A 57,671-nucleotide genomic window follows, 5' to 3' on the forward strand; every position below is an offset into this window, starting at 1 on the left:
GAAGCTGCTCCTAGTACGAGAGGACCGGAGTGGACGGACCGCCGGTGTACCAGTTGTTTCGCCAGAAGCATAGCTGGGTAGCTGCGTCCGGAAGGGATAAACGCTGAAAGCATCTAAGCGTGAAGCCTGTCCCGAGATGAAGTATCTCATGGAGTAATCCAGTAAGATTCCTTGAAGAAGACAAGGTAGATAGGTTGGGAGTGGAAGTGCCGTAAGGCATGCAGCGGACCAATACTAATAAATCGAGGGCTTATCTTTCAAGAACTAAGATGTTCGACATTGAAATTTCTTCTGTATAGTTTTGAATGTGCATAACATTCAACTGAATATCTGGTGACGATAGCTGAGTGGATCCACCTGTTCCCATACCGAACACAGTAGTTAAGCACTCATACGCCGAAAGTACTTGTCTGGAGACGGACTGGGAGGATAGGGCGTTGCCAGTTAAATGATGAGCACCCTGCGGGGTGCTTTTTTTCGTATATTTATTTATCCAACCTAAAGTCGGTAGTTGGCAGGAATTTTTCTCTCGAAGTGGAATTATCTATGATGAAGCAAGAAAATGGATTGGGATAATGAGATTAGGGAGGAATATTTATGGGATTAAAACAGAAGTTTATGGCCTTATCTGGTCTGATGGGATTGCTCTTGGCAATCGTATCCATCGTGGGCTATTTTATGGCCAGCTCGGCGCTGCGGGAAAGCGTGGACAGCGAACTGCGCACGACGATTTCCAATGAAGCGAATGAGTTGAATGGCTGGTTGCAGGAGAAAAAGGCTTTTGGTGTAGCAACCACCAACCATATGACCAGTCTGAATGGCAATATGGAAATCATGCAGACAAAGGAAACTCTGGGCACGACGATTTCCGATAAGGAAATCCTGGAGATGACCGCCGGAACTGAGGATGGCTGGTTCTTCGGTTTCAATTCCGGTGATAACACGGGCAAGAAAGACCCGCGGGAGCGCCCTTGGTACAAAGACGCCAAGGCAAAGGATAAGCCGGTCTTTACGGATGCCTATATTGATACGAACACCAATAAACTGGTCGTATCCGTCGCTGCGCCGATTAAAGCCAATGGGCAGTTTGTCGGGGCGACCTGCTTGGATATCGCACTGGATGTGCTTACCGAACAGACCAATCACATGAAGTATCATGGTGAAGGCGCAGGCATTATCGCCGAGGCAAACGGCAATATTCTGGCAACCTCTGGTGCCGGTGAACCGATGAAGAATTTTAAGGAAATTGATGGTCTGGGCAGTCATTTCGATGAAATGCTCAAGAATAAAGAAGGTTATTTTGAAGTAACGATTGATGGGCAGGACAAGCTATTTGCCTATACGACGGTGCCGGAAACCGGCTGGCTTATGGGCATCTCGGTTCCGAGTGATTTCGTATTTGCTTCCCTTACGCATTTGAAAATCGTGTTTGCGGTTCTGACGGTAGTCGGACTTTTGCTGGCAGCATTTATATGCATGACTTTTGCCAATCGGATTACTACACCGATTGAAAGCCTTGAGTCGCATGCCACGCATTTGGCTAACGGGATTTTGGCAATTGAGAATCTGCCTGTAACGTCCAGTGATGAAATTGGCTCGCTTACGAACGCGTTTAACACCATGAGTGGGAATTTGCGCAATTTGATTTCTAAGATGGCGGCAACCAGTGAGCAGGTGGCGGCTTCTTCTGAGGAACTTACAGCCAATGCCCAGCAGTCTGCCGAGGCTTCTGTCCATGTGGCTGAAACCGTGGGTGAAGTTTCCATGAATATGGAAGAGCAGCTGCATAATATCGATAATGCCAAATCCAACGTGGACAGTGTATATGAAGATGTGACTTCCATGGCAGAAAAGGCACGTACGGTTACTGAAACTTCGGGACGTACAGCAGAAGCTGCGCATAAAGGTGCATCTTTGATGGAAACCGCAGTCAAACGCATGGGCAACATTGAGAAAAGTGTGCTGGCTTCGGCTGATGTGGTGCAGAAGCTGGGCGAAAACAGCAGTCAGATCGGGCAGATTGTCGAGGCGATTTCCTCCATTGCTGAGCAGACGAATCTCTTGTCACTCAATGCGGCGATTGAAGCTGCCAGAGCTGGTGAGCATGGTCGGGGCTTTGCGGTAGTAGCAGAGGAAGTCCGCAAGCTGGCCGCCGAATCCCAGGATTCAGCCGAGCAGATCAAGGAACGGATCATGTCCATCCAGAATGACACCTATGAGGCTGTCAAGGCCATGCAGGCCGGGACGGATGAGGTGAAGAGCGGTACCGCTGCCATTCGGGAGGTGGGTGAGCAGTTTGAAGGTATCCTCACTATGGTAAACGGCATCAAGATGCAGATGGATGAGATCAATGGTTCGGTAGAGGTAGTAGCCGCAGGTGCTGGCAATATCGTCAACGCGGTGGATTCCATTGATAGCATCAGCCGCAAGACTTCGGAAAATACCCAGACCATTTCGGCGGCGACGCAGGAACAGTCAGCGTCTAATGAAGAAATCGCTGCAGCCTCTCAGGCCTTGGCGAATATGGCTACCGATATGCAGGCAGCCATTGGCAAATTCAAATTGTAAATAAAAAGCTCCGTGCGATACGTTGATGCGCACGGAGCTTTTTATGTTTTTAGAAATCAGTCTTCGATAGCGGTTTCCAGAGCAATCTTGATCATGTCGTTGAAGGTGGTCTGGCGTTCTTCGGCCGTGCAGGCTTCGCCGGTCAGGAGATGGTCGCTGACGGTGAAGAGGGCCAGGGCCTGAACATGGGCTTCGGCAGCCAGCGTGTAGAGGGCTGCTGCTTCCATTTCGACAGCGAGGATGCCGTATTTACGAAGTTTTTCGTTGTCGATTTCTTCATCGTAGAAACGGTCCACGGAGATGATATTGCCGACCGTGGCATTGAGGTTGAGTTTCTTGCTGTTGGCTACAGCCTTGGACAGCAGGTTGTAGTCGGCAATGGGGCAGTAGTTGATATTGCCGCCGAAGATGTTGCGGATCATGGAAGAATCCGTGCTGGCAGCCTGAGCAATCAGCACATCGCGCAGTTTCACATCGGGGTGCATGCCGCCGCAAGTGCCGACGCGGAAGAGCTTCTTGCAGCCAAAGTGATGGATGAGCTCATGCACATAGATGGAGATGGAGGGCATGCCCATGCCAGTACCCTGTACGGAAACGGGGACGCCTTTGTACTTGCCCGTGAAACCCAGGATGTTGCGTACGGAGGTGTACTGTTTTACATCCTCGAGGAAATTTTCCGCAATGAATTTTGCCCGCAGGGGATCGCCAGGGAGCAGAATGCGTTCTGCTACTTCGCCTTTTTCAGCAGCAATATGAGGAGTTGCCATGTTTAATTCCTTCTTTCTGACCAATATTTATAAAACTATAATTATTATAAGGAATAAATAAAAAATAAGCAAAGGTCATTTGTCCGAAATTTTACGAGAAAATTCGTGTATACATGGAAAAAATAAGAAAGCTTGACAGTGACAATAAAATAAGTTAACCTAAGGGAAGTTCTTTTTTGGGAGGTATTACAAATGAAGAAAACAGTTCTGGCCCTGGCGGCAGTTATGTTAGCAGGTGCTTCGATGGCTTCGGCAGCACCAATTCATCAGATGGCTAAGCATGAGACAGCTATTGGCGTAGGTACGAAGGATTCCTATATCGAACATAAGGTTACCGGCAAGGCAACGGTAGGTTTTGCCTATGCTGACCGCGATGAATATGGTGATCAGAAGGATGCTTATCTGCAGTATGATGTTGTCAGTTCTGAGGTCAAGCTGATCGGCGGTTATCGCTGGGATATGGGCGGCGAGAAGAACAATGCTTTTGGTGGTGTGGCACTGAGCACGCCGAAAGTCATGGGGTTTGATGCCTATGCTTCCTATATTGCGGGCAAAGATTTCAATGAGACGCAGGTGGGTATCAACAAGGATATCCTGTTCAATGTGGGTCTCAATGTGAATTATCATAACTTCAAGCCTCGTCATGGCGGCCATCATGAAAATGCTGTAGGCGTAGGACTGAATGTCAAATTTTAAAGGTTAAATTTTCCTTGACAGTTTATCGGCGAACCTGTTAAACTGATGATATGAAAAGTGAATAGGCTATGCAGGACTGACGGATTAGTGGAATTGACCACATGTACTGCATGGTTTTGATAAGCCGACCGTCTGGGCAGAGATTTTGTCCAGGCGGTCGTTTGCGTTTGGGATGAAATCTCTTTTCGGTTGCTGCCTTGGGCAGCAGAAAGGATGGTTTTCATGCGGAATCGTTGGCTGATTGCTTTGGCTGCTGTGGGGATTCATATTTCCATTGGCAGCGTCTATGCCTGGAGTGTACTGACCCGGCCAATCATGGCGGAGATGGGCTTTACGCTCGCGGAGACGACCTGGACTTTTTCCCTGGCAATCTTGTTCCTTGGCATGTCGGCGGGCTTTTTGGGGCGGTTTGTGGAAAAGCATGGCCCGAAGAAAAGCGGCCTGCTCTCCATGCTGTTCTTTGGTTCGGGGATGTTTGGCACGGCGCTGGCACTCCATCTGCACAGTCTGCTGCTGCTTTATCTCTTCTATGGCGTAATTGGCGGTATCGGCCTGGGCGTCGGCTATATCACACCGGTATCTACTTTGGTCAAGTATTTCCCGAACCATCGTGGTTTTGCTACGGGGCTGGCCATTATGGGCTTTGGTTTTGCAGCCTTGATTGCTGGGCCGGTCATGCAGTATCTGACGGCGCAGTTTGGTCTGGTGGAAAATTTCTTGATTCTCGGTACGGTCTATATGGTGCTGATTGGCGTCTCGGCCCTGTATTTGAAGCCGCCGGTCATGCCGGAGGGAAGCACGGCGGTGAAAAAGCTCCAGCATGGGGCTACGGCGGCTGAGGCCATCAAGACCTGGCAGTTCGGGGCGCTCTGGTGGGTATTCTTCGTCAATATCACCTGTGGCATCGGCCTTCTGGCGGTAGCTTCGCCCATGGCCCAGCAGGTCACGGGCATGGATGCGGCGCAGGCGGCCTCGATGGTGGGCATCATCGGCCTGTTGAACGGCGGCGGACGCATCCTCTGGTCCACGCTTTCGGATTATCTTGGGCGCGGCCTTACCTATATGACCTTCTTTGCTTTGGAAATTGTGGCCTTCTGGCTGCTGGCTGGCACCCGTGATGCGATGCTCTTCCAGATGCTGGTGTTCCTGATCATCAGCTGCTATGGCGGTGGTTTTTCCTGTATGCCGGCTTATCTTTCCGATATTTTTGGCACCAGAGAACTCAGCGCCATCCATGGCCGGGTGCTTACGGCCTGGGGCGTGGCTGGTGTCGTGGGGCCGACCATCGTTTCGTGGTTCTGGGAACACACCCATAGCTATGCGGATACGCTCTATTTCTTTGCGGCTTGTTTCGTGTTGAATCTGCTGATTGCTGTGGCGCTGAAGGTCTATGGTATTTCGACGGCAGTATCCGTAAAGATTGCGCAGCCCCATTCCTAAAAAAATATCCCCCATGGGGGCTTACGGCTTTCTTGGCAATGGATTAAAATGAAGAAAGATTCATTATTCTTATTCATTTTATCTAGCCAAAGGAGTTGAGAAAAATGCATATTCCTGAGAATTACTTAAGTCCCTCGACCTGCGCGGTGATGGGAGCGGCCATGCTGCCGGTCTGGTTCATGGCGGTGCAGAAGGTGAAACAGGAGATCCCAAAAGAGAAGATGCCGCTTCTGGGAATTGGCGCGGCCTTTTCTTTCCTGGGCATGATGTTCAATATCCCGCTGCCGGGCGGCACTACGGGGCATGCAGTGGGAGCGACCTTGCTGGCTATCATGTTCGGCCCCTGGTCAGCTTGTCTGGCCGTCAGTGTGGCATTATTTGTACAGGCTTTATTCTTTGGTGATGGTGGCATCCTGGCTTTTGGCGCGAATTGTTTCAATATGGCCTTTGTGATGCCTTTTGCGGGCTGGGGCATTTACCGAGTCTTGAAGCGTATGTGGCCGCAGCATGAACTGGTGGCAGCCGGGATCGGCTCCTATGTGGGCATCAATATGGCAGCGTTTTGTGCGGCTATCGAGTTTGGCATCCAGCCATTGCTCTTTACCGATGCAGCCGGGCAAGCGCTCTATTGTCCGTATCCGCTCTCGATTTCCATCCCGGCGATGATGGTGGGCCATCTGACCTTGTTTGGCCTGGCTGAAGCAATCTTTACGACAGCGATTCTCGGTTATCTGCAGAAAACGGCACCGGTTGTCCTGGAACAGACAGGCGAAGCTGCCGGCAAGGCGGTTTATGGCCTGCTGGCCCTGCTGATCGTGGGCACACCTTTGGGGCTGTTGGCTGCGGGCACAGCCTGGGGTGAATGGGCCCCGGAAGAACTGGCGGAGCAGGACTTCTTGGGGACGGCTTTGGGGTATACGCCGGCTGGCATGGAAGATGGTTTTTCCTTTGAGGCACTGTTTCCTGATTATGCGATTGCCGGTATGCCGGAAAGCTTTGGCTATATCCTGTCTGCAATCATCGGCACGGCTTTGCTGGTGGTGGCGTTCAAGGCAGTGGGCTCGCTTATCGGGGGACGTACCGATTATGATGCCACGATGCAGGGGCATTGATTTAGATAAGGCTTTGTGAGGCGATAACGATTGAATCTTCCGGAATGGTTACAAGCGGAAGAAGTATATCAGCCAGACCGGGACCGGGACTATTTTATCTCCCGGTCCCTTTTGCGTGTTCTGGCGGTACTTCTAAGCATACGCCAGCAGGCGTATGTCAAAATGCGGCATCATTTTTCTGCGGCGGGAACTTTGGGATTCCTGCTCGGCTGGCTGCTGCTCTGCGTGGCCGCGCATACAACGGCCTTCTTGTTCTGCCAGCTGGCGTTGGTGCTGGTAATGCTATGTTTTTTGCGCGGGCGGGCGATACGTCAAATCTTGCAGGGGGCTATGGCTGCCGTGCTTTTTTCCCTGTTGCTAATTTTGCCTGCGCTTTGGTTGGGCAGCGGGACCATGGTCTTGCTGATTCCATTTAAGACTTTTTTGACCGTTGCTTCGCTGGCATTGCTGCGCCAGTATCTGCCATGGAATAAGCTCACGCAGGCCCTGCGGTTTTTTCGGGTGCCGCAGGAGGTCATCTTTATTCTCGATACGACCTTGCGCTATGTCGCATTGCTCGGGGAAATGGCCGGGGACATGCTGATTGCGCTCAAACTGCGCTCCGTGGGGAGGAACCAGCGGAAACAACAGGCTTTGGGCAGCATTCTCGGACGGCTGCTGTTGCGCTCGCGGGAAATGTCGCAGGCCATGTATGAGGCCATGGTCTGCCGCGGCTTTACCGGCGAATATTCGAGAGCTGAAGCAGGAAAATTGCAGCGGGCTGACGTATTGTTATGGTTGGTATATCTTATATATTTTTATTTATTTTGGCAGTTGGAGGTAAGCTTTTGATTCGCTTGGAAGATGTTTGTTATGCCTATGACGGCGTGCCGGTGCTCAGGCATGTGGATTGTACGATTGCCAAAGGAGAAGCCGTGGCCCTTAGCGGCCCGAATGGTGCAGGCAAGTCCACCCTGCTGCGCATGCTCAATGGCCTGATCTATCCGGAGCTGGGACGGTATTTGTTCAAGGGAACGGAGATCACGGCGGCCAGGATGCGGGAGCATCGCTATGCCAAATCTTTTCATCAGCAGGTGGGCTTTGTCTGGCAAAATCCCGATATCCAGCTGTTCTGCGGCAGTGTGGCGGAGGAACTGGCCTTTGGCCCGGAGCAGATGGGACTTCCGGCTGAGGAAATCGAGCGCCGGGTGGAAGATGCTTTGGAACTTGCGGGTATCACACATTTGCGGGAACGGGCGCCCTATACACTGTCTGGCGGTGAGAAGAAGAAAACGGCCATCGCTTCCATCCTGACCATGAATCCTGCGGTTTGGACTCTCGATGAACCGCTGAGTGCGTTGGATGAAGCGAGCCAGCAATGGCTCATCGAGTTCCTGCTTGCGCTCAAACAAGCGGGCAAAACCTTGATCTTTTCCACGCACGATGCAGGATTGACACGGCAGCTGGCAGATAAGGAAATCCGGCTGGATGCTGCACATTTGTGCACCATACGGTCCTGAAAGCCTGTGTAAAAAATATAATTTTACTTGCGTTAGTTTGCGATAGCCTGTAAAATTTTATGAGTAACAATATTAGCGATAATTGTCGGATTATTCATTTAGGGAGGCGGAAATGGATCGGATCAATCAACATACCGCGCCAGTTTATGAGGCGATGTTAGAGCTGCGCAAGCGGCGTGTGGTTCCTTTTGATGTGCCCGGGCATAAGCGGGGGCGCGGCAATCCGGAACTCGTGGATTTTCTGGGCGAAAAGTGCGTAGGCGTGGATGTCAATTCCATGAAGATGCTGGATAACCTGAGTCATCCTATCTCGGTCATCAAGGAAGCAGAGGAATTGACAGCCGATGCCTTTGGTGCGCAGCATGCGTTCTTTATGGTACATGGCACGACTTCAGCGGTGCAGGCTATGGTGCTCTCGACTGTGCGGGGGGGGGAGGAAATCCTCCTGCCCCGCAATGTGCATAAGAGCGTCATCAATGCACTGGTGCTCTGCGGCGGTATTCCCGTCTATGTGCCGGTGCGGGTCAATCACCAGATTGGCATTGCCACGGGCATGGCCCTGTCGGATGTGGAACGGGCCATTCGTGAACATCCGCAGGCCAAGGCCATCTTTGTCAATAATCCGACTTACTATGGCATTGCTTCTGACCTCAAAGGCATTGTGGAAGCAGCCCATAAGGCTGGCATGAAGGTGCTGGTGGATGAAGCCCATGGCACCCATCTCTATTTTGGGGATAATCTGCCCATTTCGGGTATGGCAGCCGGAGCGGATCTGGCGGCAGTTTCCATGCACAAATCCGGCGGCAGTCTGACGCAGAGTTCCATTATGCTCTGTGGCAAAGGAGTAGACGCGGAATATGTGCAGCAGATCATCAATCTGACGCAGACCACCAGTGCCTCGTATCTTCTGATTTCCAGCCTGGACCTGTCCCGCCGGAATCTGGCCCTGCATGGCCGGGAGTCCTTTGAGAAGGTCAGCTCCATGGCCGAGTATGCCCGGTCGGAAATCAACGAGATTCCCGGCTTCTATGCCTATGGCCGGGAACTGATTGACGGGGACAGCGTCTTTGACTTTGACGTGACCAAGCTCTCCGTATTTACGCAGGGCATTGGCATGACGGGCATTGAAGTCTACGATATGCTGCGGGATGAGTACGATATCCAGATTGAGTTCGGGGATATCGGCAATATTTTGGCCTATATCTCCATCGGCGACCGCATCCGCGACATCGAGCGTCTGGTAGGGGCACTCGAAGATATTGCGGACCGTTCGGCAGCACTGGACAAGAAGGAACTCTACTGCGGTGAATTCATAGCGCCGGAGCTGATCATGAGCCCGCGGGAGGCCTTCTATGCGCAGGGCGAGAAATTGCCGTTGGAAAAAACAGTAGGCCGGGTAGCCGGGGAAATGCTGATGTGCTATCCGCCGGGGATTCCCATCCTGACACCGGGCGAGCGCATCACCCAGGAGATTCTGGACTACATCGAATACGCCCGGGAAAAGGGCTGCTCCTTGCAGGGCACTCAGGATCCGGAATGCAGGGAAATGCGTATTTTGACGGAAATTTGACCAGTCAAATTGACTGGTCAGCTTGACTGGTCAAAAGGAGGCAGATACATGGAAATATGGTTTTCCCAGATGGATACGGAAAATGTCAAGACCTCTGTGCGGGTGGACAAGCAGCTTTTTTCCCGGCAGAGTGAATATCAGCGGATTGATGTTTTCGAATCCCGGGAGTTTGGCAGGATGATCGTACTCGATGGCGAAATCATCTTCTCAGAGGCCGATGAATTCATCTACAATGAAATGGTGGTGCATGTGCCTATGGCCGTTCACCCCTGCGTGAAAAATGTGCTGATCATCGGCGGTGGCGACGGTGGCGTGGCGAAAGTCCTCACGCAGTATCCGGAAATCGAGTCCATCGACGTGGTGGAGCCGGATGAAATGTTTATCGAAGTTTCGCGGGAATTCTTCCCCGAGACCGCCAAGGGCTTTGACGATGACCGAGTGAAGATCACCAATATGGATGGCCTGCGCTTTTTGCGGCGCTGCCGGGATAAGTATGATCTCATCATCAATGATTCCACCGATCCCTTCGGCCATACGGAAGGACTGTTTACGCGGGAGTTCTATGGCAACTGCTATCGGGCCCTGCATGATGACGGCATCATGGTCTATCAGCATGGCAGCCCGTTCTATGATGAGGATGAGGCGGCCTTCCGGGCCATGCATCGCAAGGCCTATCAGAGTTTCCCGGTGAGCCGCGTCTATCAGGCCAGCATTCCCACGTGCCCCGCGGGCATCTGGATGTTTGGCTTTGCGTCCAAGAAATACCATCCATTGAAGGACTTCAATGCGCAGCGCTGGAATGAACGCCAGCTGGAAACCTGGTATTATACGACACATTTACATAAGGGCGCTTTCATGCTGCCCAAATATGTTGAGGATATTTTATCGGAGGAGGAACAGAAAAAATGAGCAGATTAATGATTATCGGCTGCGGTGGTGTAGCCAGTGTAGCTATCCATAAGGTATGTCAGAATGATGAGGTATTCGACGAACTGATGATTGCCAGCCGCACGGTTTCCAAGTGCGATGCCCTGAAAGAAAAACTGCAGGGCAAGACCAAGACCAAAATCACCACGGCCCAGATTGACGCCGATGATGTGGAAGCACTGACCAAGCTGATCAAAGAATATAAGCCGGACGCTGTCCTCAACGTGGCGCTGCCCTATCAGGACTTGACCATCATGGATGCCTGCCTGGCTGCTGGTGTGGACTATATCGACACCGCCAACTACGAGCCGGAGGATACGGAAGATCCGGAATGGCGCAAGATTTACGAGAAGCGCTGCAAGGAACTGGGCTTCTCCGCTTACTTTGACTATTCCTGGCAGTGGGCCTATGAGGATAAGTTCAAGAATGCCGGCCTGACGGCTCTTCTGGGCACGGGCTTTGACCCGGGTGTGACCTCCGTATTTGCGGCCTATGCCAAGAAGCATTATTTTGATACCATTGACACCATCGATATCCTCGACTGCAACGGCGGCGACCATGGCTATCCCTTTGCTACCAACTTCAACCCGGAAATCAACCTGCGGGAAGTTTCTGCGCCGGGCTCCTATATGGAAAATGGCAAATGGATTGAGATTCCGGCCATGAGCATCAAGCGGGAGTACGATTTCGAAGGAGTGGGCAAGAAGGATATGTATCTGCTGCACCATGAGGAGATCGAGGCTTTGGGCCGCAATATGCCGGAAGTCAAGCGCATCCGCTTCTTCATGACCTTTGGCCAGAGCTATCTGGACCATATGCGCTGCCTCGAAAACGTGGGCATGCTGTCCACCACGCCAATCAACTACAACGGTCAGGAAATCGTGCCTATTCAGTTTCTCAAAGCCCTGCTGCCGGACCCTGCATCCCTCGGCCCGCGCACCAAGGGCAAGACCAATATCGGCTGCATCTTCACTGGCAAGAAGGACGGCAAGGAACGTTCCATCTACATCTACAATGTCTGCGATCATCAGGAATGTTTCAAAGAGGTTGGCTCCCAGGCCATTTCCTATACCACCGGCGTTCCGGCCATGATTGGTGCCATGCTGGTGGCCACGGGCCAGTGGAAGAAGCCCGGCGTGTTTACCACGGACGAATTCGATCCGGACCCGTACATGGAAGCCCTGAATAAATGGGGGCTGCCTTGGAAGGTGGAAGAAAACCCGGTGCTGGTGGACTAAGGCATGAGCATGAAAATCGACAAAGTGCCTACGCCCGCCTATGTGGTGGATGAAGCGGCCTTGGAGAACAACCTGCGCATCTTGCAGGAAGTCAAAGAGGCGGCAGGCTGCAAAATCCTGCTGGCCCAGAAATGCTTCTCTATGTTTGCCGAGTACCCGTTGATTGGCAAATATCTCGACGGTGCCACCGCCAGCGGCCTCTTTGAAGCCAAGCTGGGGCATGAGGAAATGGCAGGGGAGAACCATGTGTTTTCCCCTGCCTACCGGCCCGAGGAAATCGAGGAGCTTGCCTCCATCTGCGACCATGTCATCTTCAATTCCTTTTCCCAGCTGCGCCGTTTTGGGACCAAGGTCAAGGAGATTCAGCAGGCGAGGGGTGTAAAGCATGGCATCGGCCTGCGCATCAATCCTGAATGTTCCACGCAGGACCATGCCATCTATGATCCCTGTGCACCGGGTTCCCGGCTGGGCGTTACGGCCGAGGATTTTGCCAAGGCGGTTGAAGCAGAGCCGGAACTTCTGGCACTGCTGGATGGTCTGCACTTCCATACCCTCTGCGAGCAGAACAGCGATGCCTTGGCGGAAACCTTGCAGGCCGTGGAGCAGAAGTTTGGCCATTGGCTGAAGCAGGATTCCATCCATTGGCTCAATATGGGCGGCGGCCATCATATCACGCGGGCGGATTATGACCGTCAGCTGCTGATTGACCTTGTCCAATCCGTTCGGGAAAAATACGGCGTAGAAGTCTATCTGGAACCCGGTGAGGCCGTGGCGCTCAATGCGGGCTATCTGGTCACCGAGGTATTGGACACGGTAACGAACCATGGCACCCATATTCTGCTATTGGATGCGTCTGCCGCCTGCCATATGCCCGACGTATTGGAGATGCCCTATCGGCCGCCTTTGAAAGATTCCGGGGAAGCGGGGGAGAAGGCCTATACCTATAAACTTTCTTCCTGCACCTGCCTGGCTGGCGATATTATCGGCGATTATTCCTTTGACCGGGAAATCCTGCCGGGGGATCGGCTCTGTTTTGAAGATATGGCCATCTATTCCATGGTCAAGAACAATACCTTCAACGGCATGGCTTTGCCTGCCATCTGGAAGATGGATGCGGCAGGAGAATGCACGCTGGTCAAAAAATTCGGCTATAACGTTTTTAAGGAACGATTGTCATGATGATAAAGGATAGTACACCGAAGGCCGATGGCTTTTATATGCCCGCTGAGTTTGCCCCCCATGCGGGAACTTTCCTGATCTGGCCCACCCGGCCCGGCTCTTGGACCAACAATGGCGCTGATGTGCAGCCGGTATTTGTGGAGCTGATTCGGGAGATTTCTGCCGTGGAGGAACTTTATCTGCTGGTGGATGAAGCGCACCGCGGACAGGCCGAAGCTATGCTGAGCGGTTTGCCGCAGGAACATATCCATTATCTGGTGATTCCCACGGACGATGCCTGGGCACGGGATATGGGGCCGACCTATGTGGTGGACGGCCAAGGCCGGCGCCGGGGTATCAATTGGAGCTTCAATGCCTGGGGCGGCGATTTTGACGGCCTCTACCCAGATTTCGCCCAGGACGATGCGGCGGCGGAGAAGATGTGTGCGGCTTTAGATGATGATATCTATGATGCCGGAGATTTCGTGCTCGAAGGCGGCTCCATACATGTGGATGGGGAAGGTACGGTTGTCGTGACTGAAGCCTGCCTGCTGTCTCAGGGCCGCAATCCTGACAAGTCAAAAGAGCAGATTGAAGAACTGCTATTAGAGTACCTTGGCGCGGAAAAAGTCATCTGGCTGCCCAGGGGCATCTATAACGATGAAACCAATGAGCATGTGGATAATGTCTTTGCCTTTGTAAAGCCCGGGGAAGTCCTGCTGGCCTGGACGGATGATAAGTCTGACCCCCAGTATGCGCTGAGTCAGGCGGATTTGGAGGTGCTGGAAACGGCTGTGGATGCCAAGGGGCGCAGGTTTAAGATTCATAAACTGCCTATCCCGAAGCAGCCCGTCTGCATTACCGAGGAGGAAGCTAATAGCTTTACCTTCGAGGAAGGCGAGGATAGGCGGGAGCCCGGTGAGCGGCTGGCGGCCAGCTATGTGAATTTCTACCTCTGCAATAGCAAGGTCATTTTGCCGCAGTTTGGGGATGAAATGGATAGCGAAGCACAGCGCATCTTAGGAGAATGTTTCCCGGAGCGTCAGATTGTGCCCTTGCCAGCCAGAGCTGTAATCGTGGGCGGTGGCAATTTCCACTGCCTGACGCAGCAGATACCTTTAGCAAAGTCAAAAGAGGTGAAGTGAGTGCGTAATGTAACCGTTGCCGCCATTCAGATGCAGATGGTGGCAGATGTTCATGAGAATATAAGCAAGGCCGAACAGCTGGTCCGCAAAGCTGCTGGGCAGGGGGCGCAGGTCATCCTGCTGCCGGAGCTCTTTGAGCGGCCCTATTTCTGCCAGCAGCGGCAGTATGATTTCTATGATTATGCCACGACAGTGGAGGAAAATCCGGCAGTGCAGCACTTCCAGCCTATTGCCAAAGAGCTGGCCGTGGCTATGCCTATCAGCTTCTATGAAAAGGACGGCACGCGGCTCTTTAACAGCATTGCCATGCTGGATGCAGATGGGCAGGTTTTGGGCGTCTATCGCAAGACGCATATTCCCGACGACCATTATTATCAGGAGAAGTTCTACTTCACGCCGGGCAACACCGGCTTCAAAGTCTGGGATACCCGCTATGGCAAGATAGGCGTGGGCATCTGCTGGGACCAGTGGTTCCCCGAAGCGGCCCGTGCCATGGCACTGCAGGGGGCAGAAATCCTGCTCTATCCCACGGCCATCGGTTCCGAACCCATCCTTGAAACCGACAGCATGCCTCATTGGCGCCGCTGCATGCAGGGCCATGCCGGCAGCAACCTGATGCCCGTTATGGCGGCTAACCGTATCGGCGTGGAGAGCGTGGAGCCCTGTGAGGAAAACGGCGGCCAGTCCTCGTCCTTGAACTTCTATGGTTCTTCCTTTATCACGGATAATACCGGCGCCATCATCGCCGAAGCCAGCCGTACGGAGGAAATGGTTCTGACTGCTAGCTTCGATCTTGAGCAATATGGAAAAGACAGGCTGAGCTGGGGGCTTTTCCGTGACCGGCGGCCGGAAATGTATCAGGAATTGTCAAGATAAGAGAAAATTTTTCTGCTTAGGTGGCGGCATTCAACGTAATTTTTCGTTGAATTTGCTGTAAACCTGTGATACACTAATACCTGTTAATGTGTAAATGCGTAGATGAAGAGAGTAACCTCGGGAAGAAATCTTTAGCGAGCCGGGTAGGGTGAAAGCCGGTAGAGAGTATCAAGGGGCGAAAATCACTTCGGAGCAGCGGGCTGAAATCCCTTGCGGGCAGTAAGCTTCGCCGGTATTCCCCGTTACGGAATAGCGTATGATGGTACGTGAAAAATAGGTGGTTTATAAGTGTAGGTTAAATATACCTGCATCCTGTTTTCGGGATGCAGGTTTTTTGTTTTTAGAGGAGGAGTTCGTTTGTACAGCAAGGTAGACACCAATTTGAACTTCGTGGACAGAGAAAAGGAAGTTCTGAAATTCTGGAAAGACAACAACATTGCCCAGAAGGCTATCGACCAGCGCGAAGGTTGCGATACCTTTACGTTCTATGATGGTCCCCCGACGGCTAACGGCAAGCCGCATATTGGTCATGTATTAACCCGTGTTATCAAGGATATGCTGCCGCGTTACCAGTCCATGAAGGGCAAGAAGGTGCTGCGCAAGGCTGGATGGGATACGCACGGCCTGCCGGTTGAGCTTGAAGTCGAGAAGCTCGTGGGCATCAACGGCAAGGAACAGATTGAAGAATACGGCATTGAGCCCTTCATCAAGAAGTGCCGCGAGTCCGTTTGGAAATACAAGGGGATGTGGGAAGAGTTCTCCGATGTGGTCGGCTTCTGGGCTGACATGGAGCATCCCTACATCACCTACGAAAATGACTTCATCGAATCCGAATGGTGGGCGCTTAAGGAAATCTGGAACAAGGGCCTGCTCTACAAAGGCCATAAGGTCGTTCCTTACTGTCCCCGCTGCGGCACCCCGCTGTCTTCTCACGAAGTAGCCCAGGGCTATAAGGATGTCAAAGAGCGCTCTGCTATGGTGAAGTTCAAGGTCAAGGACGAGGACGCATACTTCCTGGCTTGGACGACGACGCCATGGACGCTGCCCTCCAACCTCGGCCTCTGCGTGAACCCCGAAGTGGACTATGTGAAGATCAAGGTTGATGGCACGGTTTACTACATGGCCGAAGCCCTCGTGGAATCCGTCTTTGAAGGTGTCGAAGGCGAGCGCGAAGTCCTCGAAAAGTACAAGGGCAAAGACCTCGAATACCGCGAATATGAACCTCTCTACGACTATGCCGTGGGCAAGCTCAAGAAAAAAGCATTCTATGTGGTCTGCGATGATTATGTTACGACCTCCGATGGTACGGGTATCGTTCATATCGCTCCGGCCTTCGGTGAGGACGATAACCGCGTTTGCCGCAAGTACGATATGCCTTTCGTGCAGTTCGTCAACAATAAGGGCGAAATGACCGAGGAAACGGACTGGGCTGGCGTATTCGTCAAGGACGCTGACCCGCTGATTATCGATGACCTAAAGAAGAGCGGCAAGCTCTTTAAGGCACCGAAGTTCGAGCACAGCTATCCGCACTGCTGGCGCTGCGACACGCCGCTCATCTACTATGCGCGCGAAACCTGGTTCATCAAGATGACGGATGTCAAGGACAAGCTGATTGCCAACAACAACAAGGTCAACTGGATTCCGAAATCCATCGGTGAAGGCCGTTTCGGCGATTGGCTCGAGCATGTACAGGATTGGGGCCTGTCCCGTAACCGTTATTGGGGCACGCCGCTGCCGGTTTGGGAATGCGAATGCGGCCATCAGCACACGATTGGTTCCATCGCTGAACTCAAGGAAATGAGCGACAACTGCCCAGATGATATCGAATTGCACCGTCCGTATATCGACGCTGTTACGATTAAGTGTCCGGAATGCGGCAAGGAAATGCACCGTGTGCCGGAAGTTATCGACTGCTGGTTCGACTCCGGTTCCATGCCTTTTGCCCAGTGGCATTATCCGTTCGAGAACAAGGATATCTTCGAGAAGCGCTTCCCGGCTGACTTCATCTCCGAGGCCGTTGACCAGACGCGCGGCTGGTTCTACTCCTTGATCGCCATTTCCACCCTGCTCTTTGATGAAGCACCGTACAAGAACGTTATCGTGCTTGGCCATGTGCAGGATAAGGATGGCCGCAAGATGAGTAAGTCCAAGGGCAACGCCGTTGATCCCATGGAGGCTCTGGGCCAGCATGGCGCTGATGCCATCCGTTGGTACTTCTACGAGAACAGCGCGCCCTGGCTGCCGAACCGCTTCCATGATGATGCAGTGCAGGAAGGACAGCGCAAGTTCATGGGCACTCTCTGGAATACCTATGCTTTCTTCGTGCTCTACGCCAACATTGACAACTTCGATGCCACGAAGTACACGCTGGATTACGACAAACTGCCGGTTATGGATAAATGGGTGCTGAGCCGTCTCAATACCATGGTCAAGGAAGTGGACAATGACCTGGCTAACTACAAGGTCACGGAAGCTGCCAAGGCTCTGCAGGCCTTCACGGACGAACTGTCTAACTGGTATGTGCGCCGCAGCCGTGCCCGCTTCTGGGCCAAGGGCATGGAGCAGGATAAGATCAATGCTTACATGACGCTCTATACGGCTCTTGTGACTACGGCCAAGGCTGCCGCTCCGCTGGTACCGTTCATCACCGAATCCATCTATCGCAACCTCGTTTGCAGCATCGACAAGACGGCTCCGGAATCCGTCCATCTGGCTGATTACCCGACGGTCAACGAGGCATGGATTGATGAAGACCTTGAAAAGAACATGGAACTGGTGCTCGAAATCGTCGTGCTCGGCCGTGCGTCCCGCAACGAGACCAATATCAAGAACCGCCAGCCGGTTGCGCATATGTATGTCAACGCTGACCGTGAACTCTCCGACTTCTTCAAGGAAATCGTGGAAGACGAACTCAACGTCAAGGAAGTGGTCTTCAAGGACGATATGGAAGAATATTTGACCTACAGCTTCAAGCCGAACTTCCGCGTGCTCGGCCCGAAGGTTGGCAAGCAGATTGGTGCAGTCAAGGGCGCTTTAGAAAAACTCAACGGCCATAAGGCCAAGGCAGAACTCGACTCCACGGGCAAGCTCGTCGTGGCTCTGCCGGATGGCGAAGTAACGCTGACCACTGAGGATGTGGAAGTATCCATGGCTCAGACCGAAGGTTTCAACTGCCAGCGCTATAATGGCGTGACCATTGCCCTCGACACGACGCTGACGGAAGAACTGCTCGAAGAAGGTTTCGTCCGCGAGGTCATCAGCAAGGTGCAGACTATGCGTAAGGAAAACGGCTTTGAAGTCACCGACCACATCACGGTCAGCCTTGCCGGCAATGAGAAATTGCAGGCCATCGTGGCCAAGAATGAGGACTACCTCAAGGAAATCACCTTGGCTGACGTGGTAAATTATGGAAAACTTTCCGGCACCGAGAAGGAATGGAACATCAACGGCGAGAATATTACTATAGCGGTAGAATAAAGCCATGAAACAAAAGGAACATGAACATGAGCATGCACATACTCATGTACTGGCAGATGGCACTGTTGTAACGCACACGCATGGGGCTGGGCACGGTCATAAACACAGCCATGCCCACACCAAGGCGGTGCTCAACCGTATGTCCCGGCTGATTGGCCACTTAGAGTCCATCAAGACCATGGTGGAACAGGGCAGGGATTGCAGTGAGGTGCTCGTGCAGCTTTCCGCAGTGCGCAGCGCCATCAATGGTGTCAGCAAGATAATCTTAAAGGATCATATGGAGCACTGTATTGTGGATGCGGTGCGGGAAAATGATCAGGAAGCATTGGAACAACTGAATAAGGCGATTGACCAATTTATCAAGTAAGCGAGAGACCATAGGTGTAAGAAGAAGGGAAGCGGGCTTATGGATCAGTTAGAAATCAAGGAGATTTTGTGTGATGCTGGTGTCGATTATGGCAAAGGATTGGAACGGTTTATGGGGAATGTGGCGTTATACCACAAGTTCCTGGGAAAATTCCTCGATGACAAGTCGTTTGCACAGTTTCAGGCCGATTTTACCGCAGGCGATATGGAAAAAGCCGGCAAAAACGTCCACACGTTGAAAGGCACAGCCGGGAACCTTAGTCTTATGCGTCTTTTTACAGCCGCTGACAAAACGGTACAAGCCATTCGGGCCGGCAAGAGTCCAGCGGAAATTGAGCCGCTGGCCAAGCAGGTGGAAAAGGTCTATACTGAAAACTGCGAGGCTATCCGCAAGGTGATTGGTTGATCGTCAATAGAGAGGGACTGCTAAAGGCAGCCCCTCTGTTTTCTTGCCAAAAGAGGGCAATTTTTATATAATTGTATGAGATAAACAGAAAGGAAGCGGATAAAATGGCAGCAGATAAAGACAAAGATAAAGTCGGACGGATTACCGAAGAAGACAGCAAGAAAACGGCCCTGGCCAATGCCCTGAAGAAAATCGAAAAGGACTTTGGCAAAGGCTCGATCATGAGACTTGGCGATGCCCGCGCGCAGATGAATGTGGCGGTTATTCCCACGGGCATCCTGCCTATCGATATCGCACTGGGCACCGGCGGCATTCCCCGCGGTCGTATCATCGAGATCTACGGCCCGGAATCTTCCGGTAAGACCACGGTTACCCTGCATATGATTGCTGAGGCACAGAGAAATGGCGGCATTGCAGCCTTCATCGATGCCGAGCATGCCTTAGATCCTGTGTATGCACAGAAACTCGGTGTGGATATCGATGAACTCCTGATTTCCCAGCCGGATACTGGTGAACAGGCACTCGATATCGTGGATGCCCTCGTGCGCAGCGGTGCGATCGACATCATCGTCGTTGACTCCGTAGCAGCTCTCGTGCCGAAGGCCGAAATCGACGGCGAGATGGGCGACAGCCATGTGGGCCTCCATGCCCGCCTCATGAGCCAGGCTATGCGCAAGCTCACGGGTGTCATCAATAAATCCCAGACCGTGGCCATCTTCATCAACCAGATTCGTGAAAAGGTCGGCGTGACCTATGGCAACCCCGAAGTTACCACGGGCGGCCGCGCCCTGAAATTCTATTCCTCCGTGCGCATGGAAGTGCGCAAGGGCGAAAAGATCACGCAGGGTTCCGATGTGGTCGGCAATCGTACGAAGGTCAAGATTGTCAAGAACAAGATTGCACCTCCCTTCAAGACGGCAGAATTCGACATCATGTACGGCGAAGGCGTTTCCCGTCTGGGCACGCTGATTGATATGGGCGTGGAACTCGACATCGTGGACAAGAGCGGTGCCTGGTTCTCCTATGAAGGTACCCGCTTAGGTCAGGGCAAGGAAAAAGCTAAGGTGACGCTCGAAGAGAATCCGGCCATGATTGATGAAATCGAAGCCAAGATCCGCGCCAAACTGCAGACGGATGCTGAGGCACTGGAAAAGGCCGCCCCGACGGATGCGAGTGACGAACCACTTGAGGATTAATCCATGTGGGGAAGTAATTACGGCAAGCCCAAGCGCAAGCCGGTAAAGCCCGCACTCGTCACCGCTGTGGATTTGCTGGCCCGGCAGGAGTACAGCGAAAACCGCTTGTACGAGAAGCTCATGGGCAAAGGCTACGAAGAAGAGGAAGTGGCTGCTGCCATTGCCAGATTGCAGGAAAAGCATTATCTGAGTGATGCCGAATCCTGCCCGCGGCGGTTCAACTACCTTTATACGGATAGCAGCTACTCCGTGCGGCAGATCTGCGAAAAACTCAAGCAGAAGGGATATCCATCTGCGCTTGTGAAATCCTGTATCCCCGAAGATAGGGAGGCAGTCAGCGAGCGTGAGTATGAGAAGGCCCTGCGGGTGCTCGAGAGCAAGTACAAACGCAGCCAGGATAAGCAGAAACTCATGGCGGCCTTGTTCAGAAGAGGCTACCAGAGTTCGGCTATCTACCGGGCTGTAAATGAATATTTGGCAGATATCGATGAAGATTAAGGCAGACATCGAGCCATTAAGACGCCGGCCCCGCTGGGGATAACTTTCCTTCGCTTTGACAAAAAGCGCCAAACGCTACGGAAAGCCATCCCCAGCGGGGCCGGCTTTGTATTTATCTATGGGCGAGTTTCTTTTTGCTGCCATAAATTTGTGCTATAATATTCTGTAAAGAGATAGGTATGGAGGAATATTTTGATGGCGAATAACAGTAGTGCCAATATCGGTTTTGAAAAGCAAATATGGGATGCAGCTTGTGAGCTTTGGGGGCATATCCCTGCGGCTGATTATCGTAAGGTGATTATCGGTCTTATCTTTTTGCGTTACATTGGCAATGCTTTTGAAAAGCAGTATAACAAGCTGGTGGCAGAAGGGGATGGTTTTGAAGATGACCCCGATGCCTACGAGGCGGAAAATATCTTCTTCGTGCCGGAAGATGCACGTTGGAGCAAGATCGCGGCAGCTGCGCATAAGCCGGAGATTGGTACTGTTATCGATAACGCCATGCGGGCCATTGAAGATGACAATAAAAAGCTCAAAAATGTCCTGCCCAAGAATTTTGCCAGCCCGGATTTGGATAAGCGGGTACTGGGCAATGTAGTTGACCTCTTTACCAATATGGATATGGACGATACGGAGGAAAGCAAAGACCTTTTGGGGCGTACCTACGAATACTGTATTGCACAGTTTGCTGCCTACGAAGGCGTAAAAGGCGGTGAGTTCTATACGCCGGCCAGTATCGTTAAGACCATTGTAGCGGTGCTTCGTCCGTTCTCGAACTGCCGGGTATATGATCCCTGCTGTGGCAGCGGCGGGATGTTCGTGCAAAGTGCAAAATTCATTCAGGCACACAGCAATATGCGAGGGGTGATTTCTGTCTACGGGCAGGAATCCAATGCCGACACGTGGAAGATGGCAAAGATGAACCTGGCCATTCGCGGTATTGATGCCAATCTCGGCGAACATCAGGCGGATACGTTCTTCAATGATATTCACGGCGACAGCTTGAAAGCGGATTTCATCATGGCGAATCCTCCGTTTAATCTTTCCAACTGGGGACAGGACAAGCTGAAAGATGACAAGCGTTGGAAATATGGACTGCCCCCTGCAGGCAATGCCAACTATGCGTGGATTCAGCACATGATTCATCACCTTGCACCTAACGGAAAAATCGGCTTGGTGCTGGCCAATGGTGCCCTGTCTACTCAGACCAAGGGCGAAGGCGAAATCCGCAAGAATATCATTGAAGATGACCTGGTAGAAGCAATTATTGCCATGCCTACCCAGCTTTTCTACAGTGTAACCATCCCGGTAACGCTGTGGTTTATCACCAAGAACAAGGAGCAAAAAGGCAAGACGCTCTTTATAGATGCCCGGGATATGGGTTATATGGTTGACCGCAAGCACCGCGACTTCACCGATGAAGACATTGCCAAACTCGCCGATACCGTGGCAGATTTCCAAACAGGAAAACTGGAAGAAGTCAAAGGTTTCTGTGCCATTGCGACCACGGAAGAAATCGCCAAACAGGATTATATCCTTACACCGGGACGCTATGTCGGCATAGCCGAACAGGAAGATGACGGCGAACCCTACGAAGAAAAAATGAAACGGCTCACAGGTGAACTTTCCGGCCTGTTCGCCAAATCCCATGAACTGGAAGATAAGATTCGGAAGAATCTGGAGGCGATTGGGTATGAAGTGTAAACTAAAAGATGTTTGTACTAAAATTGGTAGTGGCTCAACCCCTAGAGGGGGGAAAGATGCTTATTGCTCTAAAGGTATTTCCCTTATTAGGAGTCAAAATGTTTTGGACTATTCCTTTTCTGAATTGGGCTTGGCATTTATAAATGAAGAACAAGCAAAAAAATTAAGCAATGTGGTCGTAGAGAAAAATGATATTTTGTTAAATATTACAGGGGACTCTGTAGCTCGTGCTTGTAAGGTAGATAATAGTAAATTGCCAGCCAGAGTTAATCAGCATGTTTGTATTATACGACCAAATGAAAGCGTGGTACTTAGCAGTTATATTTTGTATTATTTACAATTAAATAAAGAATATCTTTTACAACTAGCTGCTGGTGGTGCAACGAGAAAAGCACTTACGAAAGATATGATTTCTAATATGGAAATAGATATACCGAATTTAGAAAATCAAAGAAAAATCATATCGATATTAGATGATATTCAAGATAAAATAGAAGTTAATACACACATAAACAAGAATTTAGAGGAGCAAGCACAGGCAATTTTTAAGTCGTGGTTCGTGGACTCGGTAGAACGATATGCTTGGGACACAGGATGTTTCTCAGATATAATCGAAACAACTTTAGGCGGTGACTGGGGAAAAGAAAAACCAATCGGTAATCACACAGAAATGGTGTATTGCATTAGGGGGGCTGATATACCCGATGTACGCTCGGGGAATAAGGGGAAAATGCCTACTCGATATATTTTGCCCAAGAACTATGCGTCCAAACATTTGGTGGCTGGCGATATTGTTATTGAAATATCTGGTGGAAGCCCTACACAATCAACGGGAAGAGCGACTGCCATATCACAATCCTTACTCGACCGCTATGACAAAGGCCTGGTATGCACAAATTTTTGCCGGGCTATCAAGCCGATGAAAGGCTACAGTATGTTCGTTTACTATTACTGGCAATATTTATATGAACTAAATACATTTTTCTCGTATGAAAATGGTACAACAGGAATAAAAAATCTTGACCTGAACGGATTCCTGAGCTCAGAGGAAATTGTTTTGCCGCCGATAACTTTAGTTAAAGAATTTGACATAATCTGCCAAGAATACTTCAATATAATTTTCTCGAACGGATTAGAAAACGAAAAACTTGCCATGCTCCGTGATACTCTCTTGCCTCGCCTTATGTCCGGCGAAATTGATGTGTCAAGCATTGAGACTTAAGCCTCTAAATTCTTGTTTATATCAGGTGATTATATGTATTTGAAAGACATAGTTCTAAAAAATTATGGCCCGTTAAAAAACATTAGTTATTCATTTCAATTTAATTCAGATGGAACTCCAAAACCTACTGTATTTATTGGGGAGAATGGTGTAGGCAAAACATTGTTACTTTCCAATATTACCCATTCACTGATAGAGATAAAACGTAACTTTTATGAGCAAATTTCTGATGTTAGTGGAAGTAGTTATTATAGAGTGGCTTCTAAGAAATATATATACGATTTAGAAAATGAAGCATATGAAAAAATAACATATGATAATGGAGCTTCATATATTGATTTTATGGTTAAAGATTATGAAAAACTTAAATCAAGCTTTGATTCATCAATATATAATGGTGTTAATGTAAATGATGATGTATTAAAAAAGAATGGTTTTTTTATAAAAGATACAAAACCATCACAAAATGTGTTTGAGAGAGAGGTTTTTTTATATTTTCCTGTCGAGCGATACTATATTCCGTCATGGTTTAATAACGAAAATGAATCGGCTAAGTTTATGTATGAAGATAGATCATTTATTGGCAGAAGCAATGATTCGATAATACAGTATAACTTGTTAGATCGTATATCGTCATGGATACTGGATGTAGCAATAGATCAGGCATTATATGAGAGAGCAGCTATTCCTAGAAAAACAGGTGACAGTAATGATTCAGTTGTTTATGAATCTACATATATAGGAAAAAATACAAATATAATTGGAACAATAAACCAACTTTTACAACAGATATATGCAAATAGGATTTCAAATGTTAGGTTTGCAATAGCACCTAAACACCATGGGTATCGTCAAATACAGATCATTGGTAGAAATGAATCAGGACAGGAATACGTGGTGGTTCCAGATTTTTCAAATCTTTCTTCAGGAGAAGTAATGTTGTTTGGGATAATGGCTGCTATTTTGAAGGAATATGATAGGCTTAGTGTAATAAATTCTATGAGTTTTGACGCTATTAAAGGAATTGTCTTAATCGATGAAATAGATCTCCATCTCCATTCTGATTTTCTTAAAAATTTACTGCCTAACCTAATAAGTATGTTTCCTAAAATACAATTTATAGTCACCAGTCATTCACCATTCTTCCTATTGGGCATGAAAAATAAGTTTAAGGATAATTGCAATTTTGTAACATTGCCTACGGGAACTATTACAAATCAATTGGAGCGCTTTAATGAAATAGAACGATGCTATGCTATTGTAGATGAAAACTATAAAGAGGTTTTGGGTTCTCTGGATGAGGTTCGAGAGAAACTTGCAAACATAAGCAAGCCTTTAATCATTACTGAGGGAAAGACGGATTGGAAACACATAGCTCATGCATTGAAGGTGTTTCAGTTACGAGGAGAGTTTTCTGATCTAGATGTGGAATTTTTAAAGTACGAAGATGAGCTAGGCGATTCAAGACTAAAAACCTTATTGGAAAATTTGGCAAAAATTAAACAATCACACAAAATAATTGGTGTTTTTGATAGTGATACGGCTATAGGGAAAAAATATATTGATACATTTGATTTCTGTAATAATGTATATGGTTGTTGTATAAAAGATGTCCATGGATATAATTGTGGAATATCTATAGAGCTTTTGTATAAACGCGAGGACTTGAAAAGATGCGATGATGAAGGGCGTAGAATCTATCTGTCAGATGAATTTAAGGAAAAATCACGAATGTTAAAAGAAGATCCACAAATTACAACATCTAATAATGCAATTGCTGGCGCATACAAATGCAAAATGGTAAAAGTAATAGATAGTGATGTTTTTAATAGTGAGGAGAAAAGTTTGGCGCTTTCTAAAAGTGAATTTGCTGATAATGTTTATAATGGTAATGGGGAATTTGCTAACATAAGTGTTGATGGATTTAAAGATATTATTAAACAAATACAAGATATTTGTAACATGTGATATAAATTATTGATTATTGAATGTAAGAATTAGGGAGTTACATATGGATAGGTGTATTTTCACATTGGAAGATATTGCAAAAGTAGTAAAGCCGCTTGCTGAAAAATACCATGTGAAAGCGATATACCTGTTTGGTTCCTACGCTCGTGGTGAGGCTGATGAGAATAGTGATTTAGATTTTCTGGTCTACATTGATGAAGGATTCAAACTGACGAATGTACTTGCCTTGGGCGAAGAATTGCGTGAAGCTCTGCAAAAAAAGGTAGACATCTTTGAAATCCATGAAATAAATAAGGATAGCGATTTTTACAGAAATGTTATTAAGGAAAAAGTATTGATAGTATGATACGTATGGACATAATGAAACAAAAATAAGATAGGAGGTGAAGATATAATGAATAATAATACGTCAATAAGCAGAGTGTTTTCAAAAAAAGTATTTGAGGAACTGCTATCATTAGGGGATAATGTTACCTATAATTATGTGGTTGATAAGTATATTGATAAACCACATGGTAAAACTAATAAAGAGATAATAAGTGAAATATATTCTATAATGGGAAATACATATAGAAGCGAATACTTTTATATGAATACACTATTGAATAAGCTGCTAATTGGTATTCATAATGTCAATACGGCAACTGCATTATCACAAGTTCGTATAGCTGATCATATCGCAGACTTTGTATTGATAAATGGCGTTGGTCGTGTTTATGAGATAAAATCGGATTTAGATAATTTGAGTAGATTGAATGAACAACTAAAGGATTATTACAAAGCATTTAGTTATGTTTCAGTTTTGTCATCTGAGCAAGAAAGGGATAAGGTAGAATCCCAGTTAAAAAAATTAGGCAGGATGGGGGATTCAGTAGGAATATATGTACTGTCCGATAACTGTACAATCTTTAATCGTGATAAAACAAAGGAGCCGAAAGCGTTTAATGACGCATTAGATTCATATACTATCTTCACTTTGTTGAGAAAAAAAGAATATGAAAAAATATTGAAAAGATATTTTGGATACTTACCTGAAGTTCCACCTGTTTTTTATTTTAGAAAATGTTTTAATATGTTCGATGAAATACCAATATTGGAAGCTCAAGAATTAACTATAAAAGAATTGAAAAAACGTAGTAAAGCTACAAAAGAATTTATGGATTATATACCATATGAGCTTAAATCGATTGCGTATTTTTATAGAACACCTAAAGATATAAATAAATTTAGTAACTTTTTAGAGCAGAGTTATGGAGGGTGAAAAAATGTATTTTCCGTATTTTCGTGGCAGACAATATGATTTGTTGGCGTTAAAGGAATTGGCGCAAAAGAGGCTCATATCTAATGAGATATTACCTGTTGTGGAACCAGTGAAAATCAGCGCGACATTAGATAGAACGTTAAAGTGTTATGTGGATGCTAAAATGCGGTTAGCAATGGTATTAAATCCGGAAGTTAAAAAGTTAGGCGAAGAAGAAAATATGAAATTATATGATAAAACAAATGAGTTCGTTTTACCAGCTATTATAATGAATAACAATGCGCCGCATGTGATTGATCAATTGAGAAATAAAGGCTATGGTAGGAATGATATATTAGTCATTTTGAATAATAGGGATGAAGTCGAGAAATATAAAAAAATATTTAAGAATGATGCTCCTGCATATGTGTTGATTCCGGATGAAAGATCCATAAAAAGAGCAGTTTCAAACAACAAGATTTTGCTTGAAGATAAATTCCATAAATTGAATAGGAATGCTGATTATGCCAATAATGATGATGAATTTTTTTCGGACGACCATAGATACTATAAAGAAGAAGGGTATATAGGGTTTGCTGATTATTCTATGATAGGAGAAAATTATGATGAGAGTGGATTTGCTCCTAGAGCTGTTGCAATTCATATTGTTTATATAGATAAAGATATGAATTTTAGAATACATCATTTTGTATCCAATTCCAATCATGGTCTTGAAGATGTTGCGGGAAAATATTACGAAGCTGTGATGAAATTAAAGGCTTGGTATAGAAGTGGTAATGAAAAACAAAGGACTGTAGCATTATCCACTTTTTTAGAACATGCTGAAAAAGGATACTTTCCGGGTTTACCAACAATAAAAAAATTATCGATTATGCATCATCTTGAATTGGTAGATAGAGTGTTGCGCAAAGAGAGTGATAAGTAATGAAATGTTGCTGTAATTGCTTTTATGATGCACATATAAAAAAGATTTTTCAAAACGTAGTGCAGAAAGGGAAATGTGATTTTTGCTATTCAAAAAATGTGCCCATAATAGGGATAGATGATGATAATCAAGTTGTACGTAGTATAATGGCGTTATTGGACCTATATGAAGTATCGAACGTTGAAGGTGCTAAGAGTATAGAAGATGCTTTATGTGATGATTGGAAAATATTTAATCTAAATAAAAATGACACGAGGAAATTGATTGAAGCGATATGTGAGAATAATTCTTTTAGGGATAGTATTTTACATGACAAAGTGATTATTCCTGAGTTGAATGAGGAGGAGTTCCTGAATGAACACAGTATAACTGGTGGATTATCATGGGATGAGTTCGCTGATTATATAAAAAATGTGAATAGATTCCATACAAATTTTAATTCTGGAGAATTTGCTTCATATTTATCTGCACTTGTGAAAGTTTATAAAAGAGGAACAGTTTTTTACAGAGGAAGAATAGCCCAAAATTCCTTTGGATATAAAACAGAGGAGATGATGGCGCCGCCTAAAGACCGTCGTACGGCAGGTCGAATAAATCCAGAAGGTATGTTGGCTCTGTATATGTCGCTAGATCCTAAAACTATTTTATATGAAATTCGTTCTAATGTATACGATTATATAACTATAGGTAAATTGGTTGCGAAAAGAGATTTTCGCGTGGTTGACTTGTCTGGATTTGAATATCTTAGCCCCTTTGACTATGTTGATGGGATGGAAAAATTCGCTGTGAATTTCAAGATTTTTTAAGATATGGCGAGAGAAATATCAAAACCGCAACGTAGAAATGATAGTAAAGTAGAATACTTACCGACTCAATTTATTGCTGAATTTATCAAAGGAGAAAAATATGATGGAGTGGGATATAGAAGTACAATTAGCGATAAGGGAATAAATATAGCATTGTTTGATGAGGGATTAGTTGAATGTATTGATGTAAATACTGTAGAAATTTCTAGTATTGAATATAAGATTTCAAAGTGATTTGAGTAATAGTTGGAGTGATGAAAATGATATCATCATTTAGAGTAGAAGGATATAGAAAGTTTTTCAAGTTTGCTCTTAATAATCTAAGTAGGATTAATTTTTTTGTAGGCAAAAACAATGTTGGTAAGACTACATTATTGGAATCTGTTTTCGGTTGGGCTTGTGGTTACAACTTGTCGCCTTTTATTGGGACATGTGTGCAGCGGAATCAGTTTTCACAAAATTCGACGCCTTATCATATTGCGGAAAATATTGTCGCTGCTGTGAACGATAGAAGAAACATTCCTTTTTCGTTTAAGTTTACAGCAATGGATGATGGTAAGGAAATATCATATACGCATAAGGTTTCCTTAGGAGATGTGTTTAAGGATTTTATACGTGATGTGGCTACGGATGCACCAGCTGTGAATCCTGTAATGAATCCCAATATGAATTCTCAGATGCAGATGGTGCCTAATGTTCCTGTTGCTCAATGGGAAGTGGCAAAAAGTGATGAGGATAAACGTAATTTCCTTTTAGGATGGCCGAATACCTTTATTGAGAATGTAGCACCGCAACAGCTGGCCCATTACGAAGATATAAGTGGTCATAGGAATATGGCGGAAAATCGTAAGCTGTATGTTCATTTGAAGCGGCATAATCTAATCGGTAAATTCGTACAGGAAATGCAGGAAGTATTCCCGGAGATTACGGATTTTGATATTTTGCCCTATCAGGATAACAGTATGGCACCTGTTAGTGCACAGGTGGCTAGTGGTGATTATTTCCCACTGGATACCTTTGGTGATGGCTTGAGGCGTATGTTTCAGATTGTCGGTTCACTGATTTTTTACCATGATGGCATCATGTGCATTGATGAGATAGATTCTACCATTCATCCTGAAGCACAAAGAAAGTTATGTCATAGCTTTATTAAGTATGCGCGGAAGTATAACGTACAACTCTTTGTTACGACGCATAATCTGGAATTTATTGATAATTTCTTGTCCAGCTGGCAAGAGGATGAATCTTTGAATACTGTGGATGATATACGCATTGTTTCCATGAAGTCTGTTGATGATGAGGTAAAGGCACGGACAATGACGGGCATAGAAGCGATGAGTGCCCGGGAAGATTTTAACATGGAGTTGAGATAAATATTAGGGATTGTACAAAAGCAGTTTAAGTTGTTTGAGAATATGTAGCAGGGATGTGATGTAGATGCCAACGGCATATACCGAAGCGGATTATGAGAACTCTGTTATGGAGTTATTTGCCGGACTGGGCTATGAGGTGGTTTATGGTCCGGAGATAGAGCGCGACCAACGCAGTCCGCTGTATGATGAGGTGTTGGAGGCTTGTATTCGGCGGCTTAATGCAGATTTGCCGGAGGATGCCATTGCGGATGCGCTTTTTAAGCTGCGCAATTTTGATAATGGCGGCCTTGTCCTGTGCAATGAAGTGTTTATGGACTATCTGCAAAACGGGATTCCAGTGCGGTATACTGTCAAGGGGGAAGAACGTTCGGCCATTGCCTATTTGGTGGATTATGATAATCCGGACAATAACTCTTTTATTGCGGCGAATCAATGGACATATATCGAGAACAGCACCAAGCGGCCGGACGTGGTGTTGTTCCTCAATGGCTTGCCCCTTGTCATTATAGAACTCAAATCGCCTTCCCGCGAGGAGACGGATGCCAGTGAAGCGTATTTGCAGCTGCGCAATTATATGCAGGAAATTCCATCTTTGTTCATATACAATGCTATCTGCGTGATGAGCGATATGATGACTTCTAAGGCTGGTACTATCACTTCTGGTGAAGACCGTTTTATGGAGTGGAAAACTACGGACGGAAGTTATGAGAATACCCAGTATGCCCAGTTTGATACTTTTTTTGAGGGAATTTTTGAACGCAGCAGGTTGTTGGATATCCTGCAGAATTTTATCTGCTTTTCCAATGACGGACTGTCCAAGGTGAAAATTCTGGCGGGCTATCATCAGTATTTTGCTGTTCGTAAGGCGATTGATTCAACAAAACACGCTACAGTTACCGATGGTAAAGGTGGCGTGTTTTGGCATACCCAAGGAAGCGGCAAATCCTTGTCGATGGTATTCTATGTGCATCTGTTGCAAGCAGCGTTAGACAGTCCAACTGTAGTGGTGATAACGGACAGAAATGACCTGGATGACCAGCTTTTTGGACAGTTTGCCAAGTGCAAGTCTTTTCTGCGACAGGAGCCTGTTCATGCGGAGAGCCGTGAGCATTTGAAAAACTGGTTGGCAGGACGGCAAGCCAATGGGATTATCTTCACAACCATGCAGAAGTTTGAGGAATCAGATGAACCGCTGTCAGAGCGACGGAATATTATTGTCATGGCTGATGAGGCACACCGTTCGCAGTATGGGCTGACAGAAAAAATTGTGATGACTCATAACGAGGATGGTCAGGAAGTTGCCAAGCGCGTGGTAGGTACGGCGCGGATTATCCGCAACAGCCTGCCTAATGCGACTTATATCGGTTTTACCGGTACACCGATTTCAGCAAAGGATAGGAGCACTCGTGAAGTTTTCGGTGACTATATAGATATTTATGATATGACGCAGGCGGTGGAGGATGGAGCAACCCGACCGGTGTATTATGAGAGCCGGGTTATCAAACTGCATTTGGACGAGGCAACATTGAAACTCATTGATGCTGAGTATGATTTGATGGCGCAGAATGCGGATGCTGCGACTATTGAAAAAAGCAAGCGCGATCTAGGGCAGATGGAAGCTGTACTGGGCAATGATAAGACCATCAATTCCTTGGTGTCGGATATCCTCGACCATTACGAGAATTACCGGGAAAATCTGCTGACAGGCAAGGCTATGATTGTAGCTTATTCCCGTGCTATTGCCATGAAGATTTATCGGCGTATGCTGGAATTGCGTCCGGGCTGGATGGAAAAAGTTGCCGTGGTTATGACTGAGAGCAACAAAGACCCGGAAGATTGGCGGCAGATTATTGGCAATAAACATCGGCGGGATGAATTGGCGCAGAAATTCAAGGATAACAATAGTCCGTTGAAAATTGCTATTGTGGTCGATATGTGGCTGACTGGTTTTGATGTGCCGTCTATGGCTACTATGTATGTTTATAAGCCCATGAGCGGGCATAATCTCATGCAGGCCATTGCCCGCGTCAACCGGGTATGGCGGGACAAGGAAGGCGGCTTGGTGGTAGATTATGTGGGAATTGCGTCTGCTCTCAAACAGGCTATGAATGATTATACTGTGCGGGATAGGAAGAATTATGGCGATACGGATATTGCCAAAGTAGCTTATCCCAAATTCCTTGAAAAATTATCTGTTTGCCGTGATTTGTTCTATGGCTATGACTACAGCAAATTTGCCACTGGTTCAGATTTACAAAGGGCGAAAACGATAACTGGTGCGGTGAACTTCATTGTTGACCGGGAGAAGGACAAAGAAAAAGATACTTTTATCAAGGAGGCGTTGTTGCTCCATCAAGCGCTTTCGTTGTGTTCGTCTATTGCACCAGAGCATGAACGATTTGAGGCAGCATTCTTTGAGGCAGTGCGGGTTCTTGTCCTGCGGTTGACCCATCAGGGGGCAGGGCAGAAGATTTCTTTGCCGGAAATGAACCAGCGAATCAATGATCTTTTGCAGCAGAGCATCAAGAGTGATGGCGTTATCAATCTTTTTTCGGATGTTGAGCGAGAGTTTTCTCTGTTTGACCCCAAGTTTTTGGAAGAAATCGCCAAGATGAAGGAGAAAAATCTGGCGGTGGAGCTATTGAAAAAGCTTATTGCTGAGCAGGTGCAGATTTATCGCCGTACCAATGTGGTGAAGTCAGAGAAGTTCAGCGAAATCATCCAGCGAGCCATGAATGCTTATCTCAATGGGATGCTGACCAATGAGCAGGTGATAGAGGAACTTTTGAATCTCGCCAAGCAGATATCCAAAGCACAGCAGGAGGGAAAAGAATTAGGGCTGACTGCTGATGAGCTGGCTTTCTATGATGCATTGACCAAGCCACAGGCGATTAAAGATTTTTATGAGAATGAAGAACTTATTGCGATAACAAAGGAGTTGGCAGACACCTTGCGCCGGAACCGCACTATTGACTGGCAGAAGCGATCAAGTGCCAGAGCGAAAATGCGGATGCTGATCAAAAAGCTCCTGAAAAAGCATAAATATCCGCCAGAGGGGATGGAAGATGCGGTGCAGACGGTAATGCTCCAATGTGAACTTTGGACGGATAATCAGGATATGGAACCACACTTCTCGGAATTGAAGTACGAATTTGAATCGGATATGCTGCAAGCAGCTGAAACTAAGACTGCATATAAATAATAGGGAAAATAAAAACCTGCGTACTCGACGGAGCACGCAGGTTTTTATTATAGGAATCAGCTTTCCATGGCTACTTCCAATTCTTCCAGAGTTTTCTTCTTGCTTTCCTTACCCAGCAGGATTACGACTGCCGAGATAATCACGAATACCGAGGCGAACATCAGGAAGATGGTGTTCATGCCGAAGGCGTTGCCGAGCATCACGCCGACGAGCATCGGGGCGAGCATGCCGCCGATGCGGCCGAAGCCGGCGGCCCAGCCACTGCCGAGGGCGCGGATGGTGGTGGGGTACTGTTCCGGGGTGTAGGTGTAGATAACGCCCCAGGCGCCGAGGTTGAAGAAGCTCATCGCCGAGCCCCAGGCCAAAAGCGTCGTTGCATCCGCAGCATTGCCGAAGAAGAAGGCGCAGACGCCGGACAGGAGCAGGAACAGGGACAAGGTGTATTTGCGGCCGATGACGTCTACGAGCCAGGCGGCGGCGTAGTAGCCGGGCAGCTGGGCCAGCGTCATGATCAGCACGTATTCGAAGGTCTTGACCACGGCAAAGCCCTGCGCATAGACGATGGAGGGCAGCCACATGAAGATGCCGTAGTAGCTGAAGACGATGCCGAACCAAGCCAGCCAGAGCATGGCTGTACGGGTGCGGAAGGGCTTCGTCCAGAGCGCCGTGAATTTCGGCTGGGTGTTCGCTTTTTGACTGGTCAGATCTGACGGGTCAATTTTTTCTGGGAAAGCTTCGCTTTTCACGCCCAGCTTGGCTTCCAACTGCAGGATGACGTTTTTGGCATCCTCAATGCGGTTCTGGGATAGCAAATAGCGGATGGATTCGGGCATATGCAGGCGAATCAGGAAGACGTAGAGGGCGGGCAGGGTGCCAATCACAAAGGCAATCTGCCAGCCAAAGGCGGGAATCAGGAGGTAGGAGATGCAGGCGGCCACGAGCCAGCCCACGCCCCAGAAGCTTTCGAGCAGGACGATGAAACGGCCGCGCAGGTGGGCGGGCGCATATTCACTCATCAAGGTTGCGGCAACGGGCAGTTCCCCGCCGAGGCCGAAGCCTACGAGGAAGCGGAAGAATAACAGTGACTCATAGCTCCAGGACAGGGCGCACATGCCCGTGGACAGGCTGTAGAGCAGCACCGTCAAAGAGAACACCCGCTTGCGGCCGATGCGGTCAGCCAGGGTACCGGCGAGTACCGCACCCAAGGCCATGCCAATCAGGCCGATGGAACCAATCCAGCCAACCTGGGCAGGCGTCAGGGCCCATTCCTTGGCTAGTACCGGCAGGACGAAGGCAATCAGGCCCGTGTCCATGGAGTCGAAGAGCCAGCCGAGGCCGGTCAGCAGTAATAGTTTGTAATGGAAGCTGCCGACAGGCAGGGCTTCCAGACGTTGTAAGATCATGATGATACCTCTTTTCAAATGTTACATTTGTCTTGACAGCAGTGCGTCAATAGTGATTATACAATGTCTTGACACCTGTCGCAAGAGGCGTCAGGAAAACATTTTTAGAAAACGTTTACGAAAGGATATTGACATTTTGGCAACATAAGAGTAAACTAAGAGACAACAAGAGAAAGTGTGGCAGAGAACGAGAGGCGTCAGCCACTGGTCGGCCAGCATTTTTTTTGCAGAATATGGAAAACGTTTACAAAATATTAGTGGGATATTATCAGGAGGTAACAGCATGGAACAGGAAATCTTAACGAAGATGCAGAGTGAATTCGCCGCTAAGTTCGGTGAACAGGAGACGCGGGCATATTTCTCTCCGGGGCGGGTCAATCTGATTGGTGAGCATACGGACTACAATGGTGGTCATGTATTCCCCTGTGCCATTTCGCTGGGAACCTATGCGCTGGTCGCTGACCGCCAGGATAACAAGACGCGGATCTTTTCCCTGAATCTGGCCGATAAAGGCATTATCGAATTTGACATGTCAGGTCTTGTTTACGATAAAGCCAAGAATTGGGCCAACTATCCGATGGGCGTGGTGAAAGTCTTCGAGGATGCCGGTCACAAGGCCAGCCATGGCTTTGACATCCTGGTCTATGGTACGCTGCCGAATGGTTCCGGCCTGTCATCTTCTGCTTCTATCGAAGTGCTGATCGCGTTGATTCTCAATGATGCGTTTGGCTTCGGACTGGATATGGTGGAAATGGTGAAGCTTTCGCAGAAAGCTGAAAATACCTTCGTGGGTGTCAACTGCGGCATCATGGATCAGTTTGCCGTGGGCATGGGCAAAAAGGATTGTGCAATCCTGTTGGACTGCAATACGCTGGAATACCGTTACAGCAAGATTGCGCTGGAGGGGGCAAGCATCGTGATCACGAATACGAACAAACCCCATAGCCTGGCTTCGAGTGCTTACAATGTGCGCCGTGCGCAGTGCGAACATGCGTTGAATGAACTGAAGGAAGTAAAACCGGAACTGGGTGCTTTGGGTGAGCTTTCCAATGAGGAATTCAATCAGCTGGCCGGAGCCATCTCCGAACCATTGGAACGTCAGCGTGCCCGCCATGCGGTTTTTGAAAACAACCGCACGTTGGAAGCCGTTGAGGCTTTGGAGGCCGATGATGTAGTGAAGTTCGGCAAGCTCATGAATGAATCCCATTATTCCCTGCGGGATGATTATGACGTGACGGGCAAGGAACTCGATACATTGGCTGAACTGGCCTGGAAGGTGGATGGTGTCATCGGCTCCCGCATGACGGGCGCAGGCTTTGGTGGCTGCACGGTCAGCCTCGTGAAGAATGAGGCAATTGAGGCCTTCAAGGAGAGCGTTGGCAAGGCTTATACGGAAAAGATCGGTTATGCCCCGAGTTTCTATGTGGCCAATATCGCCGATGGTACCCACCGGATCAAGTAAACTGTTTTCTAGAAAACAGGTAGAAAACATGTTACAATAGAAAGCGATTTCTGTTTGATAAAGAAAAGGAGCGCATGATTATGTCGATTCTTGTTTGCGGCGGTGCCGGCTATATCGGTTCCCATGCCGTGCATCAGTTAGTAGAAAAGGGCGAAGATGTCGTTATCGTGGATAACCTCCAGACGGGGCATCGCGATGCTCTGAATCCTAAGGCAAAATTCTATGAAGGGGATATCCGTGAGGCAGCAGTTCTCGACAAGATCTTCACGGAAAATGATATTGATGCGGTGATTCACTTTGCCGCCAATTCCCTGGTGGGCGAGAGCATGGAAAAGCCCCTGAAATACTTCAATAACAATGTATATGGCATGCAGGTACTGCTCGAAGCCATGGTGCGCCATAACGTGGACAAGATCGTCTTTTCCTCCACGGCGGCTGTATACGGCGAACCCAAGAAGATTCCCATCATGGAAGATGATGAGACCTGCCCCACGAATACCTATGGCGAAAGCAAGCTGACCATGGAGAAGATGATGAAGTGGGTGAGCCGGGCCAATGGCATCCGCTATGTATCCCTGCGTTACTTCAATGCAGCAGGCGCTTTGGACGATGGCTCCATCGGCGAAGACCATCATCCGGAAACGCATCTGATCCCGCTGATCCTGCAGGTGCCGCTGGGCAAGCGCGACCATATCACGATTTTCGGCGATGACTATGCTACGCCGGATGGCACCTGCCTGCGTGATTACATCCATGTCATCGATCTGGCTGATGCCCATGTATTGGCACTTGAGTACCTGCGCAAGGGCGGCGAGAGCAATATCTTCAACCTGGGCAATGGCCAGGGCTTCTCGGTCAAAGAGATGATCGAGGCGGCCAAAGAAGCCACGGGCAAGGATATCAAGGTAGAGATGGGCGCCCGTCGTGCCGGCGATCCGGCCCAGCTGATTGCCTCCAGTGAAAAAGCCCGCAAGATCCTGGGCTGGAATCCCCGTTATACCGATGTGAAACAGGTTATTGGGACGGCTTGGAACTGGCATCAGAAACATCCAAATGGGTATGAAAAATAAGCGGTGAAATAATCAATGAACATCAATACAGAAATCAACCGCCTGCTTAACTTCGCGAAGCAGCGTGGCCTTATCAGCGAAGACGATTATTACTACAGTGCAAATCTGCTTATCGATGTATTGCAGGTAAGCGAATTTGTACCGGAAGAAATAGATGAAACCTTGGAAACAGCTGCACCGATTCTCAGCAGGATGCTGGATTATGCGGTTGCAGAAGGACTTATCGAAGATACGGCAAATGAGCGGGACCTGTTCGATACCCGCATCATGAACTGTGTGATGCCCAGGCCATCGGAAGTGGTCAGGAAATTCCAGAGTGACTATGCCCGTGCACCGAAAGCGGCTACGGACAATTTCTACAAAATGTCCATTGCCTCCAACTACATCCGCAAAGACCGCATTGATAAGAATCTGGTCTGGAAGACGCCGACGGAATATGGGGATCTGGACGTGACGATCAATCTGTCCAAACCGGAGAAAGATCCTCGGGATATCGCCAAGGCCAAGCTCGTCAAATCCAGTTCGTATCCGCAGTGCCTGCTTTGCCGGGAGAATGAAGGCTTTGCCGGCCATGCCGGGCATCCGGCGCGGCAGACGCACCGCCTGATTCCCTTGCGGCTGGCCTCCCACCGCTGGTTCATGCAGTATTCCCCTTATACCTATTACAATGAGCATTGCATTGTGCTGAACCGCAAGCATATTCCCATGAAGGTCAATCGCAAGAGCTTTGAGAACCTGCTGGATTTTGTGACCATCTTCCCGCATTATTTCTTAGGCTCCAATGCGGACCTGCCCATCGTGGGTGGCTCGATTCTCTCCCATGACCATTATCAGGGCGGCCGTTATGACTTTGCCATGGCCAAGGCATCGGTGGAAAAAGCTTACAGCGTTGCTGGTTTTCCCAACGTGAAGGTGGGGCGCGTGAAATGGCCGATGTCCACGATCCGCCTGACGGGTGAGGACCGGGAAGAATTGGCAGATTTAGCCGAGATCATCCTCAACAAGTGGCGTGGCTATAGTGATGATAGCGTGGGTATCCTGGCGGAAACGGACGGCGAACCCCATAATACCATCACGCCGATTGCCCGCCGCCGTGGCAGCGCCTATGAACTGGATCTCGTACTGCGCAACAACCGCCGCAGCGAGGAACATCCGCTGGGCATCTTCCATCCCCATGCCGAAGTCCATCATATCAAGAAGGAAAATATCGGCCTGATCGAGGTGATGGGACTGGCGGTACTGCCCGCCCGCCTGAAGAAGGAAATGCACCTTCTGGGGCAGGAACTCATCAAAGGGACGGCCGATATTTCGGGCATTGAGGAAATTGCCTGCCATGCCGATTGGTACAAGATGCTGCGCGAAAAATATCCGGCCGTGACGGCAGAGCAGGTGGATGGCCTGCTGCAGGCTGAAATCGGGGAAGTATTCAAGACGGTACTGGTCCATGCCGGCGTCTATAAGCGTGATGCCGCAGGTCTGGCCGCTTTCGATAAGTTTATGCAGGCTGTTTCTCAGGCTGACTGAGAAAGCAGGTTTTTATGGAAGAAAAGAAACAGGCGACAATCGTAGATGTGGCCAGGGCTGCCGGAGTTTCGGTGGCCACCGTGTCCCGGGTGGTGAATGGCAACTACCCGGTGAAAACGGAAACGAAGGAAAAGGTCAGGGCGGCCATCAGCAGCCTCAACTATGTGCCCAACGTGCAGGCTCGGGAGCTCAATACCCGCAAGTCTTCCACCATCGGTGTGGTGGTACCGGGGCTGTACAACATGTTCTTCGCAGAGGTTATCGATGGCATTGAGGAAAGCGTGCGCAAGGAGCATTTTTCCTTCCTGCTGAACTGCGCCCAGAACGATCCGGTGCAGGAGATGAACTGCATCAATGCCCTCGTGGCCCGCAATGTGTCGGGAATCATCGTCATCAGTCCCAATACGAAGAATATCAGTGAGCGCTTCTATGAAGACCTCGTGGAGCGGGTGCCCATGGTGTTCATCAACGGTTATCATCCCATCAAGGGCGTGTCCTATGTGGGCAATGATGAACGGCAGGGTTCCTTGCAGGCGCTGGAATATCTGGAGGGCCTCGGGCATAAGAAGATCCTCTTTGTCCGGGGGGCGAATTCGGATTCCTATGACATCAAAGAGGAATCCTACCGCCAGTTTATGGAAGAGCGTTCTCTGTTCAATGAGGACTATGTGCTGAATATCGGTGAAGGCAACAGTGTGGAAACGGTAGATTTGACACTTACTGCCCTGAAGCTCAAGCTGCCTTACCTGAAACCGACGGCAGTGTTCTGCTGCAATGACCTGATGGCCGTAGGTGCGCTCAACGCCTGCAAGCGCTTGGGGCTATCCGTACCGCAGAATGTCTCGATCATCGGTTACGATAATATCGCCCTGTCCCGTCTGGTGGAGCCGAAGATCACCACTATGGACCAGAACATGTTCCAGCTGGGGCAGAGTGCCGCGCAATTGCTTTTGGAGCAGATCCGCGGCGGCAAGAACCGGCGGATCGTGCTGGATAATACCCTGGTGGTGAGGGAAACCACGGGAAGCAATCAGGAAGTACATAAGATGTGATTTTTCAGGCTGCTGGCTTTGGTCCGGCAGCCTGAAAATTTTTCCGGATGGTGATTTTTTTCGCTGATGATGATATAATAGGGGCGTTGTTTAAAAATAACCTCAGGAATGGAGTTTTATATCTTGAAGAGAAGGAAAAGCGCCCTGTGGGCAGGCATCATTGCGCTGGCTATGGGCTTTACGCTGAATATGAGCGGCGTGCAGGCGGCGGAGAGTGCCAGCGATGGTGTGCGCATCAATTTTGGCCAGACGGCCGTGCATACGGAAAAGACAGCTCCGCAGGTGACGAAGGTGCAGGCAGCGCCTGTTGTGCAGAAGAATGAAGGTCAGCCTATGACAAAGTTAAAGAATGTGCAGCTGATGTGGAAGGAAATTCCCAGTGCCGTGCGCTATCAGGTGGTAATCCTGAAATCCGCCGAGGATACGCCGGAAAACATCGTCCTGACCTATGAGCAGGTCTACACCAATGGCCTGACGGTGGATCTGAGCGGTTTTGGGCCCGAGGCCAACGGTTTCTATTGGAAGATTTGTCCGCTGGATTACAATGGACGGCCGGTGGGCAACTGGCATTTCACCAAGCCGCGCGCCATCACCGATGGCGGGAAACTCAATGTGACGGCACCGCGTCCCACCACGCAGTTTGAGCGCATGGACTATATGCCTCTTTATCCGGTATTCTCCTGGATTCCCTACGGGCGGGCCAAGCAGCATGAAGTACAGGTCTACAAGGTAACGGCTGAAGGAGATCAGCTGATTCGTACGCTGCAGGGGGGCGAATACGATGTTTATGAGGATGGCGGTTATCATACGCCGGGGAAATACTATTGGCGTGTGCGTTCCCTGAACAGTGATGGCAGCCCGCTCAGCGGCTGGTCGGAGAAAAGTTACTTTACCGTCGGCGGTGAAGCAACGCCCATTGCTGCGTTAGGCGACAGCATCACCCATGGCGGCGGAGCCATGTCCGTATCGCCGGGCTATCTTCTCTACGATTGGGAGTCCTACAGCCAGGTCCCCGTGAAGAATCTGGGCTATAGCGGGAACACCACGGCAGCCATGCTGGAGCGTTTTGAACGGGACGTGCTGCCAGCTTCGCCGCGGGTGCTGGTTGTCATGGGCGGTGTCAATGATTACCGTCTGGGCACCTTTGGTTCCCATACCGTGGCGAATTTGCAGGCCATCAAGGAAAAGTGTGATGCCTATGGCATCATCGTGGTCTTCCTGACGGTCACGCCCATCAATCCTTCGTATATGGTGAACCGGGCGCATATCGAACAGCCGCCCTATGACTGGCAGATGCATCAGCAGTATATCAACAGTTGGATCATGAAGCAGCAGTATCATCTGGATGTGTCCACGGCACTTACTGACAGCCTGGGCAATCTGCGTACGAGTTACACGACTGACGGCCTGCATCCGGATTATTACGGCAAGAAATACATTGGCGAACAGGTCGGTCGGTATCTGCAGATGCATTTTGCCTGGATCACGAACAAATTGAAGAAAAAACCGATTCCTACCTATAATGACTGACCATCAGCCGCCTGCTCTCGGGCGGCTGATTTTTTAATCGAATTTTAATGACAAAGTCAACAAATTCCTTTAAGATAAGTGCTATAATATTCGATATAAGTAATAGAAAATAAAAGGGGAAGGTGTGAAGGTTATGCGAAAGATAATCGTGATGTTGATGCTGCTCATTTCTTGCTTTTCGGCGGGCATGTGCCTGGCCGCGCCCCAGACTATTACCGCCAGCGGTGCTTATGTGATGGGGGATAACGATTCACCGAAGATTGCCAAGGATGCAGCCCGTCAGGAAGCGATGCGGGTGGCGGTGGAGAAAGCGGGAGTATATGTGGAAAGCTATTCCCGTACTCAGAATATGGAACTTACGGCCGATGATGTGCGGGTGATTTCCGGAGCGGTACTGAAGGTGCTCCATGAACAGGCTGTGCCGGAACTTTCGGCAGGGATCTGGAAGTACACGGTGACGCTGACCTGCGAAGTGGACACGGATAAGATAGACCTCAAGGCCATGATGGAAAACCGAGATAAGCTGGAAAAGCTTCAGCAGGAGCGGGATGCCCTGAAGAAGCAGAATGAGGAACTGCTGGAAAAATATAAGCAAGCTCAAGGCCGGGAAAAGGAAGAAATCGGCACGGAATTGGAAAGCCAGTATTCCCTGCAGGCGACTTTTGACCGTTGTGCGACGATGATCCAGCAGGGAGATCAGTGGAACGCTATCGTGGAACTCAACCGGGTGATCAGCGATGTGAAGGTGACGGACAGCCCGTTGGCGTACGCCTATTATCTCCGGGGACGGGCTTACTATGAACGGAATATGGATGGTAAGGCGCTCGAAGATTTTGACCGGGCTGAGGCCACGCCGCATAATAACAAGATCTATCCCATCTGGCGGGCCAATTACTACCAAGGTCTGATCTACTCTGACCGAGAACAGTGGGAACGCGCCTATGTGGAACTCAAGCAGGCCTGGGATGACTGCGGCCATAGCGACAGTGATATCGAGGCGGCGATGCTCAGAGCCAAGCGTCATGCGTACCCGCCCCGCGAAGAGGAACACCGTTCGCCCCGCCGCAGCGACGATGGCATCGACTGGGGAAAAGTGGTTTCCGATGTGCTCATTGGTATCCTGCGATAAATATTTTGGTAAAGAGGCTGGAAAAAGACATATGTCCTTTCCTAGCCTCTTGATTTTTTGAGGGAAATAGGGCAAAATATCTCTAGAATTATTTTAGGCAAGAAACGAGTGTGTGTATGCAAATTTCCCAAATGAGGCAAACCACCGTGCTGGTGGTAGACGGAAGCGCGAGCGACCGTCAGAAGCTGCATCAGATTTTAGATCCCCGGGTGCAGCTGGAGGAAGCCAAATCTGGCATGGAAGCACTGACTTTTGTGGTTCAGCATCATGTGGATTTGATGCTTCTGGCTTCGAAATTGCCGGATATGGATGGTTTTGAAGTTTTGCGGCGCCTGAATCTTGAGCCGCGCTTCAAGGAACTGCCCATTATCATCACCACCCACGAGCATAGCCAGAAGGCAGAAGCTGCCGTGGCCATGGCTGGCGGCTTTGATATCATTCGCAAGCCCTTTGTGCCGATTATCGTGGTGAAAAAGGTGGAGCAGGTTCTCGAAATGGAGTATCTCCACCGCAACTTGAAAAAAGAGGTCCATCGCCAGACGAAACTGGCTGAGGACAGACTGGCATCTAGCGAACGTTTGTTCGAAGAGACGGTTATGGCTCTGGCCAAGACCATCGATGCCAAGGACGCCTATACCCGCGGTCATTCCCAGCGCGTAGCCCGCTATGCCCGCCATATCGCTTTTAAACTTGGTTGGCTTGAGGAGGAGCAACGCAAGATTTACTTTATGGGGCTTTTGCACGATATCGGGAAAATCGGCGTCCCGGAAGCTATCATCAACAAAACGGCCAGACTCACCGATGAAGAGTACAGCAAGATCAAGCAGCATACGGTGATTGGTTCAGAGATACTGGAACTCGTGGCCGAGTTCCCGGAACTGGCCATCGGAGCCCGTTCTCATCATGAGCGCTATGATGGCAAAGGCTACCCCGATGGTTTTGCGGGGGCCCGGATTCCCATCTATGCCCGGGTGATTGCCGTAGCCGATGCCTACGACGCCATGACATCCAAACGCAGCTACCGCGGCGTGCTTCCCCAGAATGTGGTGCGCGGCGAGATAGCCAAAGGCCGGGGAACCCAGTTCGATCCTCAGTTTGCTGATGTGATGCTGCAGATCATCGACGAAGATGAGGAATACATCCTGCATGAGAGATAAAATGATGTTCCATAAAGTTGGGGCGTTGTTTCATGATTCTGTGCTTTACATTGAAACAGAGTTGTGCTACAATTGCATATAGTTTAGTAGTGTTCGATATTGCTTTGGATGGTGACATTGAGTTGGCCAAACCTTCAAGACAGTTAGAGAATGTTTTGGAGGGGATTCGTATGTTAGATGTTAGGAAGACAAGACAAACTTGACAATCGTGTATTGTCAGGGTGTTTTGTCTTTTTATTTTGCCCGTTTGGGCAGCAGGTGGTATGGGGGAGTAACTGGTGCAGATTAAAAAGATTTTGAACAATAACGTAATTGTGACCGAGGATGAGGCAGGGCTCGAAGTCGTGGCCATGGGGCGCGGGATTGCTTTTGGCAAGAAATGCGGCGAGGATGTGCCCAATGAGAAAATTGACAAGGTCTATAAACTCAGTGACCATGATATGCTCGAAAAGTTCAAGGAGCTGCTCGCAGGCCTGCGCGTGGATTATCTCGACTCCAGTACGGCCATCATCGAGATGGCGGAAAAGGAACTGGGCGTCAAGCTCAATGAGACCGTCTATATTTCCCTGACCGACCATATACATATGGCCATTCATCGCCTGCGGGAGGGCATCAATATCCGCAATATGATGCTTTGGGAGACGCGGCGTTTCTATCCCAAGGAATTTGCTATTGCCGAAAAGGCCGTGCTGATGCTCGAAGCCCAGTTTGATATCGATATTCCCGAGGATGAAGCTGGTTTTATCGCTATGCACATCATCGATGGCCAGCTGGATATGAAACAGCCGATGGCCGATAAGATCCTCACCCTGATTGAGGAAATCACCAATATCGTGCGCCGTTTCTGCGGGATTGAATTTGACCAGGAATCCCTGGCTTACTATAGATTCGTAACCCACTTGAAATTCTTTGCCCAGCGTATGTTCAGCGGGGCGAAATACAATGGCGATGAGATCGATGAAGAGATGGAAGCCATGGTCCAGAAGAAATACAAACAGGCCCATGAATGTGTGGACCGCATTGTGGCCTATCTGGCCAAGAAGTATCATTACGCCGTCAGCGGCGAAGAACAGTTTTATTTGATGATCCATGTGGCGAAAGTCATTCGCAAGTGTCAGGAACAGGCATAAGCCTTTCCATATAAATTAGGATGGTGACATTAAGTTGGCCAAACCTTCAAGAATTTACATTTATAAGTTTTTGGAGGTATGAACATGAGAAGTTGGATGAATGTAGGTAAAATCGGTGCAGCAGCAGTGATGACGGCGGCGGTTATGAGCTATGGGCAGAGCGCGGAAGCGGCCAATGGCTTTCTGGCCGAAGTGCCGGTTGGGGACTGGTCGTACAGCGCGGTCAATGAGCTCATTACGGCCAAGGTCGTGCCGGATTATGCGGTAGCGATTCCCGAAGGCCGTGTGCTGAGCCGTCTGGAAATGGCGATGATCGTGGATTCTGCCATGAAGAATCAGGCCAATATGACGGATGTGCAACAAGCTGCGCTGAACAAGCTCAACAATGAGTATTACTACGACATCAAAAAACTCACCCTGCTCAATCGTTTGGACAATCTGGACAATAACCAGATGGACAAGCTGAACAATCAGCAGGCAGGTGAAACATTCACCAAGGAAGAAAAAGCAGGCCTCAAGAAGGCCGCTGCTTTGGCCGACAAGCTCTCCATTAATGGCTATGCCCGTATCCGTAATGACCATTTCCTCACAGAAGAAAGACAGGCAGATGGCAGCAAAAAGCTGAATCGAAAAACTCGTGCAAACATGGTGCATATTGCAGTCAACAGTACGTATAAGGTCAATGATAACTGGGCTGCGCATGCAGATATTGGCTACCGTAATTCTTTCAGCGGTTTTGATGAATTGCGCAGAGGGGATGGTCGTTCGCCAAGTGAAAATGAAACCGGTATAACTATTGATGGATATGTAACCGGTAAATTCCCCAAGCTTGGATTAGATGCAAAAATCGGTAAATGGAATGAATGGAATATTTACGGCTGGGGGATGGACATCGATTGTGATTTCTCTGGTATTCAATTGGTGCAGGGCAAGAAAAAATTCAAAACCTTCTTCACTGGCGGCCAGATGGATTTGTGGGATGGCGTAAAGAATAAAGAGAAGGTTACCAGTCTGCGATTCTTCTATCCTTTTGACGATAAGAATGATATCAACTTTGGTACGTCTTGGAGTTCACCAATGACCAGCCGTTATCAGGATACTAATGGTAGGCACCGTGTGTTCTATTATTACACGCATGCTCATCATAAATTTGATAACAACTGGAGCGTTCGTGCAGGTATTATCAATAGTAATGCACATCGCGATCAGGATAATATTGAGGTCGCAGGCAAGAAAACCAAGAAACCGGGCCGTTGGCTGCAGATTGATTATAAGGGCGCTAAACTTGATAAGCCCAATACTTATGGCATTACTTTGGATTATCGTTATGAACCGGCACTTTCCTGGCCGACGGTTACAGATTGGTGCTCTATAAACAGCAAATTCCTCCGCTTGGGCTTCAGCTATGTACCAGCTAAGAATATCCTGCTTGATACCTTCTACACTTGGCAGCGTGATATCGATACCAATGATCGTAATGACCTCTATCGCTTCCAGGCACAGTTCTTCTTCTAAGGGGGCATAGAGTATGAAAAAGCAAGCATTGACTTTAGCAATTGGTCTGACTTTGATGGGTACGCAGGTACAGGCGGCGGATTTCACAGAAAGAGCCACGGCGGATGGCTATACCTTGGTCGAGCAGAAGGGTGCGGAACTGGCCTATAGCCCGGATTCCGGTGTGAAGCTCTTGCAGGTAGATGGCAAGGTCTTCAAGGATATGAACCGCAATGGCAAATTGGATGCCTATGAGGATTGGCGCTTGACGCCGCAGAAGCGGGCGGAGGATTTGGCCAAGCAATTGAGCACAGAAGATATCGCCGGCCTTATGCTCTACAGCATGCATCAGCGTAATCTGAAGCCAGAACTTAATGACGAGCAGAAGAAAATGCTCTCGGCTGACCATGTGCGCACGGTGCTCAACGCCGACAGTACGGCCAGCAACGAAGTGACGGCCAAATGGAACAATGCCATGCAGGCCTATGCCGAAAGCCTGCCCTTTGCCATTCCGGCCAACACCAGCTCCGATCCGCGCAGCGATGCCCGGGGCAACGGCGTGTATCTGAAAGATGTGACGGGCGGCGTATCCCGCTGGCCTAGCAACTTAGGTATTGCCGCCACCTTCAATCCGGCCATTGCCAAGGAATTTGGCGAGATTTCCTCCAAGGAATACCGCCTATTGGGCATCGGCACGGGCTTGTCCCCGCAGATCGACCTGGCTACCGATCCGCGCTGGACGCGTTACTACGGCACCTTCGGGGAAGATCCGGCGCTGGCCCGGGATATGGCTAAAGCCACGATGAATGGCGTACAGTCTACCATCGAGAAGGGCAAGGATATGGGCTGGGGCAAGTATAGTGTCAACGCCATGATGAAACACTGGCCCGGTGACGGTGTCGGTGAAGGCGGCCGCGAGGCTCATTCCAAATACGGCAAATACGCCGTCTATCCTGGCGGGCAGTTCAATACCCAGCTGATTCCCTTTGTGGACGGCGGCTTGAAGCTTACGGGCAAGACGAAGATGCCCAGCGCCGTGATGTCCTCTTACTCTATCGCTTGGAGCGATGATGGTTCTCTGGGCGAGAAGGTGGGTTCGGCTTTCAGCCGCTATAAGATTGGCCTGCTTCGCGACAAATACCATTATGACGGCGTTATCTGTACCGACTGGTGCGTCACGCATGATGTGCCCAAGGAAGTCGGCAAGGGCATTTCCACCGCCTGGGGCGTGGAGAAGGATACGGAAGTGATCCGCCACTACAAGGCTTTGATGGCCGGCGTGGATCAGTTCGGCGGCAACAATGATATCAAACCGGTGCTGGCAGCCTATGAGATGGGCGTCAAGGAACATGGCAAGGACTATATGGACAAGCGCTTCCAGCAGTCGGCCGTGCGCCTGCTGCGCAATATCTTCCAGATTGGCCTGTTTGAGAATCCCTATCTGGATGTAGCCAAGACCGTGCAGGAAGTGGGCAATCCTCATGATAAAGCAGAGGGATACAAAGCCCAGCTGGCATCCATCGTCATGCTGAAGAACAAGGGCAATGTGATCCATAAGGCCGAAGCGCAGAGTGCTAAACCTGTGGTTTATATCCCGATGATTTACCGTCCTGAGCAGGAAAACAAGACGTTCCATACCTATAGTCCGGCTCATTGGGCCCTGCCCGTTGACCTCAAGACCGCCAGTGAATACTTCACGGTAATTACCGATAAGGTCAAAGAGCTGACGGCTAAAGACCGCAACGGCAAGCCCATGGCAGCCGTAACAGATATTGAGCGTCTGGCCCTGGCTGAAGCAGCTAAGGCCGATATGGTACTGGCCGTCATCGACAACCCCACCAATGCCGGCAATCAGTTTGACGGTCTGGGCTGTGATGAAAACGGCAATTTCATCCCCCTGTCCCTGCAGTACAAGCCCTATACGGCAGACTCTGCCGCAGTACGCAAGCAGTCCATTGCCCATGATGAAGGCGAGAACCGCAGCTACTTCGGCAAAACGGCAAGAATCATCAATGCTACGGACCTCGACAGCGTTGCCTATGGCCGTGAGTGTGCAGCCAAGTCCGGTAAGAATATGCCGGTGGTTACCATGGTGCATGCGCTGAAGCCCATGATCTTCAGCGAATTGGAGCCGCTTTCCGATGCAATTCTCGTGGGTTATGGCGTCAGTGATGCCGCTTATTTCGATATTCTCACGGGCAAGTTCGAGCCGCAGGGCCTCCTGCCCATGCAGCAGCCCAAGAATATGGAAACGGTGGAGCGCCAGTTCGAAGACACCCCGCGTGATATGGAATGCTATACCGACAGCGAAGGCCATAGCTACGACTTCGCCTACGGCCTCAACTGGAAGGGACAGATAAAAGACGCCCGCACGGCTAAATACGCCGTCCCTGTATTAAAGAAGTAAAAACCTTCCCCTTGAGGGGGCAGCGAAGCTGCGGGAGTCCGGTGGACTCCCCGGGCAGTGCCCCGAGAGGGGCGGATGAGGTGGAAAAAACAGAATATCAAGGAGTGACTTTTCATGATCAGCAAAAAACTCAAACAAGCCGTCCGCTTAAGCCTCTGCGGCGTAATGTTAGCCGGTGTATTGACGGCAGGCGATATCGCTTCTGCCGCCGTACCCACCCAGCAGCCGTCCTATAAGACCGTAACGGAAACCTTTGACTGGGGCCCGTCCGTGTCCAAGGTTATCGTGAACCTGGGCAGCACGGTAAAAGCCAGCGATGTGAATACGGGAACCTTCAAGGTACATGTGTGCCGGGAGCTGGCCGAAGGGGCCATTACGCCCGCCGAAGCCATGCGGGAGAAGAAGGATGCCTTTATCTCCCTGGGCGCTGAATCTACCTCCAACAAGGATATTGAAGGGGACCGTCAGGTAACGAAGGCCTATGTTTCCGATGCCAACGGCAATCCCGTGGACAGTGGTGAATATGTGACACTGGAAATGGCCGTGAGTCCCACGGATACTTTGGGCGCAGCCTTGAACTTCGACCTGCATACCATGCTGAACAACTGGGTGACGCCGCACTATACCATCACGGATGGCCAGAAACTCGTGGTGGATAACAATCAGGGCAATATCCGTCCGCAGGGCGACAAATTCAAATTCAACCATAAGATCCTCGGTCGCCATTCCTTCCCCTATGCCAGCTATGAGCCGAAACTTGCGAGCAAGGATGAAAAGAAACCTCTGATCATCTGGCTGCACGGTATGGGCGAGGGGGGCAACAGCCCCTCCCTGCCAATCATGGGCAACAAGGCTACGCAGTTTGCCGATGAATCCGTACAGAAGTATTTCGGCGGAGCCTATGTGCTGGCTCCGCAGGCCAGAACCTACTGGATGCATGGCTATAAGGACTTTGCCGATGGTACGTCCATCTATAGTGAATCTTTGATGGGATTTATCAAAGCTTATGTGGCTGAGCATCCCAATGTGGATGAAAACCGCATCTACGTGGGCGGCGACTCCAACGGCGGCTATATGACCATGCTGCTCGTGCGGGATAACCCCGGCTACTTCGCCGCGGCTTTCCCCACCTGCGAAGGTCTCAAGGACAGCATGATCAGCAAGAAGGATCTGGCCAATATCGCCAAGACGCCAATCTGGTTCACGGCAGCCAAGACTGATACTGTACTGCCGCCCAAGGATTATGCTGTGCCGACGGTAGAACGCCTCAAAAAAGCCGGTGCCGATGTGCACTTCAGCTTCTTTGACAAGGTTGTGGATACCACCGGCAAGTACAAGAAAGCCGACGGCACGCCCTACGAATACATGGGGCACTGGTCCTGGATCTATGTCTACAATGATGCTTGCGAAGACACGATTGACGGCAAGACCGTAAAACTCTTCCAGTGGATGGCAGAGCAGAAGCGGAAGTAACAGTATACAAGAACTGACCGGTCATTTGACCGGTCAGTTTTTGTATCTGCTGGCAGAGTTATTCTCGCACCAAGGTGTATACATTATTGCCACCCTGCTCCATGCCATTGAAATAAGTTTCATGGTTCAATTCGTAACGAACAGCATAGGTTATGCCGCCGCCGCCATCTCTGGTACCGACTACCTGGACTTCTCCTGTAGCTGGTACATTAAAGACTTCGGGTTTATTTTTTATCATAAAGGGGCTGCCTAACGGCTTTCCATCGATGTATACCTGTACATAATCCCCATCCTCTGCGGCATAATCCCAAATATACATCTTGGTCTTTTTTTCGGGAGAGGTATGGGTAATGGTCATATCACCGCCAACGTAGTGGTCATCTTTCTCCAACAGTCTGGCGCCGATAGGGAGTGTAGTGGAAACATGTGTTTCTATGGCTGACTGGGCATCATCGCTGGTATTGACTGAAGTGCCGGTATGACACATCATACCGATAGCGAGTGCCATTATACTGGCCAGCAAAAGGATACCGGATCCTTTTTTTATGCGCTGGGTAAAAGGGGGCGTATTCTTAGCACGATGTGGTGATATATCCTGTTGTATGTCCGGAATATATTCCATGTTGTTTTTCGACGTAACTGGGGAATCATTCCTGAATTCATTATTTCCCATTTTCCATTACTCCAATCGTTCATATTTATGGATGAGCAGGGGATATCTTTTCAGATACTTAGACATGGCAATGCGGCAGGCAATGATTTGTATGGACATAACAATGATTGCCATTACATGATGAAATCTACTGTCTATGGCAAATCCTTTGGCTAATATCATTTCTGCAATGGATAAAATGAAAAGATCCATGAACAGCATCATGGTGAAAGGATATAGCCAGGGTAATTTATAGTATGCTTTTCTGAGTACAGGAACCAACCCGGTTAGGGAGAAAATGATTCCCAATAGAAAGCAAAAAATCAGGCCTTCAGTTGAGCGGGAATAGCCGCTATTGATCATCCCTGCTATATCGGAGAAAGGAATCATAATCAAGGCAAATACGCCAAACAAGAGCGCCCAGATCAATACCCCGAAAAACCATAGTGCCGCAATGATGTTGGCAATCTTATCGCTCATATCCTCAAACCTCCTGTATATCGCTTTTGGTGATGGTAAGCAATGCGTCCTTGGAAATGGTATCTGTACCGCTTAAGCGCAGTGCCTGGTTATTGATGGATTTTTCAAAGACATTCCGGACATAGCGGCCATTGCCGAATTTTTCCTGCAAGCGCGCCTCGGCAAATTTTTCTCTTAGCATGGTCTTGCTGTCCGCATCCAATACATATCCATTATCGGCATACATATTCTCGGCAATCTTCATGAGCTCATCGGTGGTGTAGTCCGGAAATTCAATGATATTGGCAAATCTGGACTGCAGGCCGGCATTCCTGTTAAGGAAGTTATGCATATCCTCGTTGTATCCGGCCAGAATTACGACAAGCTGATCGCGATTGTCGTCCATCATTTTGACAAGGGTGTCGATAGCTTCCTGGCCAAAATCATTTTTACCGCCTTGAGCCAGCGAATAAGCCTCATCTATAAATAGTACACCGCCTAAGGCTGATTCAATCACATTGCGCGTCTTTATGGCCGTCTGGCCCACATAGCCGGCGACAAGTCCTGATCGGTCCGTCTCAATCAGTTTGTTGGAGGGGATGACATTCAAGTTATACAGTACATTCGCAACGGTTCTGGCCATCATGGTTTTGCCTGTACCGGGATTGCCGGCAAAGATCATATGCAGGGTTTGGGTGTTATCGGTCTTCAGGCCGGCATGCTTTCGCATGTTTTGTACCTTGATACGGGCATTGAGGCTGCGGATGTATTTCTTGACTTTTTCCATGCCGATTACTTTGGCAAGACTTTTTTCGAGGTCAAATTCTCTTTGTTCCGTAAAGCCAAAATCGGCTGGAATCAGTAATTCCATATTGTCTTCCGGATTTTGGATGATCCTTTGGGATTGCTTTAAGATTGCATCTTCGATCAGGTTTCGTGCCAAACGCCCATTGCCACTGTCATTTTTTCCTTTGATCTGATGTTTCTCAAAGGTTTGACGCAGCCCTTCCGCGCAAAGATCAGATATCTTATAGCCTTTCGCCTTGGCGGTGACATCGGCAATCTGGCACATTTCCTCGATGGTATAATCTGCAAAATGAACAACGTTGGGGAATCTGGACTGCAAACCGCTGTTGGCTTTGAGGAAATCCTGCATTTCCTGTTCATAGCCAGCAAGGATTACCACCAGATCATCCCGATGGTCTTCCATTCCCTTCACGAGGGCATCGATAGCCTCTATGCCAAAGACATCTCCCTGACCTCTGTGGAGTGAATAGGCCTCATCGATAAAAAGTACGCCGCCAAGAGCACTTTTTATCACATCTGTGGTTTTGACTGCGGTGTGCCCGGCATATTGGCCCACCAGATCGGCTCTTGTCACTTCGCATAGATGACCGGAGGAAAGGACGCCAATCGCTTTCAGGTACTTGGCGACGATCCTGGCTATGGTGGTTTTGCCTGTGCCGGGATTGCCGGCAAAAATCATATGCATGGAAAGATTGGTGCTTTTCAGGCCTTTTCCAGCCCGCAGCTGCTGGACTTTCAGGTTGTTTTCCAGGCTTAGGACATATTCCTTCACTTGGGCAAGGCCAATCACCTGCGCCAGTTCCTGGCGGACATCTTCCAGTTCCATGCTGTTGAAATCTTTTTGGTAGACAGAGGTATGTATGACTTCGTGGTTTTCCGTTACGATGCAATACCCATTGTCGTAGGATAACTGCAGCTTTTCGTTATCGCCTATTTTCTTCTGCAGTTTCATCTCGGTCAAAGGATCATACAGCTGGTCATCTATGTGATTGGCTAAAGCCCTTATGCCTTGATTGCTGCGATAGTGGGTGCCCAGTTCATCGATGAGCGTTTCGTCGAAGTCAAGGATGATATGCAGGTGGTCGCGGCATTTATTCGCCATGTTGAGGCAGAGCGTATAGGTAAGGTTTCGGATTTGCTCGTCCATGATGGGGTCCAGCACGATGATATCGCCCAGTTCTTTCACAATCTTATTGCCTAGAAATGACAGAATCTTTGCCTGGGAGACCGTCGTAGTGAAAACGAAGAACTTGCCATTGGCACCTAAGTTCGAAATCAGTCCCGTGTTCAGCGTGCCTGTCGCTTGAATCAGGCTGCCATTATTCATCATGTAGCGTTGGGATAATTTGTATGTTCCTTCAGTCAAAAGCTGATAGATGATGTCAAGCTGGGGCATAGAGGCCTTTTCGACATTCTCGAATACGATTGCTTCGCTAGTCTCATTCAGTGCTTTATATAGATCGCTTAGGAATAGTCCGTTGGTGGTATCCGCAGCGTAATCGTTGAAATCAAGGATTGATACATCAGCATAGCGAAAGGTCTTTTTCTGCCTCAGGAGCTCACTGATACATTTGACTGCATACGTTTTGCCACGGCTGTTTTCGCCAATCAGCAATATTCCATTTTTAGGTATCTTATTGTCAAAGCCTTTGACATATGGCCGCTGGAATGCCTTGCAGATGGCATCCAGATCCCGTTCCGAACCAACCCAGTATTTTTTCAGGGAAGTGGCCAGGTTCGTGAATGCATTGCTGTCTGTCGTGATATTTTGTGGTTCCGGGAGTGAAGCCGGCGGAGAAGCGGGGGAAGATGGCGTGCCGGGCTGAGGCTGGGCAGTGGATATGGTCGGGGCGGTTTGCTGCTGTATCATGCCGACGTTATGGTTTTGTATTGGGGATTGGAGTATAGAGGGATTCGCTGGTGTTCTGGCAATGAAGCCTCGTTCATTGATTGTTGCTATGATTTGATATTCAGGGAGTAAGAATTTCAGTATTCCTTTTATTGTTCTGGTCATAAGATGAAGTCTCCTCGCTGGTTTATGGAATCTGGAATATGCACTATATCTATTTTAGATAACTTTGATTAAAAATTAATTAATTTATGATAAAACTAATACTCCATACAGAATATTTAAGAAGCGAAAAGATGAATTTTTCTATTGGGAAAATGATGACCTTATAGAAAACGGGTTGACCAGTCATCTGACCGGTCAACCCGTTCTTTATAAGGGGTAACATCAGGCAGCTATGCGGCTGTCTAATGTGGGGACTTTGCTTTGTTTGTGTTGGTTCCACTGAGTGCCGGACTGCAGGTCGGCCAGCTGGAGTTTGTATTTTCTCAGGCGCATATCCTGGGCGAATGTATAGGTGGCCAGGCAGATGACCAGAACGATCAGGGCGATATTCATGATGACTTCATAGTGGATGATGGTGTTCAGCATATTCATACCTCCAATTTAAATCCGTATCTTTTTGAAGAACTGGCTGTCGATGGCTTCGCTGGGGCGGATGTCGTAGCCGAGTTTGGCCATTTCCTGCAGCTTGACCAAAGCCAGGTTGATATTGCAGTTCATCTTCTGGGCCAGGGTGAATTCGTCGCAGCCGTCTTTGAGCTCGGCGTAAACCGTGTCCGTATCCATCAGCAGGTGGGCGGCGAAGGCGTTGGCCTCGTATTCGGTGCGGCTGTTCAGGCGGAAGAGCTCGAATTCCTGCAGCTGTGTCTGTTTGGCCAGCTCTCGGTGCAGTTGGTCATGGCCAATCTCGTGGGCCAGCACCATGTTCTGCCAGATATCATCGAGATTGGCATTGAGGAAGATGAAGCGGTTGCGCCATTGATAGAAGTACATGCCCAATAGCTTCGTGAAGTTTTCGTTGTAGAGAACCTTGATATTCAGTTCCTGTGCCACCCGTTTCATATCCCGGCGGCCGACCTGCCGGATGATTTCCCGGGCGCGCTTATGGCACTGTTCGGAATCCATGGGGCTCACTCCTTAGACTTTTTTCGGTACTTCCGGTTTTCCTTTTTGGCCAGCCAATAGGCTTCCTGCAGGGACTGCATCACGGCGTCACGGTCTTCCTCGCTGAGCTCGCCGCCGGCGAAGAGTCCGGAAAGTTCGCTGACCAGCGCATTGGCCTGTTGCAGACCGCGGCTGCCATATTGAGCACCGGCCTGACTGACGAAGGCTTCGTTCTCGGTGAAGAGGTAGTTGGTATCTACTTCGAAGACCTCGGCCAGTTTTGCATAGCGTTCGCGGGTTTTGGGATAGCGGCCGTCCAGCTCGTAGGAAATATAGGTGCGGCGGGTAACACCAATGGCCTTGGCCACGGCTTCCTGGCTCAATCCTTTCTGGTGGCGCAGCTGCCGCAATTTTTCTGCGAAGTTCATAACGTTCAAACTCCTTTGTATCTGTGCAATTGAATTACTCAAAGTGTAACACAGTGCAGGCGATAACGCAAGGGGGAATTTTACGGGATTTTTTTCTTGACAATTTATTATTGATTTGTTATCATTTATCTTGTACGAAGCGGGATGGTTACGCAAGATGCGGCCAAACCTTGCAGGCGAAGTTCGCCTCTGGGTTGATCCACGCTTTTTTTGTATGTTTAGGATGGTTACATTAGGTTGGCCAAACCTTCAAAGTTATTTAATTTTGGAGGGATTTATGATGAAGAAGTATGAAGAGCTGGCAAAGGATATTGTCCGGCATGTGGGCGGCGAGGAAAATGTGATAAGTCTTGCCCACTGTATCACGCGGCTGCGGTTCAAGCTGAAGGATGAGTCCAAGGCAGATACCGATTATCTCAAGGATCGTGACGGCGTAGTGACGGTCATCCAGAGCGGAGGCCAGTATCAGGTAGTCATCGGCAATGAAGTGGCCGATGTCTATGATACGGTGCTGGAGGTGACGAATATCACCGGCAATGCGCCAAAAGGCGGCGAAGAGGAAGAGGATAAAGACCTCAGTCCTCTGGATCGCTTCATTGACTTGATCTCCGGTGTGTTCCAGCCAGTGCTGAGTGTTCTCGTGGCTACGGGGATGATCAAGGGCTTTTCGGCGCTGTTCATGGCCATGGGGCTGGTGGATAAGGCCAGCGGCACGGCGCAGATGCTCAATATCTTAGGAGACATGTTCTTCTATTTCCTGCCGATTTTCCTCGGCCTCACGGCTGCCCGCAAATTCAAGATGAATGAGTTCACGGGTATGGCTATCGGTGCCGCTTTGGTTTATCCCACGGTTTCGGCCATTATGAAAGGTGAGACGCTCTATAAACTCTTCGAGGGCACGCTGTTTGAATCGGCAATCCATATGGAGCTTCTGGGGCTGCCGGTCATTCTGATGAACTACGCTTCCAGCGTTATTCCCATCATTGTGGCAGTCTGGTTCGGTGCCAAAGTCGAACGGCTGGTGGCTAAATCGGTGCCCACCATGCTCAAGAGCTTCCTGACGCCGTTCTTCACGATATTGATTGTCGTACCGCTGACTTTCATGGCGATTGGCCCGGTGGCAACCTGGGCAGGCCAGCTCGTTGGCGCTGCGGCTATGGCCATCTACAATGTGAGTCCGGTGGTGGCCGGTCTCTTTATCGGTGCGTTCTGGCAGGTATTCGTGATGTTTGGCCTGCATTGGGGACTGGTGCCCATCATGATCAACAACATCACGGTCTATGGGTATGATCCGCTGGTTGTTACCTATTTCGGCTGCTCCTTTGCCCAGATCGGTGTTGTGCTCGGTATCTTCCTGCGCACGAAGGATAAAAAGCTCAAGAGCATTTCCCTGCCGGCATTCATTTCGGGTATCTTCGGTGTGACGGAACCCTGCATCTATGGTATCACTCTGCCCCGCAAGAAATATTTCATCATCTCCTGCATCGGCGGTGCAATCGGCGGCGCGTTGATGGCTCTGCTGTCCGTTAACCTCTATATGTTCGGCGGCCTGGGCATCTTCGGTTATCCGACCTTCATCGATCCGAAAACGGGCGATCTGGCTGGCATGTATGGTGGCATGATTGCTTCTGCAGTATCCTTTGTATTTGGTCTGGCCGTAACGGCAGTGATGTATCGTGATGCGGTTCCGGCAGAAAAACTGACGGTAGTGGCAGAAAAAGCAGATGGCACGACTGAGCGGGAAATCATCAAAGCTCCGTTGGCTGGTAAGATCGTAGCACTCGAAGATGTTCCCGATGAAGCGTTCGCTATGGGCGTGTTGGGCAAGGGCATTGCCATTGAACCCAGCGACGGCAAAGTGGTGGCACCGGCTGACTGCACGGTGATGACGCTGTTCCCCACGGGGCATGCTATTGGCCTCGTCACGGACAAGGGCGCAGAACTGCTCATTCATATCGGTATGGACACAGTGAAACTCGAAGGCAAGTATTTCACCACCAAAGTCAAGCAGGGCGACCATGTCAAAGCGGGCGACACCCTGATTGAATTTGACAGGGAGAAAATCGCCGCCGCCGGTTTCAGCACCATCACGCCGGTGATTGTCACCAACCATGCACAGTATATGGATGTGGTACTGA

47 protein-coding genes, 2 rRNA genes and 1 riboswitch (1 of these 50 running past the window's edge) are annotated in these 57,671 nt (G+C 49.0%); of the genes, 41 read left to right on the forward strand and 8 right to left on the reverse strand.

Annotated features, from left to right (window positions below; genetic code table 11):
* The 3 genes from BLQ59_RS08140 to BLQ59_RS08150 form a co-directional block, all read left to right on the forward strand.
* A 23S ribosomal RNA gene (locus BLQ59_RS08140) occupies window positions 1-258 on the forward strand; the annotation flags it as partial.
* Between the two features lie 71 nt (window positions 259-329).
* Window positions 330-446 (forward strand): 5S ribosomal RNA (gene rrf, locus BLQ59_RS08145).
* Window positions 447-597: 151 nt separating this feature from the next.
* Window positions 598-2,568 (forward strand): methyl-accepting chemotaxis protein, encoded by a 1,971-nt coding sequence (locus BLQ59_RS08150; RefSeq protein WP_074572372.1) that lies wholly within the window; start codon window positions 598-600, stop codon window positions 2,566-2,568.
* Window positions 2,569-2,624: 56 nt separating this feature from the next.
* Here BLQ59_RS08150 and deoD read toward each other — a convergent pair whose 3' ends face one another.
* Window positions 2,625-3,335, reverse strand: coding sequence for a purine-nucleoside phosphorylase (deoD, locus tag BLQ59_RS08155; protein ID WP_074572373.1), 711 nt, complete (start codon window positions 3,333-3,335; stop codon window positions 2,625-2,627).
* 192 nt (window positions 3,336-3,527) lie between these two features.
* Between deoD and BLQ59_RS08160 the strand changes: the two genes are divergently transcribed.
* From BLQ59_RS08160 to BLQ59_RS08285, 26 genes are all read left to right on the forward strand, one after another.
* Window positions 3,528-4,031: a hypothetical protein gene (locus tag BLQ59_RS08160; RefSeq protein WP_074572374.1), complete on the forward strand. Its 504-nt coding sequence runs from the start codon at window positions 3,528-3,530 to the stop codon at window positions 4,029-4,031.
* A gap of 62 nt (window positions 4,032-4,093) precedes the next feature.
* A riboswitch (ZMP/ZTP riboswitch) is annotated at window positions 4,094-4,176 on the forward strand.
* A gap of 77 nt (window positions 4,177-4,253) precedes the next feature.
* Window positions 4,254-5,471: an L-lactate MFS transporter gene (locus tag BLQ59_RS08165; RefSeq protein ID WP_074572424.1), complete on the forward strand. Its 1,218-nt coding sequence runs from the start codon at window positions 4,254-4,256 to the stop codon at window positions 5,469-5,471.
* A 104-nt stretch (window positions 5,472-5,575) separates the two neighbouring features.
* Window positions 5,576-6,583 carry a cobalt transporter CbiM gene (gene cbiM, locus BLQ59_RS08170; protein ID WP_074572375.1) on the forward strand — a complete coding sequence of 336 codons (1,008 nt, stop codon included), beginning with the start codon at window positions 5,576-5,578 and terminating at the stop codon, window positions 6,581-6,583.
* A 162-nt stretch (window positions 6,584-6,745) separates the two neighbouring features.
* Window positions 6,746-7,414, forward strand: coding sequence for an energy-coupling factor transporter transmembrane component T (locus BLQ59_RS08175; RefSeq protein ID WP_218122884.1), 669 nt, complete (start codon window positions 6,746-6,748; stop codon window positions 7,412-7,414).
* The gene (locus tag BLQ59_RS08180) at window positions 7,411-8,082 is read left to right on the forward strand and encodes an energy-coupling factor ABC transporter ATP-binding protein (RefSeq protein ID WP_074572377.1); all 672 of its coding nucleotides are present in this window, start codon (window positions 7,411-7,413) and stop codon (window positions 8,080-8,082) included. Before BLQ59_RS08175 ends, BLQ59_RS08180 begins: the two co-directional genes overlap by 4 nt.
* 112 nt (window positions 8,083-8,194) lie before the next feature.
* A complete protein-coding gene (locus BLQ59_RS08185) occupies window positions 8,195-9,652 on the forward strand; it encodes an aminotransferase class I/II-fold pyridoxal phosphate-dependent enzyme (RefSeq protein WP_074572378.1) in 1,458 nt (485 codons plus the stop codon).
* Between the two features lie 48 nt (window positions 9,653-9,700).
* Entirely contained in the window at window positions 9,701-10,561 is an 861-nt protein-coding gene (gene speE / locus BLQ59_RS08190; RefSeq protein WP_074572379.1) for a polyamine aminopropyltransferase, read from the forward strand.
* Window positions 10,558-11,817, forward strand: a complete 1,260-nt coding sequence (locus tag BLQ59_RS08195; RefSeq protein ID WP_074572380.1) for a saccharopine dehydrogenase family protein — start codon at window positions 10,558-10,560, stop codon at window positions 11,815-11,817. Before speE ends, BLQ59_RS08195 begins: the two co-directional genes overlap by 4 nt.
* Before the next feature lie 9 nt (window positions 11,818-11,826).
* Window positions 11,827-12,996, forward strand: coding sequence for a carboxynorspermidine decarboxylase (nspC, locus tag BLQ59_RS08200; protein ID WP_074572425.1), 1,170 nt, complete (start codon window positions 11,827-11,829; stop codon window positions 12,994-12,996).
* Window positions 12,993-14,120: an agmatine deiminase gene (aguA, locus tag BLQ59_RS08205; protein WP_074572381.1), complete on the forward strand. Its 1,128-nt coding sequence runs from the start codon at window positions 12,993-12,995 to the stop codon at window positions 14,118-14,120. The genes nspC and aguA overlap by 4 nt, the downstream gene beginning before the upstream one ends.
* Window positions 14,121-14,996 (forward strand): N-carbamoylputrescine amidase, encoded by an 876-nt coding sequence (gene aguB / locus BLQ59_RS08210; RefSeq protein WP_074572382.1) that lies wholly within the window; start codon window positions 14,121-14,123, stop codon window positions 14,994-14,996.
* A gap of 357 nt (window positions 14,997-15,353) precedes the next feature.
* A complete protein-coding gene (gene ileS, locus BLQ59_RS08215) occupies window positions 15,354-18,473 on the forward strand; it encodes an isoleucine--tRNA ligase (RefSeq protein WP_074572383.1) in 3,120 nt (1,039 codons plus the stop codon).
* A 4-nt stretch (window positions 18,474-18,477) separates the two neighbouring features.
* Complete coding sequence (locus BLQ59_RS08220; protein WP_074572384.1) at window positions 18,478-18,840, forward strand: metal-sensing transcriptional repressor; 363 nt, start codon at window positions 18,478-18,480, stop codon at window positions 18,838-18,840.
* Window positions 18,841-18,879: 39 nt separating this feature from the next.
* Window positions 18,880-19,245 (forward strand): Hpt domain-containing protein, encoded by a 366-nt coding sequence (locus tag BLQ59_RS08225; RefSeq protein ID WP_256324642.1) that lies wholly within the window; start codon window positions 18,880-18,882, stop codon window positions 19,243-19,245.
* A gap of 104 nt (window positions 19,246-19,349) precedes the next feature.
* The gene (gene recA, locus BLQ59_RS08230; protein WP_074572385.1) at window positions 19,350-20,441 is read left to right on the forward strand and encodes a recombinase RecA; all 1,092 of its coding nucleotides are present in this window, start codon (window positions 19,350-19,352) and stop codon (window positions 20,439-20,441) included.
* Window positions 20,442-20,444: 3 nt separating this feature from the next.
* Window positions 20,445-20,939: a regulatory protein RecX gene (locus BLQ59_RS08235; RefSeq protein WP_074572386.1), complete on the forward strand. Its 495-nt coding sequence runs from the start codon at window positions 20,445-20,447 to the stop codon at window positions 20,937-20,939.
* Between the two features lie 195 nt (window positions 20,940-21,134).
* Complete coding sequence (locus BLQ59_RS08240) at window positions 21,135-22,643, forward strand: type I restriction-modification system subunit M (protein WP_074572387.1); 1,509 nt, start codon at window positions 21,135-21,137, stop codon at window positions 22,641-22,643.
* Complete coding sequence (locus tag BLQ59_RS08245) at window positions 22,633-23,865, forward strand: restriction endonuclease subunit S (RefSeq protein WP_074572388.1); 1,233 nt, start codon at window positions 22,633-22,635, stop codon at window positions 23,863-23,865. The genes BLQ59_RS08240 and BLQ59_RS08245 overlap by 11 nt, the downstream gene beginning before the upstream one ends.
* A gap of 33 nt (window positions 23,866-23,898) precedes the next feature.
* Window positions 23,899-25,833, forward strand: coding sequence for an AAA family ATPase (locus BLQ59_RS08250; protein ID WP_074572389.1), 1,935 nt, complete (start codon window positions 23,899-23,901; stop codon window positions 25,831-25,833).
* Window positions 25,834-25,897: 64 nt separating this feature from the next.
* Window positions 25,898-26,179 (forward strand): nucleotidyltransferase family protein, encoded by a 282-nt coding sequence (locus BLQ59_RS08255; RefSeq protein ID WP_256324643.1) that lies wholly within the window; start codon window positions 25,898-25,900, stop codon window positions 26,177-26,179.
* Window positions 26,180-26,227: 48 nt separating this feature from the next.
* The gene (locus tag BLQ59_RS08260; protein ID WP_074572391.1) at window positions 26,228-27,094 is read left to right on the forward strand and encodes a sce7726 family protein; all 867 of its coding nucleotides are present in this window, start codon (window positions 26,228-26,230) and stop codon (window positions 27,092-27,094) included.
* Window positions 27,084-28,019, forward strand: coding sequence for a sce7725 family protein (locus BLQ59_RS08265; protein ID WP_143005324.1), 936 nt, complete (start codon window positions 27,084-27,086; stop codon window positions 28,017-28,019). The genes BLQ59_RS08260 and BLQ59_RS08265 overlap by 11 nt, the downstream gene beginning before the upstream one ends.
* A 59-nt stretch (window positions 28,020-28,078) precedes the next feature.
* The gene (locus tag BLQ59_RS08270) at window positions 28,079-28,825 is read left to right on the forward strand and encodes an RES domain-containing protein (RefSeq protein ID WP_176756765.1); all 747 of its coding nucleotides are present in this window, start codon (window positions 28,079-28,081) and stop codon (window positions 28,823-28,825) included.
* Between the two features lie 3 nt (window positions 28,826-28,828).
* Complete coding sequence (locus BLQ59_RS16545; RefSeq protein ID WP_074572394.1) at window positions 28,829-29,059, forward strand: RES family NAD+ phosphorylase; 231 nt, start codon at window positions 28,829-28,831, stop codon at window positions 29,057-29,059.
* Window positions 29,060-29,085: 26 nt separating this feature from the next.
* On the forward strand, window positions 29,086-30,198 hold the full coding sequence (locus BLQ59_RS08280) for an AAA family ATPase (protein WP_074572395.1): 1,113 nt from the start codon (window positions 29,086-29,088) through the stop codon (window positions 30,196-30,198).
* 64 nt (window positions 30,199-30,262) lie between these two features.
* The gene (locus BLQ59_RS08285) at window positions 30,263-33,400 is read left to right on the forward strand and encodes a type I restriction endonuclease subunit R (RefSeq protein WP_081342511.1); all 3,138 of its coding nucleotides are present in this window, start codon (window positions 30,263-30,265) and stop codon (window positions 33,398-33,400) included.
* Window positions 33,401-33,456: 56 nt separating this feature from the next.
* On the opposite strand, the gene BLQ59_RS08290 is transcribed toward BLQ59_RS08285, so the two are convergent.
* On the reverse strand, window positions 33,457-34,803 hold the full coding sequence (locus tag BLQ59_RS08290) for an MFS transporter (RefSeq protein WP_074572396.1): 1,347 nt from the start codon (window positions 34,801-34,803) through the stop codon (window positions 33,457-33,459).
* Window positions 34,804-35,086: 283 nt separating this feature from the next.
* Between BLQ59_RS08290 and BLQ59_RS08295 the strand changes: the two genes are divergently transcribed.
* The 11 genes from BLQ59_RS08295 to BLQ59_RS08345 all read left to right on the forward strand — a co-directional run bounded on the left by BLQ59_RS08295 (window position 35,087) and on the right by BLQ59_RS08345 (window position 50,231).
* Window positions 35,087-36,265, forward strand: coding sequence for a galactokinase (locus BLQ59_RS08295; RefSeq protein ID WP_074572397.1), 1,179 nt, complete (start codon window positions 35,087-35,089; stop codon window positions 36,263-36,265).
* A gap of 80 nt (window positions 36,266-36,345) precedes the next feature.
* Window positions 36,346-37,335, forward strand: a complete 990-nt coding sequence (gene galE, locus BLQ59_RS08300; protein ID WP_074572398.1) for a UDP-glucose 4-epimerase GalE — start codon at window positions 36,346-36,348, stop codon at window positions 37,333-37,335.
* A gap of 15 nt (window positions 37,336-37,350) precedes the next feature.
* On the forward strand, window positions 37,351-38,859 hold the full coding sequence (gene galT, locus BLQ59_RS08305) for a UDP-glucose--hexose-1-phosphate uridylyltransferase (protein ID WP_074572399.1): 1,509 nt from the start codon (window positions 37,351-37,353) through the stop codon (window positions 38,857-38,859).
* A 14-nt stretch (window positions 38,860-38,873) separates the two neighbouring features.
* Window positions 38,874-39,911 carry a LacI family DNA-binding transcriptional regulator gene (locus BLQ59_RS08310; protein ID WP_074572400.1) on the forward strand — a complete coding sequence of 346 codons (1,038 nt, stop codon included), beginning with the start codon at window positions 38,874-38,876 and terminating at the stop codon, window positions 39,909-39,911.
* A 123-nt stretch (window positions 39,912-40,034) separates the two neighbouring features.
* Window positions 40,035-41,441: an SGNH/GDSL hydrolase family protein gene (locus tag BLQ59_RS08315; protein WP_256324644.1), complete on the forward strand. Its 1,407-nt coding sequence runs from the start codon at window positions 40,035-40,037 to the stop codon at window positions 41,439-41,441.
* Window positions 41,442-41,574: 133 nt separating this feature from the next.
* Window positions 41,575-42,570, forward strand: coding sequence for a hypothetical protein (locus tag BLQ59_RS08320; protein WP_074572402.1), 996 nt, complete (start codon window positions 41,575-41,577; stop codon window positions 42,568-42,570).
* A gap of 131 nt (window positions 42,571-42,701) precedes the next feature.
* Complete coding sequence (locus tag BLQ59_RS08325; protein WP_256324645.1) at window positions 42,702-43,727, forward strand: HD-GYP domain-containing protein; 1,026 nt, start codon at window positions 42,702-42,704, stop codon at window positions 43,725-43,727.
* Between the two features lie 278 nt (window positions 43,728-44,005).
* Window positions 44,006-44,857, forward strand: coding sequence for a BglG family transcription antiterminator LicT (gene licT / locus BLQ59_RS08330; protein ID WP_074572404.1), 852 nt, complete (start codon window positions 44,006-44,008; stop codon window positions 44,855-44,857).
* Window positions 44,858-44,941: 84 nt separating this feature from the next.
* Window positions 44,942-46,372 (forward strand): hypothetical protein, encoded by a 1,431-nt coding sequence (locus BLQ59_RS08335; protein ID WP_081342512.1) that lies wholly within the window; start codon window positions 44,942-44,944, stop codon window positions 46,370-46,372.
* A 13-nt stretch (window positions 46,373-46,385) separates the two neighbouring features.
* The gene (locus BLQ59_RS08340; RefSeq protein WP_074572405.1) at window positions 46,386-48,758 is read left to right on the forward strand and encodes a glycoside hydrolase family 3 protein; all 2,373 of its coding nucleotides are present in this window, start codon (window positions 46,386-46,388) and stop codon (window positions 48,756-48,758) included.
* A gap of 114 nt (window positions 48,759-48,872) precedes the next feature.
* Window positions 48,873-50,231: a prolyl oligopeptidase family serine peptidase gene (locus tag BLQ59_RS08345; RefSeq protein WP_081342513.1), complete on the forward strand. Its 1,359-nt coding sequence runs from the start codon at window positions 48,873-48,875 to the stop codon at window positions 50,229-50,231.
* A gap of 58 nt (window positions 50,232-50,289) precedes the next feature.
* On the opposite strand, the gene BLQ59_RS08350 is transcribed toward BLQ59_RS08345, so the two are convergent.
* From BLQ59_RS08350 to BLQ59_RS08375, 6 genes are all read right to left on the reverse strand, one after another.
* Window positions 50,290-50,739, reverse strand: a complete 450-nt coding sequence (locus BLQ59_RS08350) for a hypothetical protein (protein ID WP_143005325.1) — start codon at window positions 50,737-50,739, stop codon at window positions 50,290-50,292.
* A gap of 171 nt (window positions 50,740-50,910) precedes the next feature.
* Window positions 50,911-51,363, reverse strand: a complete 453-nt coding sequence (locus BLQ59_RS08355) for a hypothetical protein (protein WP_074572407.1) — start codon at window positions 51,361-51,363, stop codon at window positions 50,911-50,913.
* Between the two features lie 4 nt (window positions 51,364-51,367).
* Entirely contained in the window at window positions 51,368-54,019 is a 2,652-nt protein-coding gene (locus BLQ59_RS08360) for an AAA family ATPase (RefSeq protein WP_074572408.1), read from the reverse strand.
* A 366-nt stretch (window positions 54,020-54,385) separates the two neighbouring features.
* Window positions 54,386-54,589 (reverse strand): hypothetical protein, encoded by a 204-nt coding sequence (locus tag BLQ59_RS08365; RefSeq protein WP_074572409.1) that lies wholly within the window; start codon window positions 54,587-54,589, stop codon window positions 54,386-54,388.
* Window positions 54,590-54,604: 15 nt separating this feature from the next.
* Window positions 54,605-55,126 (reverse strand): ImmA/IrrE family metallo-endopeptidase, encoded by a 522-nt coding sequence (locus tag BLQ59_RS08370; protein WP_074572410.1) that lies wholly within the window; start codon window positions 55,124-55,126, stop codon window positions 54,605-54,607.
* A gap of 5 nt (window positions 55,127-55,131) precedes the next feature.
* Window positions 55,132-55,533, reverse strand: coding sequence for a helix-turn-helix transcriptional regulator (locus tag BLQ59_RS08375; protein WP_074572411.1), 402 nt, complete (start codon window positions 55,531-55,533; stop codon window positions 55,132-55,134).
* A 277-nt stretch (window positions 55,534-55,810) separates the two neighbouring features.
* Here BLQ59_RS08375 and BLQ59_RS08380 point away from each other — a divergent pair, with 277 nt between their 5' ends.
* A protein-coding gene (locus BLQ59_RS08380) for a beta-glucoside-specific PTS transporter subunit IIABC (RefSeq protein WP_081342515.1) crosses the window boundary here: on the forward strand, window positions 55,811-57,671 show its 5' portion. Its footprint extends 53 nt past the window's final position; 1,861 of the gene's 1,914 nt are visible here — the first part of the coding sequence; it begins with the start codon at window positions 55,811-55,813; the stop codon falls past the right edge of the window.

The organism is Pseudoselenomonas ruminantium, assembly GCF_900104055.1.
GTDB classification, from domain to species: domain Bacteria; phylum Bacillota; class Negativicutes; order Selenomonadales; family Selenomonadaceae; genus Selenomonas_A; species Selenomonas_A ruminantium_C.

Coding starts and splice junctions, on each gene's coding strand:
- BLQ59_RS08175 (WP_218122884.1), top strand. CDS start 6,746: ATGCGGCATCATTTTTCTGCGGCGGGAACTTTGGGATTCCTGCTCGGC.
- BLQ59_RS08250 (WP_074572389.1), top strand. CDS start 23,899: ATGTATTTGAAAGACATAGTTCTAAAAAATTATGGCCCGTTAAAAAAC.
- nspC (WP_074572425.1), top strand. CDS start 11,827: ATGAAAATCGACAAAGTGCCTACGCCCGCCTATGTGGTGGATGAAGCG.
- BLQ59_RS08355 (WP_074572407.1), bottom strand. CDS start 51,363: ATGAGCGATAAGATTGCCAACATCATTGCGGCACTATGGTTTTTCGGG.
- BLQ59_RS08280 (WP_074572395.1), top strand. CDS start 29,086: ATGATATCATCATTTAGAGTAGAAGGATATAGAAAGTTTTTCAAGTTT.
- BLQ59_RS08165 (WP_074572424.1), top strand. CDS start 4,254: ATGCGGAATCGTTGGCTGATTGCTTTGGCTGCTGTGGGGATTCATATT.
- BLQ59_RS08375 (WP_074572411.1), bottom strand. CDS start 55,533: ATGAACTTCGCAGAAAAATTGCGGCAGCTGCGCCACCAGAAAGGATTG.
- BLQ59_RS08245 (WP_074572388.1), top strand. CDS start 22,633: ATGAAGTGTAAACTAAAAGATGTTTGTACTAAAATTGGTAGTGGCTCA.
- recA (WP_074572385.1), top strand. CDS start 19,350: ATGGCAGCAGATAAAGACAAAGATAAAGTCGGACGGATTACCGAAGAA.
- BLQ59_RS08290 (WP_074572396.1), bottom strand. CDS start 34,803: ATGATCTTACAACGTCTGGAAGCCCTGCCTGTCGGCAGCTTCCATTAC.
- galE (WP_074572398.1), top strand. CDS start 36,346: ATGTCGATTCTTGTTTGCGGCGGTGCCGGCTATATCGGTTCCCATGCC.
- BLQ59_RS08220 (WP_074572384.1), top strand. CDS start 18,478: ATGAAACAAAAGGAACATGAACATGAGCATGCACATACTCATGTACTG.
- BLQ59_RS08370 (WP_074572410.1), bottom strand. CDS start 55,126: ATGGATTCCGAACAGTGCCATAAGCGCGCCCGGGAAATCATCCGGCAG.
- galT (WP_074572399.1), top strand. CDS start 37,351: ATGAACATCAATACAGAAATCAACCGCCTGCTTAACTTCGCGAAGCAG.
- BLQ59_RS08340 (WP_074572405.1), top strand. CDS start 46,386: ATGAAAAAGCAAGCATTGACTTTAGCAATTGGTCTGACTTTGATGGGT.
- BLQ59_RS08325 (WP_256324645.1), top strand. CDS start 42,702: ATGAGGCAAACCACCGTGCTGGTGGTAGACGGAAGCGCGAGCGACCGT.
- BLQ59_RS08345 (WP_081342513.1), top strand. CDS start 48,873: ATGATCAGCAAAAAACTCAAACAAGCCGTCCGCTTAAGCCTCTGCGGC.
- BLQ59_RS08240 (WP_074572387.1), top strand. CDS start 21,135: ATGGCGAATAACAGTAGTGCCAATATCGGTTTTGAAAAGCAAATATGG.
- deoD (WP_074572373.1), bottom strand. CDS start 3,335: ATGGCAACTCCTCATATTGCTGCTGAAAAAGGCGAAGTAGCAGAACGC.
- BLQ59_RS08360 (WP_074572408.1), bottom strand. CDS start 54,019: ATGATACAGCAGCAAACCGCCCCGACCATATCCACTGCCCAGCCTCAG.
- BLQ59_RS08260 (WP_074572391.1), top strand. CDS start 26,228: ATGAATAATAATACGTCAATAAGCAGAGTGTTTTCAAAAAAAGTATTT.
- BLQ59_RS08335 (WP_081342512.1), top strand. CDS start 44,942: ATGAGAAGTTGGATGAATGTAGGTAAAATCGGTGCAGCAGCAGTGATG.
- BLQ59_RS08185 (WP_074572378.1), top strand. CDS start 8,195: ATGGATCGGATCAATCAACATACCGCGCCAGTTTATGAGGCGATGTTA.
- BLQ59_RS08320 (WP_074572402.1), top strand. CDS start 41,575: ATGCGAAAGATAATCGTGATGTTGATGCTGCTCATTTCTTGCTTTTCG.
- BLQ59_RS08295 (WP_074572397.1), top strand. CDS start 35,087: ATGGAACAGGAAATCTTAACGAAGATGCAGAGTGAATTCGCCGCTAAG.
- BLQ59_RS08350 (WP_143005325.1), bottom strand. CDS start 50,739: ATGGCACTCGCTATCGGTATGATGTGTCATACCGGCACTTCAGTCAAT.
- BLQ59_RS08195 (WP_074572380.1), top strand. CDS start 10,558: ATGAGCAGATTAATGATTATCGGCTGCGGTGGTGTAGCCAGTGTAGCT.
- BLQ59_RS08365 (WP_074572409.1), bottom strand. CDS start 54,589: ATGCTGAACACCATCATCCACTATGAAGTCATCATGAATATCGCCCTG.
- cbiM (WP_074572375.1), top strand. CDS start 5,576: ATGCATATTCCTGAGAATTACTTAAGTCCCTCGACCTGCGCGGTGATG.
- BLQ59_RS08225 (WP_256324642.1), top strand. CDS start 18,880: ATGGATCAGTTAGAAATCAAGGAGATTTTGTGTGATGCTGGTGTCGAT.
- speE (WP_074572379.1), top strand. CDS start 9,701: ATGGAAATATGGTTTTCCCAGATGGATACGGAAAATGTCAAGACCTCT.
- BLQ59_RS08160 (WP_074572374.1), top strand. CDS start 3,528: ATGAAGAAAACAGTTCTGGCCCTGGCGGCAGTTATGTTAGCAGGTGCT.
- BLQ59_RS08235 (WP_074572386.1), top strand. CDS start 20,445: ATGTGGGGAAGTAATTACGGCAAGCCCAAGCGCAAGCCGGTAAAGCCC.
- BLQ59_RS08265 (WP_143005324.1), top strand. CDS start 27,084: ATGGAGGGTGAAAAAATGTATTTTCCGTATTTTCGTGGCAGACAATAT.
- BLQ59_RS16545 (WP_074572394.1), top strand. CDS start 28,829: ATGGCGAGAGAAATATCAAAACCGCAACGTAGAAATGATAGTAAAGTA.
- aguA (WP_074572381.1), top strand. CDS start 12,993: ATGATGATAAAGGATAGTACACCGAAGGCCGATGGCTTTTATATGCCC.
- BLQ59_RS08285 (WP_081342511.1), top strand. CDS start 30,263: ATGCCAACGGCATATACCGAAGCGGATTATGAGAACTCTGTTATGGAG.
- BLQ59_RS08310 (WP_074572400.1), top strand. CDS start 38,874: ATGGAAGAAAAGAAACAGGCGACAATCGTAGATGTGGCCAGGGCTGCC.
- BLQ59_RS08150 (WP_074572372.1), top strand. CDS start 598: ATGGGATTAAAACAGAAGTTTATGGCCTTATCTGGTCTGATGGGATTG.